The 55,171-nt window shown below is 61.9% G+C and carries 55 protein-coding genes, 1 tRNA gene and 1 pseudogene (1 of these 57 cut by a window edge); 19 read left to right on the forward strand and 38 right to left on the reverse strand.

The annotated features are described in order from the left end of the window. Window positions 1-520 (reverse strand): annotated as a pseudogene (locus ACFSM5_RS07005) (hypothetical protein); the annotation flags it as partial. Window positions 521-554: 34 nt separating this feature from the next. Between ACFSM5_RS07005 and ACFSM5_RS07010 the strand changes: the two are divergent. From ACFSM5_RS07010 to ACFSM5_RS07020, 3 genes are read left to right on the forward strand one after another with little or no spacing between them, the layout of a single operon-like run. Continuing rightward, entirely contained in the window at window positions 555-1,769 is a 1,215-nt protein-coding gene (locus ACFSM5_RS07010; protein ID WP_379875598.1) for a hypothetical protein, read from the forward strand. Then, a complete protein-coding gene (locus tag ACFSM5_RS07015) occupies window positions 1,769-2,371 on the forward strand; it encodes a hypothetical protein (protein ID WP_379875599.1) in 603 nt (200 codons plus the stop codon). Before ACFSM5_RS07010 ends, ACFSM5_RS07015 begins: the two co-directional genes overlap by 1 nt. Before the next feature lie 4 nt (window positions 2,372-2,375). Next, the gene (locus tag ACFSM5_RS07020; RefSeq protein ID WP_379875600.1) at window positions 2,376-3,083 is read left to right on the forward strand and encodes a hypothetical protein; all 708 of its coding nucleotides are present in this window, start codon (window positions 2,376-2,378) and stop codon (window positions 3,081-3,083) included. On the opposite strand, the gene ACFSM5_RS07025 is transcribed toward ACFSM5_RS07020, so the two are convergent. Further along, complete coding sequence (locus tag ACFSM5_RS07025; RefSeq protein ID WP_379875601.1) at window positions 3,080-3,505, reverse strand: flagellar FliJ family protein; 426 nt, start codon at window positions 3,503-3,505, stop codon at window positions 3,080-3,082. The two genes, ACFSM5_RS07020 and ACFSM5_RS07025, sit on opposite strands and share 4 nt — an antisense overlap. After that, entirely contained in the window at window positions 3,505-4,836 is a 1,332-nt protein-coding gene (gene fliI, locus ACFSM5_RS07030; RefSeq protein ID WP_379875602.1) for a flagellar protein export ATPase FliI, read from the reverse strand. Before fliI ends, ACFSM5_RS07025 begins: the two co-directional genes overlap by 1 nt. Before the next feature lie 193 nt (window positions 4,837-5,029). Between fliI and ctrA the strand changes: the two genes are divergently transcribed. Then, entirely contained in the window at window positions 5,030-5,746 is a 717-nt protein-coding gene (gene ctrA, locus ACFSM5_RS07035) for a response regulator transcription factor CtrA (protein WP_379875603.1), read from the forward strand. A gap of 57 nt (window positions 5,747-5,803) precedes the next feature. On the opposite strand, the gene ACFSM5_RS07040 is transcribed toward ctrA, so the two are convergent. From ACFSM5_RS07040 to ACFSM5_RS07065, 6 genes are all read right to left on the reverse strand, one after another. Beyond that, entirely contained in the window at window positions 5,804-6,637 is an 834-nt protein-coding gene (locus ACFSM5_RS07040; protein ID WP_379875604.1) for a CheR family methyltransferase, read from the reverse strand. Further along, window positions 6,634-7,827 (reverse strand): protein-glutamate methylesterase/protein-glutamine glutaminase, encoded by a 1,194-nt coding sequence (locus ACFSM5_RS07045; protein WP_379875605.1) that lies wholly within the window; start codon window positions 7,825-7,827, stop codon window positions 6,634-6,636. The genes ACFSM5_RS07040 and ACFSM5_RS07045 overlap by 4 nt, the downstream gene beginning before the upstream one ends. Beyond that, window positions 7,827-8,192: a response regulator gene (locus tag ACFSM5_RS07050; RefSeq protein ID WP_379875606.1), complete on the reverse strand. Its 366-nt coding sequence runs from the start codon at window positions 8,190-8,192 to the stop codon at window positions 7,827-7,829. Before ACFSM5_RS07050 ends, ACFSM5_RS07045 begins: the two co-directional genes overlap by 1 nt. Before the next feature lie 71 nt (window positions 8,193-8,263). Beyond that, window positions 8,264-8,758: a chemotaxis protein CheW gene (locus ACFSM5_RS07055; RefSeq protein ID WP_379875607.1), complete on the reverse strand. Its 495-nt coding sequence runs from the start codon at window positions 8,756-8,758 to the stop codon at window positions 8,264-8,266. Next, complete coding sequence (locus ACFSM5_RS07060) at window positions 8,755-11,469, reverse strand: hybrid sensor histidine kinase/response regulator (RefSeq protein ID WP_379875608.1); 2,715 nt, start codon at window positions 11,467-11,469, stop codon at window positions 8,755-8,757. Before ACFSM5_RS07060 ends, ACFSM5_RS07055 begins: the two co-directional genes overlap by 4 nt. A 121-nt stretch (window positions 11,470-11,590) precedes the next feature. Continuing rightward, window positions 11,591-12,247, reverse strand: coding sequence for a histidine phosphotransferase family protein (locus ACFSM5_RS07065; protein ID WP_379875609.1), 657 nt, complete (start codon window positions 12,245-12,247; stop codon window positions 11,591-11,593). Between the two features lie 96 nt (window positions 12,248-12,343). Here ACFSM5_RS07065 and ACFSM5_RS07070 point away from each other — a divergent pair, with 96 nt between their 5' ends. Continuing rightward, window positions 12,344-12,535, forward strand: a complete 192-nt coding sequence (locus tag ACFSM5_RS07070; protein ID WP_379875610.1) for a DUF3553 domain-containing protein — start codon at window positions 12,344-12,346, stop codon at window positions 12,533-12,535. A 140-nt stretch (window positions 12,536-12,675) separates the two neighbouring features. Here ACFSM5_RS07070 and dapB read toward each other — a convergent pair whose 3' ends face one another. Together dapB and ACFSM5_RS07080 are read right to left on the reverse strand one after the other, a co-directional pair. Continuing rightward, window positions 12,676-13,455, reverse strand: a complete 780-nt coding sequence (gene dapB / locus ACFSM5_RS07075) for a 4-hydroxy-tetrahydrodipicolinate reductase (RefSeq protein ID WP_379875611.1) — start codon at window positions 13,453-13,455, stop codon at window positions 12,676-12,678. Between the two features lie 4 nt (window positions 13,456-13,459). Then, window positions 13,460-14,071, reverse strand: a complete 612-nt coding sequence (locus tag ACFSM5_RS07080; RefSeq protein WP_417498516.1) for an NTP transferase domain-containing protein — start codon at window positions 14,069-14,071, stop codon at window positions 13,460-13,462. 46 nt (window positions 14,072-14,117) lie between these two features. Between ACFSM5_RS07080 and moaA the strand changes: the two genes are divergently transcribed. Beyond that, the gene (gene moaA, locus ACFSM5_RS07085) at window positions 14,118-15,113 is read left to right on the forward strand and encodes a GTP 3',8-cyclase MoaA (RefSeq protein ID WP_379875612.1); all 996 of its coding nucleotides are present in this window, start codon (window positions 14,118-14,120) and stop codon (window positions 15,111-15,113) included. A gap of 21 nt (window positions 15,114-15,134) precedes the next feature. Continuing rightward, window positions 15,135-15,893, forward strand: a complete 759-nt coding sequence (locus tag ACFSM5_RS07090) for an NAD kinase (protein WP_379875613.1) — start codon at window positions 15,135-15,137, stop codon at window positions 15,891-15,893. A 137-nt stretch (window positions 15,894-16,030) separates the two neighbouring features. Here the strand turns inward: ACFSM5_RS07090 and ACFSM5_RS07095 are convergent, their stop codons facing one another. After that, the gene (locus tag ACFSM5_RS07095) at window positions 16,031-18,184 is read right to left on the reverse strand and encodes a putative bifunctional diguanylate cyclase/phosphodiesterase (RefSeq protein WP_379875614.1); all 2,154 of its coding nucleotides are present in this window, start codon (window positions 18,182-18,184) and stop codon (window positions 16,031-16,033) included. Window positions 18,185-18,368: 184 nt separating this feature from the next. Here ACFSM5_RS07095 and ACFSM5_RS07100 point away from each other — a divergent pair, with 184 nt between their 5' ends. Genes ACFSM5_RS07100 through ACFSM5_RS07115 form a run of 4 tightly spaced genes read left to right on the forward strand, consistent with a single transcriptional unit; the run spans window position 18,369 to window position 22,557 of the window. Continuing rightward, complete coding sequence (locus ACFSM5_RS07100) at window positions 18,369-19,304, forward strand: M14 family metallopeptidase (protein WP_379875615.1); 936 nt, start codon at window positions 18,369-18,371, stop codon at window positions 19,302-19,304. Then, window positions 19,301-20,353: an AbrB family transcriptional regulator gene (locus ACFSM5_RS07105; protein ID WP_379875616.1), complete on the forward strand. Its 1,053-nt coding sequence runs from the start codon at window positions 19,301-19,303 to the stop codon at window positions 20,351-20,353. The genes ACFSM5_RS07100 and ACFSM5_RS07105 overlap by 4 nt, the downstream gene beginning before the upstream one ends. Then, the gene (locus ACFSM5_RS07110; protein WP_379875617.1) at window positions 20,353-21,039 is read left to right on the forward strand and encodes a DJ-1/PfpI family protein; all 687 of its coding nucleotides are present in this window, start codon (window positions 20,353-20,355) and stop codon (window positions 21,037-21,039) included. Before ACFSM5_RS07105 ends, ACFSM5_RS07110 begins: the two co-directional genes overlap by 1 nt. A 6-nt stretch (window positions 21,040-21,045) precedes the next feature. Next, on the forward strand, window positions 21,046-22,557 hold the full coding sequence (locus ACFSM5_RS07115; RefSeq protein ID WP_379875618.1) for an ArnT family glycosyltransferase: 1,512 nt from the start codon (window positions 21,046-21,048) through the stop codon (window positions 22,555-22,557). Between the two features lie 144 nt (window positions 22,558-22,701). Here the strand turns inward: ACFSM5_RS07115 and aguB are convergent, their stop codons facing one another. The 8 genes from aguB to ACFSM5_RS07155 form a co-directional block, all read right to left on the reverse strand. Beyond that, window positions 22,702-23,589, reverse strand: coding sequence for an N-carbamoylputrescine amidase (aguB, locus tag ACFSM5_RS07120; RefSeq protein WP_379875619.1), 888 nt, complete (start codon window positions 23,587-23,589; stop codon window positions 22,702-22,704). Next, window positions 23,586-24,614, reverse strand: coding sequence for an agmatine deiminase family protein (locus ACFSM5_RS07125; RefSeq protein WP_379875620.1), 1,029 nt, complete (start codon window positions 24,612-24,614; stop codon window positions 23,586-23,588). Before ACFSM5_RS07125 ends, aguB begins: the two co-directional genes overlap by 4 nt. Before the next feature lie 32 nt (window positions 24,615-24,646). Next, window positions 24,647-25,729 (reverse strand): alginate lyase family protein, encoded by a 1,083-nt coding sequence (locus tag ACFSM5_RS07130; RefSeq protein WP_379875621.1) that lies wholly within the window; start codon window positions 25,727-25,729, stop codon window positions 24,647-24,649. A 10-nt stretch (window positions 25,730-25,739) separates the two neighbouring features. Then, on the reverse strand, window positions 25,740-26,570 hold the full coding sequence (locus tag ACFSM5_RS07135; protein WP_379875622.1) for an ABC transporter permease subunit: 831 nt from the start codon (window positions 26,568-26,570) through the stop codon (window positions 25,740-25,742). Then, complete coding sequence (locus ACFSM5_RS07140; protein WP_379875623.1) at window positions 26,570-27,505, reverse strand: ABC transporter permease subunit; 936 nt, start codon at window positions 27,503-27,505, stop codon at window positions 26,570-26,572. The genes ACFSM5_RS07135 and ACFSM5_RS07140 overlap by 1 nt, the downstream gene beginning before the upstream one ends. Next, a complete protein-coding gene (locus ACFSM5_RS07145) occupies window positions 27,502-28,647 on the reverse strand; it encodes an ABC transporter ATP-binding protein (RefSeq protein ID WP_379875624.1) in 1,146 nt (381 codons plus the stop codon). The genes ACFSM5_RS07140 and ACFSM5_RS07145 overlap by 4 nt, the downstream gene beginning before the upstream one ends. Before the next feature lie 115 nt (window positions 28,648-28,762). Continuing rightward, window positions 28,763-29,881, reverse strand: coding sequence for a polyamine ABC transporter substrate-binding protein (locus ACFSM5_RS07150; RefSeq protein WP_379875625.1), 1,119 nt, complete (start codon window positions 29,879-29,881; stop codon window positions 28,763-28,765). A 140-nt stretch (window positions 29,882-30,021) separates the two neighbouring features. After that, window positions 30,022-30,984, reverse strand: coding sequence for an acyl-CoA desaturase (locus tag ACFSM5_RS07155; RefSeq protein ID WP_379875626.1), 963 nt, complete (start codon window positions 30,982-30,984; stop codon window positions 30,022-30,024). 89 nt (window positions 30,985-31,073) lie between these two features. Between ACFSM5_RS07155 and ACFSM5_RS07160 the strand changes: the two genes are divergently transcribed. After that, complete coding sequence (locus ACFSM5_RS07160) at window positions 31,074-31,397, forward strand: metalloregulator ArsR/SmtB family transcription factor (protein ID WP_379875627.1); 324 nt, start codon at window positions 31,074-31,076, stop codon at window positions 31,395-31,397. Here the strand turns inward: ACFSM5_RS07160 and ACFSM5_RS07165 are convergent, their stop codons facing one another. Beyond that, window positions 31,398-32,741, reverse strand: a complete 1,344-nt coding sequence (locus ACFSM5_RS07165; RefSeq protein ID WP_379875628.1) for a glutamine synthetase family protein — start codon at window positions 32,739-32,741, stop codon at window positions 31,398-31,400. Between the two features lie 22 nt (window positions 32,742-32,763). On the opposite strand from ACFSM5_RS07165, the gene ACFSM5_RS07170 reads away from it, so the two are divergent. Together ACFSM5_RS07170 and ACFSM5_RS07175 are read left to right on the forward strand one after the other, a co-directional pair. Next, window positions 32,764-34,116 (forward strand): NAD(P)/FAD-dependent oxidoreductase, encoded by a 1,353-nt coding sequence (locus tag ACFSM5_RS07170; RefSeq protein WP_379875629.1) that lies wholly within the window; start codon window positions 32,764-32,766, stop codon window positions 34,114-34,116. 100 nt (window positions 34,117-34,216) lie between these two features. After that, window positions 34,217-35,896, forward strand: coding sequence for an HD domain-containing phosphohydrolase (locus ACFSM5_RS07175; RefSeq protein WP_379875630.1), 1,680 nt, complete (start codon window positions 34,217-34,219; stop codon window positions 35,894-35,896). 85 nt (window positions 35,897-35,981) lie between these two features. Here the strand turns inward: ACFSM5_RS07175 and ACFSM5_RS07180 are convergent, their stop codons facing one another. From ACFSM5_RS07180 to ACFSM5_RS07225, 10 genes are all read right to left on the reverse strand, one after another. Next, window positions 35,982-36,704: a septal ring lytic transglycosylase RlpA family protein gene (locus ACFSM5_RS07180; protein ID WP_379875631.1), complete on the reverse strand. Its 723-nt coding sequence runs from the start codon at window positions 36,702-36,704 to the stop codon at window positions 35,982-35,984. A 52-nt stretch (window positions 36,705-36,756) separates the two neighbouring features. Continuing rightward, the gene (locus ACFSM5_RS07185; RefSeq protein ID WP_379875632.1) at window positions 36,757-36,882 is read right to left on the reverse strand and encodes a hypothetical protein; all 126 of its coding nucleotides are present in this window, start codon (window positions 36,880-36,882) and stop codon (window positions 36,757-36,759) included. A 205-nt stretch (window positions 36,883-37,087) separates the two neighbouring features. After that, window positions 37,088-38,368, reverse strand: a complete 1,281-nt coding sequence (locus ACFSM5_RS07190; RefSeq protein ID WP_379875633.1) for a GGDEF domain-containing protein — start codon at window positions 38,366-38,368, stop codon at window positions 37,088-37,090. Beyond that, entirely contained in the window at window positions 38,331-38,807 is a 477-nt protein-coding gene (locus tag ACFSM5_RS07195; RefSeq protein WP_379875634.1) for a nucleoside deaminase, read from the reverse strand. Before ACFSM5_RS07195 ends, ACFSM5_RS07190 begins: the two co-directional genes overlap by 38 nt. After that, window positions 38,804-39,625, reverse strand: a complete 822-nt coding sequence (gene trpA / locus ACFSM5_RS07200; RefSeq protein ID WP_379875635.1) for a tryptophan synthase subunit alpha — start codon at window positions 39,623-39,625, stop codon at window positions 38,804-38,806. The genes ACFSM5_RS07195 and trpA overlap by 4 nt, the downstream gene beginning before the upstream one ends. Further along, a complete protein-coding gene (gene trpB / locus ACFSM5_RS07205; RefSeq protein WP_379875636.1) occupies window positions 39,622-40,839 on the reverse strand; it encodes a tryptophan synthase subunit beta in 1,218 nt (405 codons plus the stop codon). Before trpB ends, trpA begins: the two co-directional genes overlap by 4 nt. Before the next feature lie 84 nt (window positions 40,840-40,923). Further along, entirely contained in the window at window positions 40,924-42,804 is a 1,881-nt protein-coding gene (locus ACFSM5_RS07210; RefSeq protein ID WP_379875637.1) for a potassium transporter Kup, read from the reverse strand. 157 nt (window positions 42,805-42,961) lie between these two features. Beyond that, complete coding sequence (locus tag ACFSM5_RS07215) at window positions 42,962-43,360, reverse strand: hypothetical protein (protein ID WP_379875638.1); 399 nt, start codon at window positions 43,358-43,360, stop codon at window positions 42,962-42,964. Further along, window positions 43,351-43,437: transfer RNA gene (locus ACFSM5_RS07220), tRNA-Leu, on the reverse strand. Before ACFSM5_RS07220 ends, ACFSM5_RS07215 begins: the two co-directional genes overlap by 10 nt. 56 nt (window positions 43,438-43,493) lie before the next feature. Beyond that, complete coding sequence (locus tag ACFSM5_RS07225) at window positions 43,494-43,964, reverse strand: Lrp/AsnC family transcriptional regulator (RefSeq protein ID WP_379875639.1); 471 nt, start codon at window positions 43,962-43,964, stop codon at window positions 43,494-43,496. A 128-nt stretch (window positions 43,965-44,092) separates the two neighbouring features. On the opposite strand from ACFSM5_RS07225, the gene ACFSM5_RS07230 reads away from it, so the two are divergent. Further along, window positions 44,093-44,476: a VOC family protein gene (locus tag ACFSM5_RS07230; RefSeq protein ID WP_379875640.1), complete on the forward strand. Its 384-nt coding sequence runs from the start codon at window positions 44,093-44,095 to the stop codon at window positions 44,474-44,476. Here ACFSM5_RS07230 and ACFSM5_RS07235 read toward each other — a convergent pair. Next, a complete protein-coding gene (locus ACFSM5_RS07235; protein ID WP_379875641.1) occupies window positions 44,473-45,228 on the reverse strand; it encodes a competence/damage-inducible protein A in 756 nt (251 codons plus the stop codon). The two genes, ACFSM5_RS07230 and ACFSM5_RS07235, sit on opposite strands and share 4 nt — an antisense overlap. Window positions 45,229-45,377: 149 nt before the next feature. Here ACFSM5_RS07235 and ACFSM5_RS07240 point away from each other — a divergent pair, with 149 nt between their 5' ends. Beyond that, window positions 45,378-45,992, forward strand: coding sequence for a hypothetical protein (locus tag ACFSM5_RS07240; protein WP_379875642.1), 615 nt, complete (start codon window positions 45,378-45,380; stop codon window positions 45,990-45,992). Here the strand turns inward: ACFSM5_RS07240 and ACFSM5_RS07245 are convergent. Both ACFSM5_RS07245 and ACFSM5_RS07250 read right to left on the reverse strand, forming a co-directional pair. Then, window positions 45,989-46,438: a GNAT family N-acetyltransferase gene (locus tag ACFSM5_RS07245; RefSeq protein ID WP_379875643.1), complete on the reverse strand. Its 450-nt coding sequence runs from the start codon at window positions 46,436-46,438 to the stop codon at window positions 45,989-45,991. The genes ACFSM5_RS07240 and ACFSM5_RS07245 overlap by 4 nt on opposite strands. Further along, on the reverse strand, window positions 46,435-47,127 hold the full coding sequence (locus ACFSM5_RS07250) for an alpha/beta fold hydrolase (protein WP_379875644.1): 693 nt from the start codon (window positions 47,125-47,127) through the stop codon (window positions 46,435-46,437). Before ACFSM5_RS07250 ends, ACFSM5_RS07245 begins: the two co-directional genes overlap by 4 nt. A 219-nt stretch (window positions 47,128-47,346) precedes the next feature. Here ACFSM5_RS07250 and ACFSM5_RS07255 point away from each other — a divergent pair, with 219 nt between their 5' ends. Next, a complete protein-coding gene (locus ACFSM5_RS07255; protein WP_379875645.1) occupies window positions 47,347-49,404 on the forward strand; it encodes a DEAD/DEAH box helicase in 2,058 nt (685 codons plus the stop codon). 39 nt (window positions 49,405-49,443) lie between these two features. Here ACFSM5_RS07255 and ACFSM5_RS07260 read toward each other — a convergent pair whose 3' ends face one another. From ACFSM5_RS07260 to alaS, 3 genes are all read right to left on the reverse strand, one after another. Beyond that, window positions 49,444-50,355: an iron-containing alcohol dehydrogenase gene (locus ACFSM5_RS07260; RefSeq protein ID WP_379875795.1), complete on the reverse strand. Its 912-nt coding sequence runs from the start codon at window positions 50,353-50,355 to the stop codon at window positions 49,444-49,446. After that, window positions 50,246-50,608 (reverse strand): iron-containing alcohol dehydrogenase, encoded by a 363-nt coding sequence (locus ACFSM5_RS07265; protein ID WP_379875646.1) that lies wholly within the window; start codon window positions 50,606-50,608, stop codon window positions 50,246-50,248. Before ACFSM5_RS07265 ends, ACFSM5_RS07260 begins: the two co-directional genes overlap by 110 nt. A 261-nt stretch (window positions 50,609-50,869) precedes the next feature. Then, entirely contained in the window at window positions 50,870-53,524 is a 2,655-nt protein-coding gene (alaS, locus tag ACFSM5_RS07270; protein ID WP_379875647.1) for an alanine--tRNA ligase, read from the reverse strand. A 121-nt stretch (window positions 53,525-53,645) separates the two neighbouring features. Here alaS and ACFSM5_RS07275 point away from each other — a divergent pair, with 121 nt between their 5' ends. Both ACFSM5_RS07275 and ACFSM5_RS07280 read left to right on the forward strand, forming a co-directional pair. Next, a complete protein-coding gene (locus ACFSM5_RS07275) occupies window positions 53,646-54,044 on the forward strand; it encodes an NUDIX hydrolase (RefSeq protein WP_379875648.1) in 399 nt (132 codons plus the stop codon). 92 nt (window positions 54,045-54,136) lie between these two features. Then, a complete protein-coding gene (locus ACFSM5_RS07280) occupies window positions 54,137-54,922 on the forward strand; it encodes a PhzF family phenazine biosynthesis protein (protein WP_379875649.1) in 786 nt (261 codons plus the stop codon). Window positions 54,923-55,010: 88 nt separating this feature from the next. Here ACFSM5_RS07280 and ACFSM5_RS07285 read toward each other — a convergent pair whose 3' ends face one another. Then, a protein-coding gene (locus ACFSM5_RS07285) for a bifunctional metallophosphatase/5'-nucleotidase (protein WP_379875650.1) crosses the window boundary here: on the reverse strand, window positions 55,011-55,171 show its final stretch. The gene runs 1,474 nt beyond the window's last position; the window shows 161 of its 1,635 coding nt (coding positions 1,475-1,635); the start codon falls outside the window, past its right edge; it ends in the stop codon at window positions 55,011-55,013.

Here is a 55,171-nt window from a genome sequence, read left to right on the forward strand (position 1 = left end):
CGCCGCAGCCTGCACCGAGCCCGAGCCAGCCTGCGCCTGCTCCACAGACACCGCCGCCCGTCACCTCACCGCCAGCGCCGCAGCCCGCTCCGGTGCCGAGCCAGCCTGCGCCCATTCCGCAAGCACCGCCGCCCGTCACCTCAGCCCCAGCGCCGCAGCCCGCTCCAGCACCGAGCCAGCCTGCGCCCGTTCCGCAGACACCGCCGCCCGTCACCTCGGCCCCAGCACCGCAGCCCGCTCCAGCACCGAGCCAGCCTGCCCCCGTTCCACAGACACCGCCGCCCGTCACCTCAGCCCCAGCGCCGCAACCCGCTCCAGCACCGAGCCAGCCTGCCCCCGTTCCGCAGACACCGCCGCCCGTCACCTCAGCGCCAGCGCCACAGCCTGCTCCAGCACCGAGCCAGCCTGCGCCTGCTCCACAGACACCGCCGCCCGTCACCTCAGCCCCTGCGCCGCAGCCTGCTCCCATGCCGAGCCAGCCAGCTTCCGCAGCTCCGGTTTCGACGCCGCAGACCATCACCGCAGCGGTTCAACCGGCAGCAGCCCAGGCGCCGATGTTACGACCTCTTCCGTCTGCGCCCCAGCCTGCCCCGGCACAGGCAGCTCCTAAAGCGGCGATGTTCCAGGAACTGAAGGCGGAACCGGCACCAGTGCGGACCGCACCCGCCACCTCGGCCACACCGGCTTCGTCGCAGGTGATTTCCCAGCCTGCCACCCCCGCTCCGCAGACGGCAGTTGTCTCACAGGCGCCTTTGGCTGCTGCACCGACCGTGGAGGCCGAGGCGCCCGCTCCTCCACCTCCGGCCGCTGCCCCGGCGCCAACGCCCGAGAAAGCGCCGATTCCCAGTGTCGTCGGCGGCAGAACCCAGGCGACGATCATCTCCGTCACGCCTCCTGGTCAGCAACCACCGGTTCCCCCGCAGGTAACGGCGCGCCAGGGGCAGGTCGTCCAGGCCACCGTGGTCGGGACTGCCAACGGGCGCCCGCTGGTTTCACTGGAAGGATCCTTGCTGAGCATCGAAGCCCGCCCGCTGCCGACAGGCACTCAAGTGACGATGCTGCTGCCGCCACTGCCGACCGTAACGGCGGCCCGGCCCGCGCCCGCTGTTTTCCCGACATATCCCTCGCTGCCCGCAGTGGCCGAGACGGCGTCTCAATTGGGAGGCCAGCCCGCAGCCGTGATGGCGGCGATCCTGCCCAAACTGGGACCACGACTGGCGGCGGAGCTGATGGTCGTTGCCTCGGCCTTCACGCGTGGCGATATCCGTCCGCTGGTTTCCGACGGCGTTCGTCAGCAGATCGACCGTGCCGGGCGGACCAAGGCGGCCAGCGCCCTTGCGGGCGAAGTTGCCGAGGGCAGCCGGGAAGCTTCAAAGAATACCGCCGCCGAATGGCGCATGATCACGCTGCCGATCCATACCGGCCAGAGCATCGAACCGATCCGCCTGTGGCTCCATGCAGCCCCCGAGGCGGATGAAGACGGCAAGGGCCAAAAGGGCGGTGAGGCGCAGGACACCCGCTTCATGATCGATCTGACCCTGTCCAAGCTCGGAGCAATCCAGATCGACGGGTTGGCGCGGCCGGGCAAACTCGACCTCGTGTTCCGCACCCCAGGACAGTTGCCCCAGCAGATCCGGCGCGAGTTGAACGCGGTCTATGTCGCCGCAGCCTCGGCCCACAATATCGCGGGCGGCGTTGCCTTCCAGGTCGCCCCGCCCCTCAAGCCCGAGATCAAGCCACAGGTCAGCCGCCCCGGATGGGTCGTCTGATGGGACGCGAGGCGCGGTGCAAAGTGACGGTTGCAGGGCGCAGCGTTGAAGGGCTCGCGCTGCTGGAGAGCGACGCCATCATCCTGCGGGGCGGCTATGCAGCGCGCCTGCCGCGCGGCGAGATCCTGTCGGCCAAGGTTCAGGGCGAGGCGCTTATCCTCACCACTTCCAAACAGGTGACCTCACTGACCATGGGCGTCGCCGAAGCCGCCCGCTGGGCCGCCACCCTGGCCAATCCTCGCACCCGGCTGGAAAAGCTGGGCATCAAGGCGGGGACCAAGGTCTTTCTCGTCGATGTCGAGGATGACGAGATCGCAGAAGAATTAGCGCGGATCGGCGCCCCGCAGACCCAGGCGGCAGAGGCAACCGTTCTGTTGATCGGCGTCGCCTGTGTCGATGATCTGGGCAGAACGGAAGCCTATGCGCGCACCATGCCGCCCGCAGCCCATCTCTGGGTCCTGCGCCCGAAGGGCAAAGGTATGCGGGTCAGCGAGGCCGAAGTCATGGCCGCAGGCCGGACCCTGGGTCTGAGCCTGAGCAAAACCTTGAGCTTTTCCGAAAAACTGACCGGCGAACGCTTCACCTGGCCGAGGGTCAGGTAGTTCAATGCGCGATCAATATGCCGGAGATATTAGCGACCTATTGAAGTTCGCTCTTCTGCGCAAATTGGCTGGTGCAGACCGCAAGCTCGGCATCGCTTGGTATTATGCCGCCGGAGACGACGGAGATTTAGATGGTCGACATCTGGAATGGCGAGACGATGTAGCTTGGCAGTTTCTGGATCAAGAGCTTCATGTCGGCCTATCCTCGCTCCCCGAACGTACGGTAGCAGCGCTCGAACAGGCACCCATTTGGCCTCAAGGGATAGCGTTTCATCGCGAGCCAATCCCCACCTCTGCTGGCCGGGCGAATTGGTCTGCTCAGAAACGCATCGCGCTGGCAGATGCCGATATCGTCTTTCTGGACCCCGACAATGGGTTAGGTCGAGAATCAAAGAAGCACGCGACGTTATCTGAAGTCAGGCATCTCCGGCGACCTGATCGCGCTCTTGTTTTCATCACCTTCCCTGGACGCGACCTACCGCATAAAGAACTGGTAGTGCGCCTTCACGAACGGCTAGCCCTCGAAACCGGCGCCCAGGACATCTTCACGTTACGCACAACCGTTTCGATCCAAACGGCAAAGGGCTCTTTTGTTCCCCGGACTCGTTGGTTCACGATCCTGGACACTGATCAACAGCTGTCCGAGCGAATACACGCGTTTGCTAATGAGGTTGCTAGAATCCCTCGCGTAAAAGCCTCGCTCGAGAGCTAACTCGCATCCCGGCGGCGATAGCCTTCGATGGCGATCTCATCCAGCATCAGTTGCTCGCGCCGGTCCGCCTCTTCTTTTTCGCGCTTTTCGCGTATGGCCTGGGCGATTTCGAGCTTCTTGAGCTCCTGATAGGCGATGGTCACCTGTTCCTTGGCGGCATCGATCTGCTGACCGATGTCCAGGCGGTTGGCGACCAGCGTCTGGCGACGTTCCTTGGCGGCTTGGAGATAAGCAGGGAAATAGCGCGCCAGGACGTAATCCTTGGTCGCGATCTGTTTTTCTTCCTCTACCTGGGAATCAACGTCGCGGATCGCCTGTTCAAGGCGTTCGGCAACCTGTTCCAGCTCGGCAAGGGCGCGGCGCTTTTCCTCCAGCTCGAAGCTGCGCAGGCGGATAAGCGTCGGCAGGCCCTTCCTGGCCATCAGCCAACGCCGCCGCTATTCAGGATAGCAGCCAGTTGCCCGTATCCTTCCTGCAGATCCGCGCGCTCCTTCTTACCCTGGCCCAGGAAACCTTCGAGCAGCGGGTAATAGCGGATGGCTTCGTCTGTGCGGGCATCGGACCCCGGACGATAGGCGCCCAGGCGGATCATTTCCGACATGTCTTCATAGGCCGACAGCAGCTGCCGGGCACGGCCGATGATTGCATTCTCCTCGTCCGTGTTGCAGCCGGGCAGCACGCGGGAGACAGAGCGCAGAATATTGATGGCGGGATAGCGCCCACGCTCGCCGATAGTGCGCTCCAACACGATGTGCCCGTCGAGAATACCGCGCACGGCGTCGGAAATCGGCTCGTTATGATCGTCGCCTTCGACAAGAACGGTGAAAAGGCCGGTGATCGATCCGGACCCCACCTGCCCCGGCCCGGCGCGCTCCAGCAGACGAGGCAGTTCGGCGAAGACCGAGGGGGTGTAACCCTTGCTGGCAGGCGGCTCGCCAACCGACAGGCCGATTTCGCGCTGGGCCATGGCAAAGCGCGTCACGCTATCCATCAGGCAGAGCACGTCTTTGCCCTGATCGCGGAAATATTCGGCGACCGCCAGCGTCGTCATGGCCGCCTGACGGCGCATGAGCGGCGGCTGATCGGAGGTCGCCACCACCAGAACCGACCGCGCCAGACCTTCCGGCCCCAGATCCTCGTGGATGAATTCCTGGACTTCGCGGCCACGTTCGCCGATCAGCCCGATCACGATCACATCGGCCGAGGTATATTTGGCGATCATGGAGAGCAGCGAGGATTTACCGACGCCCGACCCCGCGAAGATACCCATACGCTGGCCCCGGCAGAGGGTCAGGAACTGGTTCATCGCCCGCACGCCCATATCGATCTTGCCCGCGACACGCTGGCGCGTATGGGCGGGCGGCGGCGGACTGCGCAGGGAATAGGCCAGATCGCCGGTATAGATCGGCCCGCCGTTATCGATCGGATCGCCCATGCAATCGACGATGCGGCCCAGCCAGCTGTCATGGGGATAGATGACGGCTTCGGTCTGCGCGACCTCCGCCTTGCAACCCAGTCCCACCCCTTCCAGGGTCCCGAACGGCATGGCAAGCGCCCGCTCACCCTTGAAGCCGACGATCTCCGCCAGGATCCGTTTATTACCGCGCGCAATGATTGTTACCCGGTCGCCAACCGACAGCGCCCGCTGGACACCGCCGATTTCCGCCATCATGCCCAGGACGCCCGTAACACGCCCATGGAGGTAATGGTCCGGCAAACGTCCGAGGTCGGCGATCAGGTGATTTGTCAGCATAGGGGGATAACCACTTGGCGAATCGAAACTGTAAGCACCGACGATAACACGTCTACACGCCCTGCGACAGGGGCCGCGCGCGTCATAAAAAATGATGAATATTCATCCAATCGATTCGTTAACACTTGCACAAGCGGTCAGCATCGTAAATATTAACTGCTAAGGAAGATTAACAAAGTCCTAGGAGCCTACGATGCGCGTACTCCTCGTCGAGGACGATACAACCACAGCCCGCAGCATCACATTGATGCTGAATTCGGCCGGTTATGTCGTTGATGTAACGGCGCTTGGGGAAGATGGTCTCGAGATCGGCCGTCTTTACGATTATGACATCATCATTCTGGATCTGGTGCTGCCGGATGCGGATGGTTTTGAAATTCTACGGCGTTTCCGCGCCGCCCGGATCAAGACCCCGATCCTGATCCTCTCCGGCCTGTCGGAAATGGATCACAAGATCAAGGGCCTGGGTTTCGGCGCCGACGATTACCTGACCAAGCCTTTCGACAAGCGCGAACTGCTGGCCCGTATCCAGGCGATTGTCCGTCGCGCCAAAGGCCATTCGGACAGCGTCATCCAGACCGGCACCCTGGTGGTCAATCTCGATACCCGCATGGTGGATGTGGAGGGCAAGGCCCTGCATCTGACCGGCAAGGAATATGGCATTCTGGAACTGCTTTCCCTGCGCAAGGGCACGACCCTGACCAAGGAAATGTTCCTGAACCATCTTTACGGCGGTATCGACGAGCCGGAGTTGAAGATCATCGACGTCTTCGTCTGCAAACTGCGCAAGAAGATCGCGGTCGCAACCGGCGGCGACAATTACATCGAAACGGTCTGGGGACGCGGCTATGTGCTGCGCGATCCCACCGCCCCGATCCAACCGGTGCCGCGTCAGGCGGCAGAGGTTTAAGAAAAAGGCCGCTGGAAACAGCGGCCTTTTTGTTGGTCTGCGTTAAGCCCTTTAGACCTAAACAGCCTTCGCAGTCTGCTTGCTGACGACGCGATAGAGCCCCCGCTCGTTCGGGACCGGCTCGAACTTGTCGGTAACGCCCAGAACGGTCTCGGCACCGCCGAGATACAGCACGCCATCCTCGGGCATCACACCGCGGATACGGTCCAGCACCTGCGCCTTGGTCGGCTGATCGAAATAGATCAGCACGTTACGGCAGAAGACGACGTCGAATTGCCCCAACCCACGCGGATCGGTCAGCAGATTGAACTCGCGGTAGTCGATCATCGCCTTGATCTCAGGCGTTATCTGCCACTTATCCTCGACCTGCTTGAAATACTTCATCAGATATTGGATCGGCAGGCCGCGCTGCACTTCGAACTGGGAATAGAGCCCGGCCTTGGCGCGGTCGATGACTTCGGTATTGATGTCCGTCGCGACGATCTCGAACTTCCAGCCCGCCAGACGCACCCCCTCTTCCTTGAGGATCATCGCCAGCGAATAGGGCTCCTGCCCCGAGGAACAGGCCGCGCACCAGATGCGGATCGTCTTGCGCGACGCGCGGTCGTTCAACAGCGCGGGCATAACGACCTTCTTGAACTGGTCGAACGGCTTGGTATCGCGGAAGAACAGCGTCTCGTTGGTGGTCATGGCCTCAGTGACGGCCCGCAGGATCGCCTGATCCGGCTTGGCCTTCATCTGCTGCACCAGCTCGTCCACCGACTTCAGGCCCTGCTTACGGGCAACCGGCATCAGACGGCTTTCGACGAGGTACACCTTGTCTTCGGTCAGGACCAGACCCGAACGCTGGCGGACGGTACGGCTCAGGAATTCAAAATCGTCGCTTCTCATGCCGCCGTCCTCATCGCCTGCTTCAGGATGAAGGGGCCGATATCGCTCAAGGGGAGAATCTGGCTGCACAGACCGGCGGTCGCAACCGCCCCTGGCATCCCCCAGACGACCGAGCTCGCCTCATCCTGGCCGATGATCATACCACCGGACTGTACCACCACATCAGAACCACGCATGCCATCCTGGCCCATCCCCGTGAGGATGATGACCAGCAGGCGGCGACCATAGATCGCGGCCAGACTACGCAACATAGGATCCACCGCCGGGCGGCAGAAGTTTTCCGGCGGGGTCTTCAGAAGCCGCAGAACCTTGGAGGTCCCCTGGCTTTCGACAATCATATGAAAATCACCTGGCGCCACATAGATATGGCCCGGCTGCAGAACCTGACCATCCACCGCCTCGGAACAGGGACGGTCCGCGATGCGGGTCAGATGCTCGGCCAGGATCGTCGTGAAGGTGGCCGGCATATGCTGGGTAATCAGGATCGGCTGGCGCAGGTTCTTTGGCAGATTGCCCAGCACCTGGAACAGGGCCTGCGGGCCACCGGTGGAAGAACCGATGGCGATCACTTCGGGCACATCATGCACCATGGGCCGCAAGGTCAGCGGACCGCCCTTGGCGCGCGGGAACAGCGGATGGCGTTCCGAGCCAGCGGGCGCGACGGCAGCGGTAGCAGCCTGCCCAACCGGCGGTACAGACGCGGGGCGCGGCGGCATGCCCGGGCGATCGAGGCGCGGCGACCGGCGCGAGCCAACCAGGGCCTTGATCTTGGCGATCAGCTCCTGCTTGAAATGCTCGGCCGAGGTCAGTTCCGACGTGCTGGACGGCTTGGTGACATAGTCGGCGGCGCCGTCGCGCATGGCGCGCAACGATACTTCAGCATTCTTGCGGGTCAGGGTCGACGCCATGATGACGCGAACCTCCGGCAGCACTTCTTTGAGAAGCGGCAGCGCCGTCAGACCGTCCATGACCGGCATTTCGATATCGAGGATGATGATATCGACAGGGGTACGCTTCAGCGCGGCAACGGCCATTTTGCCGTCCCCCACCGAGGCCACCACCTGAAGTTCGGGATCGGCCTCCAAAGCCCGGGTGAACAGCCCGCGGATCACCGCGCTGTCATCCACCAGCATCACCCGGATCACGCCATCGCGCGCACCGGTCGCCGGAGCCGGGAGGTCCGAAGCCATCAAAGAATACCTACCTGGCTGAACTTACTTTCGATGATCTCGGCATCGAAAGGTTTCATAATATATTCGTCCGCGCCCGACCCCATCGCTTCCATGATGTGCTGAAGGTCGTTTTCGGTCGTGCAGAACACCACCTTGGGAGCGTCGCCGCCCGGACTTTTGCGCAAGGCGCGCAGAAAGTCGATCCCGTTCATGACCGGCATATTCCAGTCGAGCAGGATGACGTCGGGCATACGACCCAGACAGAAGTCCAGCGCCTTCTTTCCGTCCTCGGCTTCGAAAGTCTCGAAGGCGAGTTCCTGAAGGATCTTTTTGGCCACCATGCGGACGACCCGACTGTCGTCGACGATGAGGCAGGATTTCATGGGGTCGCTCCTGATACCGTTCGATCGGTCCGGCGGTTAAACCGAACCGATCCACGCTTTTACTTAACCCGTCAGGCCGCTTCCGTGCGCGAAAAATCGAGCAGGCGGTTGACGTCCAGAATGACCAGAAGCTGGTCGTTCAGCCGATAGATACCCTGGCTGACCTCGCGCCAACGCGGATCGAGGGTCGCCGGGTTACGTTCAAAATCACCCGTCGACAGCGTCAGCACTTCGCCGACGCCATCAACCATCAGGCTATAGAATTCGCCGGAATGTTCAACCACAACGCTCATGCCATCCTGGCCTGCCGGGCGCTTGTTGAGGCCCAGGCGCAGGCGAACGTCGATGGCAGTCACGATACGGCCGCGCAGGTTCAGCGAGCCCGCAACCTCGGCCGGAGCCAGGGGAATGCGGGTGATGCGCTGGGGACCCAGCACGTCATGGACGATCAGCACGGGAATGCCGAACATCTGACCGTCGATGGTGATCGAGACATACTGGCTCTGATCATCGAACTGACCGGCCCGGGCCAGGCCACGTTTGCCCGCAGGAACGAGTTCGCTCATGCCACACCTTCCGTCGAAAGAATCTGTTCGATGGTCGCCAACAGGGCTTCGCGGTCGAACTTCGGCACATAGTCCCGGAAGCCCACATCGCGGGCCTTATCCATATCCTGCGGCGCCGTGTGGGCCGACAGGGCGACCATCGGAATGCCCGTCCACTTCTGGCTGGCGGCGACGGCCTGGGCGAATTCGAAGCCGCTCATGCCCGGCATTTCGATATCGGACACGATGACATCGAAAGTCTCGCCCGTTTCCGCCAGGGCCAGCGCCTCATTGCCGCTATCCGCCGTGGTCACCTGATAGCCAGCAACCGACAGGATCGGGGTCAGGAGATTACGGAAGAAGGGGCTATCATCGACCAGCAGAACCTTGCGGACCCGGGTGCGGCCATCGAGCGAGCGATCGTTCTTGGCCATGAACCAGTCGCCGAACGCCTGCTGCAGATAGAAGCCCGCATCGATGATGTCGGTGGCGCGCCCGGCGATGATCGCGCTGCCGATGAAGCCCGCGCGGTCCGCGGTCAGTTCGACATGCAGACGATCCTCGACGATATCGACGATCTCGTCGACGACGAGGCCCATCGAATGTTCGCCATCGGCGAAAACCAGCACCGGCTGACGACCGGTTTCGGCAAGGCGGCTGCCCGACACCATCGGGACCAGCGGCATCAGCTTGTCGCGATACTGCACCATCGGGCGGTCGTTGGAATATTCGACCGAGGCCAGATCGATCTCTTCGAGACGCGCAACCAGCGACAGCGGCACGGCCTTGGGACCGCCCTCGCCTGCCCGGAAGACCAGCAGCGTGGTGCGTTCGTCCGCACGGCCCTTGGCCTCGGTCGCATCGGTGGTCGACGCCGTATCCGTGACCGCCATTTCGCCCGTGGAGGCGGCAATGCCGTTCGGATCCAGGATCATGATGACCGAACCATCCCCCAGGATGGTATTGCCGCTGAAGAGCGACAGGTGGCGCAGGATCGGCGCCACCGGCTTCACGACGATTTCTTCGGTATCGAACACGCGGTCAACCATGATGCCGAAGCTATAGGTGCCGACCTGGGTGACGATGATGAAGCTCTCGGTCGTCTGGTCGCCCTCGGGGCGGTCCAGCATCAGGAGGCTTTCGAGGCTGACCAGCGGCAGCAGGCGGTTGCGCAGGCGCAGAACCGGGGTGCCATTCAGGCGCTCGATACGATGTTCGCTTTCAGCCGAGGCGCGCACCAGTTCGACGACGCTGATCTGCGGAATGGCGAAACGCTCGCCACAGCTTTCCACGATCAGGGCCGACACAATGGCCAGGGTCAGCGGGATCTTGATCACGAAGGTGGAGCCGCGACCGAACTTAGACTTCAGCTCGACGGTGCCGCCGATCTTTTCGATGTTGGTGCGCACCACGTCCATGCCGACGCCGCGACCCGAAACCGCCGTCACCTGGGCAGCGGTCGAGAAACCGGCCTTGAAGATGAACTGGTGGATCTGCTGATCGGACATCTGCTCCAGCTCGGCTTCGGTCGCAAGACCGTTCTGCAGGGCCTTCTGCTTGATGCGGTGAACGTTGAGGCCGCGACCGTCATCGGAAATCTCGATGATGATATGACCGCCCTCATGATAGGCGTTCAGCGTGATGCGGCCGGTGTCCGACTTGCCGACCTGAAGACGTTCGGCCGGGGTTTCGACACCGTGATCGGCCGAATTACGCACCATATGCGTCAGCGGATCCTTGATGAGTTCCAGCACCTGACGGTCGAGTTCCGTTTCGGCACCGATCATCTGAAGGTCGATCTTCTTCGACAGTTCGAGCGAGAGATCGCGCACCATACGCGGCAGCTTGGCCCAGGCGTTGCCGATCGGCTGCATGCGCGTCTTCATGACGCCTTCCTGCAGTTCCGACGTCACATGGCTGAGGCGCTGCAGCGGAACGGCGAATTCGCTGTCCTTGTAGCGGCGGACGATCTGGAGCAGCTGATTACGGGTCAGCACCAGCTCCGACACCATCGTCATCAGATTTTCGAGCAGATCGACGGAAACGCGGATGGTCTGCGCGGAAACGGCGCTTTCCTTCAGCTCCATCGGAGCGCCGCCCTTGGCGGATTTGTCTTCTTCGATCTCCGGCACGGCAGGGGCTGCTGCGGCAGCCGGAACGACGGCGGTTTCCGGGGCCTTCGGCGGCTCAGGAGCCTTGGCAACCGGCGCGGGGGCCGGGGGCGGCGGAGCGGCAGCGGCAGCAGGCTCAGGAGCGGGCGGCGGAGCGACGGGCGCTGCCGGAGCAGCGGGGGCCGGAGCCGGGGCAGCAGCAGCCGGGGCGGCGCCTGCAATACCGGCCACTTCGTCGGCATTCGCGCCTTCAGCAACGGCGTTCAGCTTGTCGATCAGGATCTTGTCGTCGCCGGGGGGTTCGGCTTCGGTCTGTTCCAGAACGGCAAGAATGCCCTTGATGGTATCGAGGGCCTGAAGGATCAGCGAAATCGATCCGGCGGTGACGATCAGCTCGCCATCGCGCACACGGCCCAGGACATTCTCACCGGCGTGAGCGACCGATTCGAGACGCGGCAGCCCAAGGAAGCCGCAGGTGCCCTTGATCGTATGGACGAGGCGAAAGATGTTCGACAGCAGTTCCCGATCGTTCGGGTCTTGCTCCAGACGGACCAGCTCGACGTCAAGAACCGCAAGGTTCTCGTTGGTCTCGGTTAGGAATTCACTTAGCAGGTCGTCCATCAGGCTCCCCCGGGAGAAGAGGCCCCGGCCATTTGGCCGGGCACGCTGTTGAGTTTATTGCAACATCCCACCAACCCGGCAAGCGGATAAGCAAGATCTTGTGTCAAATACGAACGAATTATTAAGCAGCCGCCGGAGCCGCCAGAGGAAGTTGTGTTGTCAATACCACGCCATCCTCCAATTCGATCAGCGACAACGGCAAGCCAGCCGCCCCAGCCAAACGATAACAGAAGGCAGCATGGATCGATCGGTGATCCGCCGTTTCCGACTTGCCGTGCAGAATATCGGCAATGCGCGGATCGATTTTCACGACCGCACCTTGCGCCGAAACCGTTACGGCTTCTGCATCGCCAAGCGATTCGGCCGAGACCGTAATCGTACCGCCACGCGGCAGAAATTCCACTGCAAGCAGCACCAGGTTCAGCACCAGCTGAATGGAGCGCGGGCCATATTCCTCGGCCACCGCCCCGTCGGGCCACTGCAACTGCACCCGGCCCTCGCTGGACAGAAGCTCGGTCGCCACCGCCCGCGCCTCGCGGCCCGGCACCCCGGCGTTCGCCCCCGCCAGCCCATAGGCCAGACGATAGCACCGCAGCTTGGCCGCGCCGTTCCGACCGCTCTGCCCGATGAGGTTCACAACCTCTTCGCTGCCGCTGGCCGGACCCAGTTCTTCCAGCAGTTCGACGCCATTGTTGATCGCGCCGATTGGACTCACCAGCTCGTGGCACAAATGGCTCACAAGCAACTGAACTAAACCGATTTCTATCGTATTCGCCATATCCTCCGCTCCCGTAACTTGCGGGAATGGTGCTAGGATGCGGGCAGGACACTGAAGAAACGCTTAAAATTTCCAACCCCACAGGTAAATCTCGTCATGGCACTGCTTACCCCCGGAGTATATGTCAGACACCCAGGTCAACCCGACTGGGGAATCGGACAGGTACAATCGGTTGTCGGAAGTCGGGCGACGGTAAATTTTGAAGAACGTGGAAAAATTCTAATTAACACAGATGTAATTGATTTGGAGTTACTGCAAGACACCCCGCGCCGGCACCAGGAATTCTAGATCGGCCAACTAATGACACCCCTGAAGCGCACGCACTCAGGACTGAATTACGGGCAATAAAGGCGTACCTGTGATCTTGCGGCGGAAGTTGTAGGCCCCGTCACGTAAAGCCTTCTACGCTCAAGCACTTACAATCTGCTTCAACCGTTCAGAACGGCATCCAGGCCGCGATGCAGACCGATCAGCCCCCCGACCCGCCGGGCGGCCAGCAACGTTCCGCTCACATAGGGTTCGGCGCTTTCCCCAGCGTCATGGCGGATTGCCAGACGTTCGCCTGCTAGACTGAACAGCGCCTCGCACGACAGGATAAATCCTGGCGCGCGCACCGAATGCACCTGGACCGAGCCGATGGCAGCGCCCCGCGCCTCCTTCGGCCCCAGAATCTCGGCAACGGGCCGAGTGGTCGAGGGGTGTGAGCGCACGGCATCCAGCTTTTCGGCCAGTTCCCGCGCAGTGCCGCTTGGAACGTCGGCTTTTTTGGCGGAGGCATAGTCGATGACCTCAACATCCCCGATCCATTCGGCGGCCTGCTGGGCAAAGCGGGTGAGCAGCGTCGCGGTTAAAGAGAAGTTCCCCGCCGCCACGACCCCACGCCCGGCGCCCCGGGCGGCTACATCGATCTCGCGATAATCCTCCGCCGTAAGGCCCGAGGTGCCGACCACCACATGCACCCCGGCTGCCAGTGCCGCCAGGGCGTGATCCTTAACCGCCGTCGGATGGGTATAATCGATCAACACATCTGCCGGGACCGCCAGGGCTTCCTTCACCGAGGCCACCAGGGTTAGGCCATGGAGCTCCTGCCCGGCCGAACGCCGCGCCACGGCCCCCACCAGCGCCAGATCGTTTGCGTCAGCGACGGCCTTGGCAACAGCACCACCCGTCCATCCCGTCGCCCCGGCGACCACAATACGCAGGCTCATGGTGTCAACCCCTTTCGATTGTCCGCAGCCGGGCCTCGGCCGCCGCCAGATCATCCGGCGTATTGATATTATCAAATGCGCCGACCGGCCATTCGATCCTCGGTGCGGCCAGAAAGAAGGGGCGCAACGCCCTGGAGCCGCTTCCCGACAGCCTCTCTTTGACGATATCCAGCCACTCCACCGGCCACCGCGCGACCGACGGATGTTCATGCCCACCACTCGACGCCATCGCAGGACCATCGACCCCGGCGAACCGCGCGGCAAGATCCTGGGGCAGAAACGGCGTGTCGCAGGGAACCGTCAGAACGCTATCCCGCCCCTGCTCCAATGCATAAGCCAAGGCTGCCGCAACTCCAGCCAAAGGCCCAAGCCCCGGCGCAGGATCCGGGCAGACGGGCAAGCCATATCGCGCCAGATCAGCTGGATCGCCGCACAGGAAATCCGGCTGAACCCTGTCGATGACATGCCGGATCAAGGGGCGCCCAGCAAGCGCTTGATGGGGCTTGCCGCCGCCCATCCGACGCCCCTCGCCTCCCGCCAGCACGGCAATAAGGAAAGGACGCCCTTCACGCGAAGAAGCCCCGGCACCATCTAAAGAAGCATTGTAAACGGCCATAACCACGGCATATTACAGAAATGAGCTGCGAAGGCACCCCTGACGCATGATCGATCCGTTCGGCCGTTTCATCAGCTACCTGCGCGTGTCGGTCACCGACCGCTGCGATCTTCGCTGTGTCTATTGCATGGCCGAGGACATGAACTTCCTGCCCAAGTCGGAGGTTCTGTCGCTCGAAGAGCTTGAGCGCCTGTGCAATGCCTTCATCCGCCTGGGCGTCAAGAAGCTGCGGCTGACCGGCGGCGAGCCGCTGGTCAGACGGGGCATCATGAACCTCATCGGGTCGCTGGGCGAACAGGTAAAAGCCGGAACGCTGGAGGAGCTGACGCTCACCACCAACGGCACCCAGCTGTCGAAATATGCCGGAGACCTCGCCCGCGCCGGGGTGAAGCGCATCAATGTCTCCATGGATACGCTGGATCCCGACACCTTCACCCGCCTCACCCGCTGGGGCCGGATCGAGAAGGTGCTGGACGGGATCATGGCGGCCAAGGATGCGGGTCTTGCGGTCAAGATCAATGCCGTTGCCCTGAAGGGCATCAACAACCACCATTTCGACGATATGATCGCCTGGTGCGGCCAGCATGGCTTCGATCTGACCTTCATCGAGGTCATGCCGATGGGCGATCTGGGCGAACTTTCGCGCGCCGATCAGTATCTGCCGCTCAGCGAGGTGCGCCGCGACCTCTCGCAGCGCTGGACCCTGACCGAGACGGATTATCGCACCGGCGGTCCCGCGCGCTATGTGCGGATCGAGGAAACCGGCAGTCGCCTGGGCTTCATCACGCCGTTGACCCATAATTTCTGCGAGAGCTGCAACCGCGTGCGCCTGACCTGCACCGGGCAGCTCTATATGTGTCTTGGCCAGGATGACGACGCCGATCTGCGCTCTGTCCTGCGTGCCAACGAGGGCAATGACGACGCATTGGATGCGGCTATCCGCGCCGCCATCGCCCGCAAGCCCAAGGGCCACGACTTCATCATCGACCGCGCCCGCCCGGCCGCAGCCGTCGAACGTCATATGAGCGTCACTGGCGGCTGAGTCTTTTCAAGAATGTCCGACATGAAAATCGCCTTCGTCGCCAGCGACGCCGATCCCGCGCAAGAAGCGCTGGCTACTCTTTCCCACCGCTATGGACAGGCCGACCCCTGGGCAGCCGATGTGGTCGTAGCTTTAGGCGGCGACGGCGTAATGCTGGAAACCCTGCATAGCCACATCGAACGGCAGGTTCCGATCTATGGCATGAACCGGGGATCGGTGGGGTTCCTGTTGAATGAATATCGCGTGGATGGGCTGGTCGAGCGCCTGAAGGCCGCCACCAAAGTCACCTTGCATCCGCTGCGCATGAAGGCCACCCGCATGAACGGCGAAGTACGCGAGGCGCTGGCGATCAACGAGGTTTCACTGCTGCGTCAGACCCGTCAGGCCGCCAAACTGAAACTCTCCATTGATGGGGTGGAACGACTGCCGGAGCTGATCTGTGACGGCATTCTGGTCGCAACCCCGGCGGGGTCGACCGCCTATAACCTGTCCGCCCATGGTCCGATCATTCCGCTGGGATCGGACGTGCTGGCCCTGACCCCCATCAGCGCCTTCCGGCCCCGCCGCTGGCGTGGCGCCCTGCTGCCCCATAAGGCCATGGTGACGGTCGAGCTGCTGGAATGCGAGAAGCGCCCGGTCAGCGCGGTTGCCGACTATACCGAAGTGCGTGATGTGGTGAAGGTCGAGACCTTCGAGGATCGTTCCATCGGCCTGACCCTGCTGTTCGATCCGGATCACACGCTCGAAGAACGGATTTTGAAGGAACAGTTCCAGGCTTAAAGGCTTTTCTCAAAAATATCTGTCATCCCGGACTTGATCCGGGATCCGGCCGAAGTTTGTTTCCAAACCGCGCCGTCGGAGAATTGCCATCCTGGCGGCCGGATCCCGGCTCGGGGGCCGGGATGACAGGTTTCGCCTTAAGCCGAAACCGGCTTGCCCACTTTCTGCTCGATCAGGGTTTCCAAGGGCGCGGGTTCGCCATAGAGGAAGCCCATCACCGTCTCGACACCGCACGACGTCAGGAAATCGCGCTGCTGCGGGGTTTCAACCCCCTTCGCGATCATCTCCAGCCCCAGAGCACGGCCGACGCTGGTGATTGCGCGGATCAGACGGTCGGACTGGCTGTCCTTGCCGATTCCGGTGGTGAGCACCTGGGCGATCTTGATGCGACGGATCGGCAGGCGGGCCGCCAGCGTCACCGGCAGTTCGCCAAGCCCCACGTCATCCAGCGCCAGATCGACGCCCAGGGCCGCAAGCTGATCCATGGTGCGTTCGGCCAGGACGTGATTGTCCAGCACCAGCCGCTCCGGGATCTCCAGTTCGATCAGATGCGGATCGAGTTGCAGGGTCGAGAGCATCATCGACAGGCGGCGTGGCCAATCGGCATCCAGGAACTGGCCGCGCGTCAGATTGATCGTCACCGGCCAGCGGATGCCCCGATCGGACAGATGGCGCGCGCCTTCGCAGGCCTTGAGCACGATCCAGTCGGCCAGCTGCGGCAATAGGCCCGCATATTCCGCCGAGACGAACAATCCGTCGGGCCGCACCATCCCATGGATCGGATGGCGCCAGCGCACCAGGGCTTCCAGCGCCCGCACATCGCCCGAGGCGATATCGACGGTCGGCTGGTAATAGAGCACAAAGTCGCCGCGCTCTAACCCTTTGGTCACCGCATCATTGGCTTCCTGGCGGGTGGCATGCAGGGCGTCGGTTTCGTCGGAATAGAGGCGATAGCTGTTACGCCCCGCCGCCTTGACGCGATACATCGCCGTATCGGCGGCGCGGATGATTTCGTCAGCCTCGGTCGCATCTTCGGGGAAACGGGCGATACCGACTGACACCCCGACCTGCACCCGATAGCCTTCGATCACCATAGGCTCGGAGAGGGAGGAGATGATGCGCTTCACCAGCGCCTTCACATCCACATCCGAATTGACCGGGTTCTGAATGACCGCGAATTCATCGCCGCCCAGACGCGCCACCGTGTCGGTATCGCGCACCTTCTGCTTCAGGCGCTTGGCCACCGCTTTCAGCAGCAGATCGCCGACGTGATGGCCGAAGGTATCGTTCACTTCCTTGAACAGATCGAGGTCCAGGAAGAACAAGGCACCGCCGACGCCGGTGCGCCCCGCCTGGGCCAGCGCGTTCTTCAGCGCTTCGTTGAAACCGCCGCGATTGACGAGGCCGGTCAGCGGATCCTGCCGCGCCATCTGAAGCATCTGGGCTTCGGTATCTTTGGCCAGCGTGATGTCATGGGCATAGATATGCGCCGTCCCCTCGTCCGCGACAGGCGAGAGATACAGCGTCCAGACCTGGCCGCTGGCTTCCAGTTCGGTCGTCAGCACCTGATGCTGTTCGACGGCATCGCGCACCCGGTCACGCCAGGTCGACGGCAGGAAGCGGCCACGATCCGCCTTGAGCGACGCCAGCAGCGGAGTTGCAGCACTATTGGCATAGAGGATTTCGCCGTCGCGGCTGACCCGCAGCATCGGGCTGGGGCTATCGGAGGCAAAGCGGGCCAGAAGGACATTCTCCTTCTCCGCCCGTTCGCGTTCGCGCGATTCGGTCAGCAGGCGGTCATGGGCCTGCGCCAGTTCGGACAGCGTTTTGCGCAACTCGTCATTGGTCTCGCCGAGCTTGCGGGTCAGGCTCTGGCGTTCATAAAAAAGCCCAGTGGTAGAAGTCAGCCGGACACCGGCCTGGGCCAGCAGCTTCTCGAACAGGATGACGCCGAAAGCGGGCCGGTCATTGGCAAGCTCCAGCACCTTGTTCAGCGGTGCGAGCCAGATGCGGCTGGTTTCAGCCGTCTTGATATCCACATGGGGCGTCGTCGCGCGGACCAAAGCGTCCTCGCCGACGAAATCGCCGCTTTCAAGCCGTTGAACCTCGATCCCGCGATGCTCGACGATCAGCTGACCGCCGATCAGAGCAAAGAGGTGGCTACGCTCCTGCCCGGCACTGAGGATCGGTTCCCCGGCGGGCAGGTCGTGCTGTTTTCCAAGTTGTTCGAAGGCGATAGCATCGGCGGGCGATGCGGTGGGCATGAAGTCCAGAACCCAACGATGCGGCATGGCTGCAACTCTTATTGGTGTTGGCCGACAGATTTCGGTTGGCCCCCCAACCGGTTGTGCGCTTCCTCTCACACACCATAGCAGCATCATGTCAAAAATCGCCTAAAAAGCCACAGGCTTTCCTTGTTTCCGATACACTTGGCTGCCTACTCTGACGGCCTGCGTATGAAGAGGGGGGGGACGCATGACACACTCGATACCCATCGTCGAGTTAACGCTGCCCGACCTCCGCCCCTATGCGGAGGGGAATTGCGGGGTCCCCTATGTCTGGCGGTTTGAAAGCGGGCAGCCGGGACCCGATGCCATGCTGGTTGCCCTGACCCATGGCAATGAGCTTTGCGGCGCCATCGCCCTCGACAAACTCCTGCGGGCCGGGATGAGGCCGAAACGGGGCGCCCTGACCTTCGTTTTTGCCAATATCGCCGCTGCTCTGAACTTCGACCCGCTGATGCCCGAACAGTCGCGTTACGTGGACGAGGATTTCAACCGGGTCTGGGATATCGCGACGCTCGACGGGCCGCGCACCAGCACAGAACTGATCCGCGCCCGCGCCCTGCGCCCCATCGTGGATCGCGCGGATCTGCTGCTGGATCTCCATTCCATGCAGCATCCGACTGAGCCCCTGGCCCTGGCCGGGATGCAGCAGAAAGGACGCGAGATGGCAGAGCGCATCGGCCTACCCGCCACCATCGTCATGGACAAGGGCCATACGAGCGGGCGCCGCCTACGGGACTATGGTTTCTTCGACGATCCGGCGAGCAGCAAGGCAGCCCTGCTGGTCGAATGCGGACAGCATTGGGAGACTTCCAGCGCACAAGTTGCTGAAGCGACCGTAGCGCGTTTCCTCGCTGCCTATGATATCGCCGACCCCGGTCCTGTGCCGCCGCCGACCCCGCAGCGGACCATTGAAGTGACTGAGGCCATTACCGTCTCAACCGACCGTTTCCATTTTGTCGCGCCCTATCTGGGCATGGAAATTATCGAACAGGCAGGCAGCATTATCGCATACGATGGCGCCTCGCCGATCTATACCCCCTACGACAATTGCGTTCTGATCATGCCGACTCGAAATCTTCGCCCTGGCCTAACCGCTGTCCGCCTGGGACGCCTGTCGCAATGATCTTCTCTGTTTCGGCTTCCAAGCCCGCCCGCGTTCTCCTGACCCTGATCATCGGGGCTATCGGCGGGGTGCTCGCCGCCTGGGTGCAGATCCCGCTGCCCTTCATGATCGGCGCCATGCTCCTGGCGACCGTGGCCGCGCTTGTTGGCTTTCCAGCGCTTCTGCCCAATAGCCTGCGCAGCGTGTTTTCCCCCGTCATCGGCGTGATGTTGGGCAGTGGCTTTTCTCCCGCGATCTTTTCTGCCCTTGGCGGCTGGTCCATCAGCCTCCTGTTGCTTCTGCCTTTCATCGTCCTGACGACTCTGGTCGGCACGACGGCGATGAAGAAGATCAGCGGCACTGACTCCGCCACCTCCTTCTTCGCTTCGGTCCCCGGTGGGATGGTGGAGATGGTACTGATCGGGTCGAGCCTTGGCGGCGACGAGCGGCGCCTCGCCCTGCTGCATATGCTGCGGGTGCTGCTGGTGGTGCTGATCATTCCCTTCTGGTTCCGCTGGACCGCCGGATATGTCAGCGCGGGCCTCGCCATCGACTGGAGCCATTGGCCCCCGACCGGCGACCTCGTGATCCTGATCCTCTGCGCCGTCGGCGGGCTGCCGCTGGGGAAATACGCCCGTCTGCCCGCCCCTCATATCGTCGGACCGATGTTCCTGTCGGCGGGTGTGCATCTTTCCGGCCTGACCCAATCGGCCCCGCCCCCGGTGATCGTCGCCATAGCGCAGGTCGTGGTCGGGGCCTCAATCGGTGCCCGCTTCGCAGGCTCGCCGGTCAATATGGTTATCAAGGCTTTCCGCACCGCTCTCTGGTCGACGCCCCTGATGATGGTCATGGCCTTGGGAGCCGCCTGGGTTATCTCGAAGCTCATCGGCGTGCCAATGTCGACCGCCCTGCTCGCCTTTGCGCCAGGGGGCCTTGCGGAAATGAGCCTGATCGCGGTGTATCTCCATGCCGATACCGCCTATGTCGCCTCCCATCACATCATCCGGATCATCCTGGTAGTGCTGATGGCGCCGCTCGGATATCGCCTCTATTCCGCCTGGAGGAAATGATGAGCCTCACCATCGGTATGCTGCTGTTCCCCAAGCTGACCCAGCTGGATCTGACCGGGCCTTACGAGGTGCTGGCCCGGGCGCCGGACTCCAGGATCCATCTGGTCTGGAAAGACAGGAGCCCCATCGCCAGCGACCGCGGCATGGGGATGGTGCCGGACATGAGCTTTGCCGACTGCCCGCAGCTCGATCTGATCTGCGTGCCGGGCGGCCCCGGCCATGTCGCCCTGATGGAAGACGATGAGACGCTGGATTTCCTGCGCACCCAGGCCGCCAAAGCGCGCTGGGTCACCTCCGTCTGCACCGGGTCGCTGGTCCTGGGCGCGGCAGGCCTGCTGGACGGTTACCGGGCGACCTCTCACTGGGGATCACGCGAGCGCCTGTCGGCCTTCGGCGCCATTCCAACCGATAAAAGAGTGGTCATCGACCGCAACCGCATCACGGGCGGCGGCGTTACCTCGGGCATAGACTTCGCCTTGACCGTGATCGCCGAACTTTACGGTGAGGACACCGCCCGCCGCATCCAGTTGCAGATCGAATATGACCCCGCCCCGCCCTTCACTGGCGGCTCGCCCCAGTCGGCAGCGCCCGAACTTGTGGAGGCTGTCTTGGCCGGTTCCACTGCCTATTATGCCCTGCGCGATTCCGCCATCGAACGCGCCAGCGCCAAACTGAAGAAACACTGACCTGCCATGCCCCACGCCCTTTCCCGCGTTCCGATCTGGCTCTGGCTCGGCTGGCTCATCCTTGCCGTCGTCTTCCTCTATCGCGCCGGGCTTTATCCAGCCGCGATGACGGGTGACGAGATCTGGTTCTCGGAAAGCGCCTATCAGTTCCTGCTGGACGGGGTGCCGCGCCGGGCGATCCATGCGGACGCCAATGGCAGCGCGGTCGCCGACTTCCTGCCACCCGTAGTCATGCTGGCCCAGGCGGCGAGCTTCCTGCTCTTCGGCCTGTCGGCCTTTGCCATTGGCTTGCCCAGCGCCCTGGTGCCGTTGGGATGCAGCTTCCTGCTCTATGCCGCCGCCAAGCGCTGGGGTGCCCCCACAAAGGCAGCTGGGTTTGCCGCCCTGGCGCTGCTGGGGTCCCAGCTTTTCCTGCGGGCGGGGCTCTATATCCGCTACGAAGGCCTGGTGGTGCTCTGTTTCCTCGCCTATCTCGCCCCCAGTGGCGAGCGGCCGGGCAGTTGGCCCAAGGAACTCTGGCGCGGGGCCGCCCTGTGCCTCGCGGGCCTCAGCTATTATCCCACCGCGCCCTTCCTTGCCCTGGCGGCCGTGCTGGTGGAATGGGCGCGCTGGCGGCGCTATCCCGGATCACAGTCTGCAAGTCTGAAGTCGGTTCTGGGCTTTCTGATCCCGACCGTGCTGTTCGGCCTCTATGTGATTTCCTTCCCCAAGGAATTCCTGGCGCAGGTCCTGTTCAACGGGTCGTCGAACTATCTGACGTTCGAACTGCTACGCCATCTGGCCGATCCTGCCTTCTGGCGATCCTCGGCCGAAGCCGCCCCGGAGATCCTGGGGCTGCTGATCCTTGCGATGCTCGCCGCCCTGCGCTGGGGCAAGGAGGACACTAACGGCAAGATCCTGTGGCTGGTCGCCTTGGTCCTGGCCCTGCCCGCCCTGCTGTTCCCCTTCCAGCCGCGCCTGCTGGCTGGGACCATGGCGATTTCCCTGCTGCAACTCGCGCGCTGGACCCATGTCCTGGACTGGCGGCGCCGTCTGGCCTGGATCGGGTTGATACTCGGTGGGCTTGCCGCTGCCGCCATGGCCTCCATCATGGTGACGACCGTGCGGGTCCAGGGTTTTGGGCGCGATGCTGGGGCCTTCGCGCCCATCGTGTCGGATATGCTGATCCAACCAGGAGCCGTCGGTATCGATCAACGCGCGTGGCTCGCCCTGCGCCTGACCCAGCCACGCCGTGAGGTGCACCACGTGATGCCCTCCTGGGCGCCGCCGCAGGTCAGTGTCTTTGAATCGGAGATTCTGAAGGATCCGGCAGGTGGGGATCGTTTCGCCTATCTGATCCTGGACCGCATCACGGCCGAGGGATCGATTGCCCGCAGCCCGGCCTTGAAGGCCGCTGTCGAGGCCAAGAAACTGGTGCCCATCGCCCGCATTGATGGTGCCGTCACTGCCCTGCCCTGGTCGCGGAATCCGCCCTTCGATCTGATCATCTACGGCCCGCCAGGTCAGGCGGGGAATTAGGCGCCAGCCCCAAAAAAGACCTCGTCATCCCGGGACCTGATCCCGGGATCCCCTCCGAGGGCGTTTCCACGCGGTCTCAGAATTTTTTGGACGGGCTCCCGGAGGAGATCCCGTGGTCGAGCCACGGGATGACGGAGATTTTACTCACACATCCCCATCGTATGAGAGCACCGGCGCATAGAGGTCCGGGCGACGGTCGCGGAAGATGCCCCAGCCCTGGCGGCGGCGGCGAACTTTCTCCAGATCGAACTCGGCATAGAGGATGGTTTCCTCGGTCTTGTTCGCTTCGACGATCTTCTCGCCCGTCTCGTCGGCGATGAAGGAGGAGCCGTAGAAGGTGATCTCCGCCACCTCGCCCACTTCTCGGCCCACGCGATTGCCTGCAACCAGCGGGACGAGGTTCGCCCCGGCATGGCCCTGCATCACGCGCTGCCAATGGCCGCTGCTGTCATGGGGCGGGGCTGGCGGCGGTTCGGAGCCGATGGCGGTCGGGTAAAACAGGATCTCCGCCCCCTGCAGCGCCATGGTGCGGGCGGCTTCGGGGAACCACTGATCCCAGCAGATGCCGATGCCGATGCAGCCATAGGCCGTCTCCCACACCTGGAAGCCGGTATCGCCGGGCGAGAAGTAATATTTCTCCTGATAGCCGGGGCCATCGGGAATATGGGACTTGCGATAGAGGCCCAGCACCGCGCCATCGGCATCGATGACGGCGATGGAATTGAAATAGCTCTTGCCCGCTTCCTCGAAGAAGCTGATCGGCAGCACGACATTCAGTTCGGCGGCGAGGTTGGAGAAGCGCTCGATGGTGTCATTGCCAGCGAACGGATAGGCCCAGTCAAAATACTTCGGGTCCTGATCCTTGCAGAAATACGGACCTTCGAAGAGTTCTGGCAGCAGGATGATCTGTGCGCCCTCGGCCGCGGCCTTGCGGACCAAGGCTTCTCCCTTTTCCACATTCTCAGCCCGGCTGCCCTGGCAGGACATCTGGATAGCGGCGACCTTAACGGTCCGAGTCTCTGGACGGCTCATCGGGCGATCTCCCCTTTGGGCAGTTGCTGGGTAATGCAATGGATACCGCCGCCGCCGCGGGTGATAGCGAGGGCGGGAAGCTGGACGATCTCGCGATCCGGGAAGCAGCGGGCGATGATGTCCTTGGCCTTTGCATCGGCGGGATCGTCGAAGGCCGACATGACCACACCGCCGTTGGCGATATAGAAATTGGTGTAGGAAAGCGTCAGACGCACGCCGTCATGCGTCCGCAGCGTCGGTTGCGGCAAGCGGATGATTTCGATCTGGCGGCCCTTGGCATCCTTGGCCAGTTCCAGACGGCGGATATTGTCCTGGAAGCGGGCATAATTGATATCGGCCGGGTCCTGGCAGTCATTGATCAGCACCTTGCCCGGCGCCGCGAAGCAGGCAATTTCGTCGATATGGCCGTCGGTATCGTCGTCCTCATACCCCTGACCGAGCCAAAGCACCGTATCGCCGCCCAGCCATTCCTTCAGGTGCGCCTCGATCTCGGCCTTGGAAAGGCCCGGATTGCGGTTCGGATGCAGCAGGCATTCCTCGGACGTCAGGATCGTGCCCTCGCCATCCACATGGATCGCCCCGCCCTCCAGCACAAAGGGGGCCGCGAAACGGCGGGCGCCCAGCCGGTCCAGTAGGCGTTCGGCGACCTTGGCATCCTCGGCATAGTCAGGGAACTTCTTGCCCCAGCAGTTGAACTGCCAGTCGGCCCCCGCGACCTTACCCGCCCCATCCACCAGAAAGGTGGGCAAGAAATCGCGCGCCCAACTATCGTCCTGGGACATCTCTTCGACCTTGACCGACGCAGGCAGCCGTTCACGGGCATTCGCCATCAGGTCGGGGCACACCAGCATGGTCAGCGGCTCGAAACGGGAAATCGCGCTGGCAACGGCGGCATAGGCGTCACGGGCAGCCTCGATACCGTCGCCCCACAGAGCTTCGCGGACAGGCCACGCCATATAGCAGCCCGCATGGGGCGTCCATTCGGCGGGCATGTGGAAACCGGCTGCGCGGGGCGTAGTCGTCACGTTCGAATCCTTTAAAAGCTGATCAGTCCAGATTACTGGGTCGCGACCGGACCGAAGTACAAGGAGGCGTCGCCACCGCACCAGGTCCATTTGATGGGTCGCCCATCGGGCGCCATCAAGGTGGCGAGTTTAGGGTCAGGGCGGCGCGACTGCCAGATTTCAGCCCAGCAGTTGAGCCAGGCGCCGTCTTTCCCCGGCCAGACCTGCTTGACCTTGGTCATCTTCTCGATGGGGTTGCCGTCGCGATAGCTGACAACCAGCAGATCCTTCAGGCGTTCCAGCGACGCCAGTTCGGTCGAGGATAGCGAACGCCCGTTCCGGTTCATCACCGTTTCGACCAACAGCATGGCAGTCATGGTGCCTAAATGGGCGTAGCGTGCCCGCGCCTTGCGGGTCATTTCCTCTGCCAAGGTGCCATCGGGACGAATTCGGGCAGCTTCCTTCTCCAGCGCGCCAATCGACCATTCGAACAGCGCACGATCATCCGCCACCGCTGCCGTCAGCGCTGCTGCCGCCACCGGCCAAGCTCCGCCCTTTTCGCCGGGTTCGCCCGCATCGGCATCGATATAATCGTCACGGACTTCCATCCCAAGCGCCCGGAACCAGCCATCGACGGCCCGGCGGCGCGAACTCTGAATGCCCCGATCTTCCCGCAGGACGGACCAGGGCAGTGCCAAAGCCGCCGTTAAGGTGGCACGCAGATGCTGGGCCGCCTGCGAATCCGGCTGACCCAACAGGGCGTCAGCCTCTGCCCAGCCCGCCAGCCAGTCGGTCGCGCATTGAGCGATATCGCTCATGACCGGCGCGCTTTTGACGTAGCTTTCCGCCATCGCCTGCAGGCTGCGGGCCGCATCTTCCATCGGCTTGACGAGGGCACGGTGCCGCTCCAGCGCATCCTTGTCGATGATCGAGCGCGCGGGATCGGTGAAATAATCGACCGACCGGACTTCGCCGATAGGTGGCGGGGCGTTTGGGCAGACGTAAAGACCGGCAGGCCGACCGGCAGCAACCCGGCGGGCAGCCACATCCACCGGCCCCCGCAAAGGTTCCGCCAGGGATGCGCCCGTTGTCAGCGCCAGCGCCACAAGCGCCGTTAAAGCCCGTCCAAGTCTCATGTTCCGTCGATCAACCCGCCGCCTTCTGTGCGTCGCGCAGCCGTTCCCGTTCAGCACGATACATCAAAACGCCCGCGATCAGGATACCAGTCGTGACGATGGAGACGATGATCGTTGCCAGCACGTTGATCTTGGGCGAAACGCCCAATCGGATGCTGGAGAAAACGATCTGCGGCAAGGTCGTCGAGCCAGGTCCGGACACGAAGGAAGTGATCACCAGATCGTCGAGGCTTAAGGTGAAAGCCAGCAGCCAGCCCGACGCCAGGGTAGTCGCGATCATCGGCAAGGTGATCAGCGCAAAGACCTTCCAGGGCCGCGCGCCAAGATCCATCGCCGCCTCTTCGATGGAGCGGTCGAGTTCCGAGAGGCGCGCCTGCACCATCACCGCAACGAAGGCCGTGGTGAAGGTGATATGGGCGATGGTGATCGTATCGACGCCGCGCTCCGGCCAGCCGATCAGTTGCTCCAGCCCGACGAACAGCAGCAGCATAGATAGGCCGGTGATGATTTCCGGCATCACGAGCGGCGCCGACACCATGCCGGTGAAGAGCGTGCGCCCCCAGAACTTCGGCACCCGGGACATGACGAAGCCCGCCAGCGTCCCGATGATCACCGCTCCGGTCGCGCTCATGGCCGCGATCCGCAAAGACAGCAAAGCCGCCGTGATCATGCGCTCGTCTTCGAACAGCTCCCCATACCATTTGGTCGAGAAACCGGCCCAGACGGTCACAAGGCGCGATTCATTGAAGGAATAGACCACGACCGAGATGATCGGGATGTAGAGGAACGCATAGCCGAAGGCGAGCGCGGTAAAGATAAGGCCTGCACGCTTGCTCATCATCAGACCCCATGCCCGCCCGACGCGCCGCGCGACCGCTGGAACCACATGATGGGCGCCACCAGGAAGAACAGCATCACGACGGCTACGGCCGATGCGAGCGGCCAGTCGCGGTTATTGAAGAACTCGTTCCACAGCAGATTGCCGATCATATAGGTCTCGGCCCCGCCCAGCAGTTCGGGGATAACGAACTCGCCCACCGCCGGAATGAAGACCAGCATCGAGCCGGAGATGATGCCCGGCTTGGAGAGCGGAACGGTGATGGTGAAGAAGGCCCGCACCGGACGGCAGCCCAGATCGGCTGCGGCCTCCAGCAGCGACAGATCCATCTTCTCCAGGGTGGCGTAAAGCGGCAGGATCATGAAAGGCAGATAGGTATAGACGATGCCGATATAGACCGCGAACGGCGTGTTCATGATCACCAGCGGCTCGTCGATCACGCCCCAGCCCATCAGCAGATTATTGATGATGCCGTTGGTCGAAAGCAGCCCGATCCAGGCATAGATGCGGATCAGGAACGAGGTCCAGAACGGCAGAATCACCAGCATCAGCAGCGCCGGACGGATCGATTGCGGCGAGCGCGCCATGGCATAGGCCATCGGATAACCCACCGCCAGGCACAGCACCGTGGAGATGGCCGCCGTCTTCAGCGAGAAGAGATAGGTCTCGATATAAAGGCCATCGGTACCCAGGAACTGATAGTTCCCGAAGTTCAGCCGCAGCGTGAAGCTGCCCTCCACCCACTCCACCAGCGAGGAGAATGGCGGGGTCAACATCGGATCGGCCATGGAGAAGCTGATCTTCAGAACGATCAGGAACGGCACCACGAAGAACAGGGCCAGCCACAGGAACGGAATTCCAATGACGATGGTCTGGCCGCGCGGCAGGCGCAGCTTCAGCCCCTTCTTACCCTCTTGCGGTTTCTGGGCTTCGCTCATTGGGCGAGTACCACCGCAGCGTCGGCGGCCCAGCCCAGATGCACCCGGTCGCCCCAGGTGAAATCGCCCTCAACCCAGCGATCAAGGTTGAGCGTGGTAACCCGCACTTCCTTGCCGGTATCGAGCGACACGATGAAGTCATTGATATCGCCGGTATAGATCATCTCCTTGATCGTGCCTTCCAGACGATTAGGGAGATTGGTCAGCGGCGTACGCGCCATGCGGATCTTTTCCGGACGCACGGCCAGCGTGAAATTCATGCCCAGGGTGCCCGTGACGCCATGGCCAATATGGAGATCGGTCCCCGCTTCGGGCGAGGAGATTTCCGCGCGGTCAGGTTCGTCCACCGTCATGGTGCCCTCGAACAGATTGACCGAGCCGATGAAGCCCGCGACGAACTTGTTCTTCGGAAACTCATAGATTTCGCCGGGGGTGCCGAGCTGCATGATGCGGCCCTTGTCCATAACCGCGATTCGACCCGACAGGCTCATCGCCTCTTCCTGATCGTGGGTCACGACGACGAAGGTGATACCGACCTTGTCCTGGATATTGATCAGTTCCAGCTGGGTCTGTTCGCGCAGCTTTTTGTCGAGCGCGCCGAGCGGTTCGTCGAGCAGCAGCACCTTGGGGCGCTTGACGAGGCTGCGGGCCAGGGCCACGCGCTGGCGCTGACCGCCCGAAAGCTGATGCGGCTTGCGCTTGGCGAACTGGCGCATCTGGACGAGGTCCAGCCCCTCTTCCACCCGCGCCGTGATCTCGCCCTTGGGAACCTTGTCCATCTTCAGGCCGAAAGCGATGTTCTGCTCGACCGTCATATGCGGGAACAGCGCATAGGACTGGAACATCATATTGACCGGCCGCTCATAGGGCGGAACATCGGCCATATCGTCGCCGCCGATCAGGATGCGCCCGTCGGTCGGCATCTCGAACCCGGCCAGCATGCGCAGCAGCGTTGTCTTGCCGCAGCCCGACCCCCCCAGCAGCGAGAAGAATTCGCCGGGATAAATATCGAGATTGACGCCATCGACGGCGACAAACTCGCCGAACTGCTTGCGCACATTCTCGATCCGGATCAGCGGAACCGCATTGGGGTCCTGCCAGATCTGCGGCTTCTTCTGCGGGCGGAGGGCTTCGACACTCATCTGCGGCACGATCCGATTGGTAAAGGAACCAAGTCTTTAAACAGCATTGAGGCACGGGGGAGCAACCCCGTGCCTCAATGTCTTATGTCAGGCTTTTATGTCAGCCCTGCGATGACTAGCGACCGGTTTTGATCCGGGTCCAGGCACGGGTGCGGGCACGCTCGAAGTCACGATCCGCCGGAGTGACGGTGTAGAACTTCGCACGCACTTCAGCCGGCGGATAGACGGCCGGGTTGCCGCGCAGCGCTTCGTCCAGCAGCGGGGTCGCCGCCTTGTTGCCGCTGGCGTAACCGACGTAGTTCGCCGATGCCGCCGCGACTTCCGGGCGCAGCATGTAGTCGAGGAAGGCGTAAGCCGCATCGGTGTTCTTCGAGTCGGCCGGGATCGCCCAGCTATCGACCCAGACCTGCGTCCCTTCGGTCGGGATCGAGTAGGTCACCTGGAACTTACGCTTGGCTTCTTCGGCACGGGCCGAAGCCTGGATCACGTCACCCGAATAGCCGTAGGCGATGCAGATGTCACCGTTGGCCAGACCGTTGATATATTCCGACGAATGGAACTTCTTGATCGACGGACGGATCTTCATGAACAGATCGGTCGCGGCTTCAAGATCAGCGATGGTCTTCGAGTCCGGGTTCTTGCCCAGATAGAAGAGGCCCGCTGCAATCATATCGACCGGCTCGTCCAGCAGCGTCACACCGCAAGCCTTGAACTTGGAGACGATTTCCGGATCGAACAGCAGCTTCAGGCTGTAGACCGGGGCGTCCGGCATAATGCTCTTCACCTTTTCGACATTGTAGCCAATGCCGTTGGTGCCCCACATCCAGGGAATGGCGTATTCGTTGCCCGGATCGGCATCGCTGATCGCCTTCAGGATTTCGGGATCCGCATTGCCAAGGTTCTTCAGCTTCGACTTGTCGAGCTTCTGATAAACACCGGCTTTGATCTGGCGCGCCATGTAGGGCTGCGCGGTGGGGACGACGACGTCGTAACCGGACTTGCCGGTCGTCAGCTTCGATTCCAGCAGCGGCTGGCTGTCGAAGACGTCGTAGTTGATCTTAATGCCGGTTTCCTTGGTGAATTCCGCCAGCTTTTCTTCGGCGACATAGTCGGACCAGTTGTAGACGTTGACCGTCTTCTGCTGGGCGACTGCCGTACCCGCGCCCAAGACGCCGGTGGTGACAAGAGCCAAGGCGATCCCGGTGGTCCGGGTCAGCGCGCCGAATTTGCTCATCCCTGTTAGTTCCCCTATTTTTGGAGAGGTTGCACTGCGGAAAACCTTAAGTCTCACACGTGTCCTGTCAACTGAATTACTGACTTGATTTTCACCCCTTTTGGCCCCTGCTCAAAAACACGGCATCAACGGGGAAAACATCAAGGCATCTGCCCAGTAACAGGCCACCGCGCCACCACCTTCTCGCTGCCGCCATCGCGACCGACAGGCGTGAGAACATCCGCCCGGGAAAGCTGCTCCGGCAAGACAATATTCCAAGCCCATCCCAGCGCCGCCAACATCTGGATAAAAACATATCCCCAGTCGCTCTGAGATGGGTAAAGGCCAATGCGGGCGGAACCCGGGAATGCATGGTGGTTATTGTGCCAAGCCTCCCCCATTGTCGGGATAGCAGCCCATGGCACATCGTGGGCCTGCACGCCTGCTTCGTTGACAAGCCAAGTCTGCGGGCCCGTCCGATGGGCAAGATGGCCGATGAACCAATGGCCTGTCACAGAAACACTGATCCGAACGCAGATCCCCCAGACGACCCAGGACCAACCACCGCAGACGAAAAGAACCCCCGTGATCGGCAACTGCTGCAGCATCCAACTTCTCTCAAGAAACCGATAAAACCGATCCTGCCCCACCTGTCCAAGATCGAAGGCAGGCGGCCTGTCGAGTTCCAAACGGCAATGCATCTGCCACCAGGCATCCTTGAACATGGGGCGCCGGTGGGCGAGATAGTCATGGCACAGCGGCTGGCGTTGAGCCCAGTCCCGCAGATCATGCGTGCGGATCATCCAGAAAGGCCCGCCCATCCCAACGCAGGTCCCAACCCAAACGAGGGTATATTCGAGCCATTTTGGACACTCGAAGCTGCGATGAATCAGACGTCGATGAAAGCCGACGCTATGGCCCAACAACAGAGATGCGCCGGTGAGCAGTAGAAACACCATCAGCGCCGACCAGGAAAAACTCAACGGCGCGAAGATAACGGTAACGACCATCATCCCGCCGTTCCACAGCGAATGAACCGGATCCCAGCGCACCCTCCCCGCGACCGGGTCGGCTTCCACCCCTTCAACCAGCGTATTGACGCTGCAACGATCAGGAGACGTCATGGCGCACCTCAAAGATAACTTATTTAATTAAGTTCTTAATTAATAAAATACCCTTGTCAAGCGCTTAGCTGATTCCTTAAATATCTGGCATGCAGAAGATTTTCGAAGCCCTCGCCTCCACGCCGCGCCGAAAGATATTGGCTTATCTTGCGCATGCGGAACTCAGCGCAGGCGATATCGCCTCGCGGTTCGAAATCTCGAAACCGGCGGTTTCTCAACACCTGGCGGTGCTGGAGAATGCGGGGCTGATCACCAGCGAGAAGCGCGGGCAATTCGTCTATTACCGGCTTCAACCGGACAGCCTCGTCAATACGCTGAACGACTACGTCCAGGAAGTCTGCCCGGTTTCCCGCCCCCTGAAGGCTGAAAGTGCCGAACTTGCCCGGCGCAGCCCCAGGGAAGTCGAGGAATAATCAGACGTTCAGCAGCAGATACTCCCGCTCCCACGACGAGATAACGCGCTGATAGGCGTCATATTCGTGGATCTTCACCGCATGCAGCGCAGTAACGAAACGATCGCCCAGAACCTGACGGATGGCACGCGAGCGGATCATCTTCTGCAAAGCATCGAACAGATGGCGCGGCAGGGTGTGCGCCATGTCATAGGCGCTGCCCTGAACCGGATCCGACGGCTCCAACTCCTCGATCATGCCGAGATACCCAGCCGCCAGGGACGCTGCCATCGCGAGATAGGGGTTGCTGTCGGCCCCCGCTACGCGATTTTCCACCCGGCGCGCCTGGGCGCTGGATACCGGGACACGCAGGCCCGTCGTGCGGTTATCGAGGCCCCACTGAACATTGATGGGCGCATCGGAAAAGCGCTGCAGGCGACGATAGGAATTCACGTTCGGCGCCAGCAATGGCATCAGAGCAGGCAGATATTTCTGCAGACCGGCAATATGCGACAGGAACAGCGGCGAATGTTCGCCGTCCGGGGTTGCGAATAGGCTTTCGCCCGTCGTGGCATCCACCATCGACTGATGGATATGCATCGACGAGCCAGGCTCGTTCTGCATCGGCTTGGCCATGAAGGTGGCATAAACGTTATGGCGGAAGGCGGTCTGGCGCACGGTGCGCTTAAACAGGAACACCTGATCCGCAAGGCTCAAGGCGTCGCCATGGATGAAGTTGATCTCCATCTGCGCCGCCCCTGCCTCATGGGTCAGGGTGTCGATGTCGATGCCCTGCTTTTCGCAGAAGTCATAGACCTCCTCGAACAGCGGATCGAACTCGTTGACCGCATCGATGCCATAGGCCTGACGCGCGGTTTCCGGACGCCCGGAGCGGCCAATCGGCGGCTCCAACGGGTAATCGGGATCGGTGTTCGGCTTGACCAGATAGAATTCCAGTTCCGGCGCCAAGATCGGCTTCCAGCCCTTGGCCTCATACAGCGATAGGACCCGACGCAGCACCTGACGCGGCGAGATGTCGACCGGACGACCATCGGCATAGACGCAGTCGGCGATCACCTGGGCCGTTGGCTCCTCGTACCAGGGCACGAAGCAGATCGACTCCGGATCCGGGCGCAGATAGACGTCCGAATTGGCCGGGCTCGTCACCGTCTCATCGGGCGGATATTCGCCGCTGATAGTCTGGACGAAGATGGCTTCAGGAATGCGCAGGCCACGGTCGCCCACGCTCTCGATGAATTTTTTGGCCGGGAGGATCTTCCCTCGCGGGATACCGGAGACATCGGGCACGAGGCACTCGACTTCGGTAATCGCGTGTTGGTTGATCCATTCGGCGAAGCGGTCCATGATTCCCCCACAATGCCCCGACATGAGGTCGAAGCTGTCATTTCGCCTCTCGGATATAAGCCGCTCTCCTACGATCCTGCAAGCCGAAGCCCATATCAGCACCGTGTCAGATAGCGCCAACTTCTATATTTCGAGCCTCCCCACCCCCGCTCCGCGGTCGTCTCTGGACGGGAATCTGGAGGTCGATGTCGCCATTCTAGGCGGCGGTTTCGCTGGGGTTTCGACCGCCTTGCATCTCGCCGAACGCGGACTGTCCGTCGCGCTGCTGGAAGCCAAGACCGTCGGGTTCGGGGCATCGGGCCGAAATGGCGGTCAGGTTCTGCCCGGCCTGTCCGCAGGGCTAGACGGCATCGCCAAGCGCAACGGCATGAAGGTCGCCCGCGCCCTGTGGGACGAATCGGTCGAGGCTGTCGATCTGGTACGCCGCCTCACGCAGCGCCATGGCATTTCCTGCGATCTGACCGAGGGGGCCGTGACACTCGCCGTCAAGCCCAAGCACTTCAAAGGCTTTACCGAAGAAAAAGCCTGGCTGGAAGGCGAGTTCGGTTATGGCGGACTGGAGGTCTGGAGCCCGGAAGAAGCCAGGGTCGTAGTCCGATCTCAACGCTATTGCGGGGGCCTCTATGACCCCCGGGCGCCCCATCTGCATCCGCTTGCCTTTGTGCGCGGACTGGCATTCGCCGCCGAGACGGCTGGGGCTCGCATCTTCGAGAATAGTCCCGTCACCGCCATCGAGATGGACAGGCCAGTCAAGCGGCTGCTCACGGGCAAAGGCGCGATGTCGGCGCGTACCCTGGTGCTCGCCGGGAATGCCTATATCGGCAAGCTCGTTCCCTGGGCCGCTGCGCGTATGATGCCCGTCGCCAGTTGCATCGTCGCAACCGAGCCGCTGGGCAGCCGGATCGGCGATTTATTAACCAAGTCAATCTCTGCCTGTGACGCCAATATAGTGCTGGATTACTTTCGACCGACGCCTGACGGCCGCCTCTTGTTCGGAGGTCTTGCGAATTATTCCGGACGCGAGCCGAGCGACATCGCAGGCGTGCTTGGGCGCCGGATGCGTCACGTCTTCCCGCAGTTGGCGCAAACGCGCATCACCCACGCCTGGGGCGGCCTGATCGACATCAGCCTTTATCGCGAACCCTTAATCGGCGCGATGAAGGATCAAGTCTTTGTGATGCAAGGATTTTCTGGACATGGCGTCGCCCTGGCGACCCTGTCCGGTCAGCGTGTAGCAGCGACGATCCTGGGGGATGAAGCGGCGCTTTCTCCCTATGACGCCCTACCTCGTCCAAGCTTCCCCGGCGGCCCGCTTCGCACCCTAGGACTGGTCTTAGGTATGGCTATGTTAAAAATGAAGGATCGTTGGGCGTAACGCCGGGTTGCTACAATTCTGGTAATAGACCAGAATAGTCATCGGCTGGTTATGCGAGAACAGCGATCCGGCCGCGCGGTGTGTGAAAGGATTAACCTTGGTGTCCAGCGTTGACGTCATTGATCGGCAAGCCAAGCAGGGAGCCGCTTCGGCCCTAAAATGGCTGATCGATCTTGGTATCGCTCTATCAGCAGAACGCAATTCCGCGCGCCTGTTGGAGCGGATCGTCCTGGGCGCGAAAGAATTAACCAATGCAGACGGCGGGACGCTGTATCTGCGCACCGCAAACGATACTTTGCGTTTCGTGATCTTGCGCAATGATACGTTGAATGTTGCCATGGGCGGCACGACCGGCAAGGTGATCACCTTCCCTGAACTGCCGATGTTCAAGGATGGCCAGCCCAATCACAACAATGTCGCGACCCACGTCGCCCTGACATCCACCACCATCAATATTCCCGACGCCTACACCGCGGAGAATTTCGACTTTTCGGGCACCAAGAAGTTCGATGAGACGACAGGCTATCGCTCCAAGAGCTTCCTGACCGTACCGCTGCGAAACCATCAGGCCGAAGTTGTCGGCGTCCTGCAGCTGATCAACGCGCAGATCCCTGGCTCAAAAGAAGTCCTGGGCTTCACCGAGGATCAGCAAGAACTGGTCGAGGCTCTGGCCAGCCAGGCGGCGGTCGCGCTCACCAACCAGCAGCTGATCGCCGAACAACGCAATCTGTTCGATGCCTTCATCAACATCATGGCGGCCGCAGTCGACGCCAAGTCGGCCTATACCGGCGGCCACTGCCAGCGCGTGCCAGTCCTGACGGAGATGTTAGCGGAAACCGCCTGTAACCAGTCTGACGGCCCCTTCGCCGACTTCGCCCTCAACGAAGATCAATGGTACGAGCTTAAAGTCGCGGGCGGTCTGCACGACGTTGGCAAGGTCACGACTCCTGTCCATGTCATGGATAAGTCGACCAAGCTCGAGACCATTTTCGACCGCATCACTGAAGTGCGCACCCGCTATGAGGTGCTGCGCCGGGATGCCGAGATCGAGTATCTCCGGGGCGTCGTCGATGGCGGGAACGAGGAAGAGCTGCGCGTGAAGCGTGATGCCCGTCTGATCCGGTTGGATGATGAAATCGCCTTCCTGAAGCAGGTCAATGTCGGCGGCGAATTCCTGCCCGATCCCAAGATCGATCGCATCAAGGCCATCGCAACCCAGGAATGGGAGCTGGAAAGCGAGAAGCGTCCGCTGCTGGACGAGAACGAGGTTATGAACCTCTCCATTCGTCGCGGCACGCTGAACGATGACGAGCGCAAGATCATCAACGATCACATCGTGATCACCATCCAGATGCTCGAAGCCCTGCCCTTCCCCAAGACGATGAAAAACGTGCCCGAGATCGCCGGTGGTCATCACGAGAAGATGGACGGCACGGGCTATCCGCGCGGCCTGACCCGCGATCAGCTGTCTCTGCCCGCCCGCATGATGGGTATCGCCGATATCTTCGAGGCGCTGACGGCAGCAGACCGCCCCTACAAGAAGCCCAAGACCCTGTCGGAATCCATGCAGATCATGTTCTTCATGGTGAAGGACAAACATATCGATATCGATCTGTTCGAGCTGTTCCTGCGCGAGCGGGTGTTCGAGAAATATGCCGAACGGTTCCTGCTACCCGAACAGATCGACACCGTCGATGTGGACAAGTATCTCGGCCAGCTTGAAGCAATCCGCAATCCCCCGCCTCCGCCTGCCGAAGGCGCCCAGGAAAAACGGGCTTAAGCGGTCCGACATGAAAAGAAAAAGCCGGGACTGGGTCCCGGCTTTTTTGTTGGCCCGATTATCAAAACTGGGAAGCGGGTAGCCCCTACTTCACGACCTCGATTTCAACCGGCATGAAGCCACGGGTATGCAGACCGATCTGCTTGGCGGCGGCCTCGCTGAGATCGATGATATATTTCTTATCGCCGAACGGGCCACGGTCGTTGATGCGGACAGTGACCGACTTCTTTGTCTTCACGTCGGTGATCTTGACCATCGTGCCGAACGGCAGAGTCCGATGGGCCGCCGTGAACCCCTTGTTATCCAGCTTTTCACCGCTTGCGGTCCGGATCAGGGTCTTCGAGGTGCTGCGATACCAGGTGGCATTGCCGATGCGTTCGAAATCCTGCGTCGCGCTTGTGGCGGGTGCCAACGGCGCTGAAGCCGTTTCCTTCGGAGCTTCGGCTGACTTGGGTGCTTCGGCCGGAACCTCAACCTTCGCGGGTTCCGCCGGCTTTGCAGGCTCAGCAGGCGCCTTGGCAACCTCGGCCGTCGGCGCGGGAACTGGTTCAGGGGCCTTAGCAGGCTCGGGCGCTTTTACGGGCTCGGATGCCTTTGCCGGTTCAGCGACCTTAACTTCAGGAGTCGGCGCTTTTACAGCAGCAGGAGCCGGACGCGAGACGGCAGAATTCTCCACCTGACGGGAATGCGGCTCAGCCGCTGCCTCGGCAGGCATTTGCGAGATATCGTCATAAAGCCGGGCGCGATCCCCGATGGGAATAGTGCGGGCATGATCGGATGAACAAGCGGACAGAGCCAAGCCCGTCAACAGAACGGGCGCCAAACGCCTCCAGATAATCAATTGTCGACGCGCCTTTCAATCAGCCTTGGCGGCGGCGACGAACGCGCACCGGAACATATTTGGCCTGCGGCTGCGATCCCGCGATCCAAGCAAGACCCAAAACAACCATGGCGCCGATAGCGAAGGTCGTTGCGATGATGTCCATGATCGTTCCCTCCCTTTGCAGTCTGTCAATTCGAACCCCGGATCCACCCTAACGAACCCAACGCGCGAACTGCGTTATCAGACATGTAAGGAAAGCATGTCAGCTTTGCCAGGGGGGTGCAATCGTCGAATCGCGATTCTGTGCTGTTTGCTCTGACAGGATGGGAAGCTTTTCCGACTTTTGCTCAGTCGGGCGACAAACAGCGTTAAGTCGCCAGAGTAACCTTGTTACGTCCGGCCTGCTTGGAGGCATAAAGCGCCTCGTCCGCCGCCTTCATGATTGCTTCCCAATCCGATCGGTCGCTCCGCCGTTCGGCAGCACCGATGGACATGGTGATGCGAACTTCCTGACGATTATCCGCCGTCTGGGGATTCTCCGGCTTTTCCTCCGGCCGATCAGGTCCCCGCACCACGAAGGGAGTCGCCGCCAGAGCCTCGCGCACCTTTTCCAGATGGGGCAGAGCCTGCGCCGGGGTGCGGTTCGGGAAGACGATGGTGAATTCTTCGCCGCCATAGCGGAAGGCCTGCCCGCCTCCGGTCACGCCTTCGATCACCCGCGCCACCCGGCACAGCACCTGATCGCCGACATCATGGCCATAGGTATCGTTGAATTTCTTGAAGTGATCGACGTCCAGCATGGCGATCACATAGCGATTGCCCATGGTCGCCAGCAGGCTCTTCAGCGCCCGGCGCCCAGGGATGCCGGTCAACTCGTCATGGAAGGCGACCCGATAGCCATTCTGCACCACGGCAACGACAACGACCGCCGCCGAAACCGTCAGAAACCACAGCGGCTCCGGTCCGCGATTGAGCCAGATCGACCAGATCGACAGCACCAAGGCAGCCAGGACAGCGACTTCCATCGCCCCGCGACGGCGCCAAGCGAGATAGGCCAGCACCCCAGCACCCAGCACGCCCAGGACAGCCGGACCACCCCAGACCCCAGGCGAGATCTGTACCATCATCCAACGCGGCGTCGGCGCGCCGCTGACGGCATGGGCGGCAATCGACAGCGGCGGCAATACCACCAGCAACAGCCGCAGAAAACCGGACTTCCCCAGCAGCCCGCGCTCCGGCAGCGCCACCAGCAGCGGCAGAATCACCGGCAGCAGCCATAGAAGACCAAGCCCTAACGTCCCAACAGTCACGGTCGGACGCGCAAGCGGTCCGCTGAGCAGATGCGCCGCCAGCAGGACCAGGAAGATCAGGACAGTATTGCTGAGCCGAAAACGCCAAGCCATTGCGGCCCCAGCCAGCGTTAATGCCCAGATGGAGATCGCCAGACCCGTCTGCCAGTCCGCGCCTACGAATCGGCGGCCAACCAGGACCACCAGAATCGCCGCCAGCGGCAAGCCGACCAGCCGGAACAACGGACGCACCGACGCCAGACGAGCCCCCAGCGCCACGGCGAAGGAGGGTCGTTCCGGCGGCTGGGGGACCGGCTCCGGTTTAGTAGCGGATTTTGTCGGCTTTGGCCGCCCACTCATCGAAGGCTACCTTCGCCTCTTGCGCCATGAAACGCTCGGTCGGAATCGAGCGGTCAGCGATGGATTTCGGAATTTCGCGATAGAGGAACTCGTCATCGAAACCGATGCCGGCCGCCTGATCACGGTCATTTGCATAGACGATCCGGTCCAGCCGCGCCCAATAGATCGCCGCCAGACACATCGGGCAAGGCTCGCACGAGGTATAGATCTCGTAGCCCTTCAGATCGAAGCGCCCCAGCTTGGCGCAGGCCGCACGGATAGCGGTCACTTCGGCATGGGCCGTGGGATCGTTGGAGCTGGTGACCTGATTGAAGCCTTCGGCGATGATCTCGCCGTCCTTCACGATCACCGCGCCGAACGGCCCGCCTTTGCCCGACCGCATGCGCTCCACCGACAGTTCGATAGCGCGTCCCATGAAATCCTTGGGCGTCAGGCTCATTTCCGCGCGCCCCGGACACCGGCTGCCAGATCGCGCACCAGCGACAGGGCATTTTCCACCGTGCCCGCCGTTGCCTTGCCATCTTTCAGCGAGGTTTCGATGCGTTGGATAATGGCCGAGCCGACAACCGCCGCGTCAGCGACCTTGGCCACAGCCGCTGCCTGTTCGGGTGTGCGGATACCGAAGCCAACTGCGACCGGCAGGTCGGTGGCCTTTTTGATCCGGCCCACAGCATTGGTCACGGCATCTTCGGTTGCCGAACCGGCACCGGTAATGCCGTTGACCGACACGTAATAGACAAAGCCGCCGGTGTTCGTCATGACGGTTTCGAGGCGCTTGGCATCGGTCGTCGGGGTGATCAGACGGATGAAATCCAGCCCCGCTGCCCGTGCGGGCAAACAAAGCTCGTCGTCTTCCTCGGCCGGGGTATCGACCACGATCAGCCCGTCGGCGCCCGCGTCCTTGGCATCCTTGACGAACTTGTCGACACCGCGCGAATAGATCGGGTTGAAGTACCCCATCAGCACGATCGGGGTCGTATCGTCGGATCTGCGGAAATCGCGCACGAGATCGAGCGTCTTTTGCAAGGTGGCACCACCGGCAAGCGCGCGGATGTTCGCGGCCTGAATCGCCGGACCATCGGCCATCGGATCGGTGAAGGGCATGCCGATTTCGATCACATCGGCCCCTGCCCCCGGCAGACCTTTGACCAGTTCGGTCGCGGTCGCCATGTCGGGATCACCAGCGGTGACGAAGGTCACGAGGCCGCTGCGGCCCTGCGCCTTCAGATCGGCGAATTTGGCCTGAAGGCGGCTCATAGCTTCACTCCCAAGGCGTTCGCAACAGTGAAAATATCCTTGTCGCCGCGACCGCTGAGATTGATCACCATCAAATGTTCCTTCGGCAGCTTCGGCGCACGCTTCATCGCCTCGGCGATGGCATGCGAGCTTTCCAGCGCCGGGATGATGCCTTCGAGCTTGGAGAGCAGTTGGAACGCCTCCAGCGCCTCGTTATCGGTGATCGAGACATACTCGACCCGGCCCGTCTCATGCAGCCAGGAATGTTCCGGCCCGATACCGGGATAATCGAGACCCGCCGAGATCGAATGGGCATCAATGATCTGCCCGTCTTCATCCTGCAGCAGATAGGTCCGGTTGCCGTGCAGCACGCCCGGACGCCCGCCGTTGAGCGAGGCGGCATGTTTGCCGGTATCGACACCATGTCCGGCTGCTTCGACGCCGATCATCGCGACAGACGGCTCGTCCAGGAACGGATGGAACATACCGATGGCATTGGAGCCGCCGCCGATGGCAGCGACCAAGCTATCGGGCAGGCGGCCTTCCTTGGTCATGATCTGCGAGCGGGTTTCCTCGCCGATGATGGACTGGAAATCGCGCACCATCGCCGGATAGGGATGCGGGCCCGCAGCCGTGCCGATGACGTAGAAGGTGTCTTCGACGTTGGTAACCCAGTCGCGCAGGCCTTCGTTCATCGCGTCCTTCAGGGTCTTGGAACCCGAAGTAACGCTGACGACTTCTGCGCCCAGCAGGCGCATGCGGAAGACGTTCGGCTGCTGGCGGGCGATATCCACCTCGCCCATATAGATCGTGCAGGGCAGACCAAAGAGCGCCGCCACCGAGGCTGTCGCGACGCCATGCTGACCGGCGCCCGTCTCGGCGATAATACGAGTCTTGCCCATGCGGCGGGCCAGCAGGATCTGGCCGATGCAGTTGTTCACCTTATGCGCGCCGGTATGGTTCAGCTCTTCGCGCTTCAGGTAGATCTTCGCCCCACCCAGATGCTGGGTCAGCCGCTCGGCGTAATAGAGCGGGTTCGGGCGGCCGACATAATCGGCCAGATAGTAGCGCATGCTCTCGGCAAAGCCCGGATCCGCCTTGGCGGCCTCATAGGCGGCTTCCAGTTCCAGGATCAGCGGCATCAGGGTCTCGGCAACAAAACGTCCGCCGAACTGGCCGAAGTGACCACGCTCATCGGGGCCGCTCCGGTAAGAATTCAATTTCGCTACAGCCATCGGCTGGCCAACTCCATCAAGCAAAGACCCCCAGCCTAACCTGGGGGACAATAGTGTTAGGGAAGCCTCCGGCCCTCGCCAAGGCTAAAGTTCGACTTGCGTTCCTAATTCGACCACACGGTTGGCGGGAATGCGGAAGAAGTCGGTGGCGTTGATCGCATTCTTGGCCATCGAGACAAAAAGCTTCTCGCGCCACAGCGCCATCCCAGGCCGGATGGTGGCGATCAGCGTTTCGCGCGACAGGAAGAAGCTCGTCTCCATCATGCTGAAGCTGAGGCCCAGTTCCTTCATGCGCTGCAGGCTGGCCGGGATATTGGGATCCTCGGCAAAGCCATAGCGCAGGATCACGCGGAAGAAGTTGTTGTCGAGCGGCTGGATGGTGATCCGGTCACGTTCGGCGACGTAAGGCACATTCTCCGTCAGCACGGTCATCAGCACTACACGGTCGTGCAGAACCTTATTGTGCTTGAGGTTATGCAGCAGCGCGTAAGGCACCACGCTGGCGTTCGCCGTCATGAAAATCGCCGTGCCGGGTACCCGCACCGTCTTGGAGGAGGCAAGGCGCGAGAAGAAGGATTGCAGCGGGATCGTGCCTTCCTGCAGCCGCTCGGCAACGATTTCGCGCCCGCGCTTCCAGGTGGTCATCAGCAGCAGGAGCAGCGCGCCCATCACCAGCGGGAACCAGCCGCCGTCGATGATCTTGGTGGTGGTGGAGGAGAAGAAGGCCACGTCCGCGATCAGGAACGGGATCACCACGACAAGGGCCTTGGGTTTCGACCAGCCCCAGCGCGTGGTCGCAACGACGTAAGCCAGCAGCGACGTCATGATCATCGTGCCCGTCACTGCAATGCCATAGGCCGCAGCGAGGTTCGAGGAGGACTGGAACGCCAGCACCAGCCCGACGACGGCGACCATCAGGCCCCAGTTCACCTGCGGCACATAGATCTGGCCGATGGCGCGCTCGGACGTATGTTCGATCTCCATGCGCGGCGTGAAGCCAAGCTGCATGGCCTGACGGGTCAGGGAGAAAGCACCGGAGATCACGGCCTGGCTGGCAATGACCGAGGCACAGGTCGCCAGAGCCACCAGCGGATAGCGCGCCCACTCCGGCACCATCAGATAGAAGGGGTTCTCGATGGCCGCCGGGTTCTGCAGCAGCAGCGCGCCCTGGCCGAAGTAGTTCAGCATCAGCGCGGGCAGCACGATGAAGATCCAGCCATAGGCAATCGGCTTGCGCCCGAAATGGCCCATATCGGCATAGAGCGCCTCGCCCCCGGTCAGGGCCAGGACGACGGCGGCTAGGGTGAAGAAGGCCATGCCGGAATGATTGATCGCGAAGGCAAAGGCATAGGTCGGGCTGATCGCCTTGAGCACCTGCGGTTCCGCCGCGATCATGAAGATGCCGGAGGTCGCCAGGGCCGCGAACCACAGGCAGCAGACGGGACCGAAGAACTTGCCCACCGTCTCGGTGCCATGCTTCTGGATCATGAAGACGCCGACGATGATCGCCAGGGTGATGGGCACCACGAAGTCATCGAAGACCGGCGTCACGATCTTCAGACCTTCCACCGCCGACAGCACCGAAATCGCCGGGGTGATCATGCTGTCCCCATAGAAAAGCGCGGCCCCGGTCAGGCCCAGCAGCACCAGGATCTTATGCTTCTTGCGGCTGGGCGACAGGTTGCCGAGCGTCAGCGCCAGCATCGCCAGAATCCCGCCCTCCCCCTGGTTGTCGGCCCGCATGATGAAGGCGACATACTTCAGGGTGATGACCAGCGTCACCGACCAGAAGATCAGCGACAGCACGCCAAAGATATTCTCCGGCGTGATGGGCAGCGGATGATGCCCCGCAAAACATTCGCGGATGGCATAAAGCGGACTGGTGCCGATATCGCCGAAAACGACACCGATAGCCCCGACCATCAAAGCGGGCAAACTGCCCTTATGGCCCTCATGCTGCGCCATGCGCGCGTTCCTCTATGCGGTCATGATATCTGGCCGAGCCTGAACGGCTTGGAATGAAGGTTTTAGTCATTGAGAACGGAATCCACAACGTCCCGCTTGTTCCGTCGTTTCCACCCGCCTCGCAGTTTCGCAGCCACTAGACGTCAGAAAGACGTGCTCACTTCATTGCGTACCACCAGCTTCCGTCAAAATCACGATCAACCGTTTCCTGGGATTCAAAAACTATCCCCGGCGTCCTTAGACACCCCAGTTCTGGATTATTTATTTTTAGGTTCCAGATTTCTTCTATCAACTGCAAATAACCAGTTTCTTGAAAAACGGCATTCAGCTTGGCATTAAAAACCTCATCTGCAACAAGGGCGTCCCTGTCTGCATCCGTTTTTACAGCAATCCAAAATGCTGAATCATATTGATAGCCAAACGCGGTGATATGCAGGACCGCAGCGCCCCTCTCCTTGACCATCGTCTTAAGGATCTTTTGGATCTCTTTAGACTTTTTAGTCTCCGGCGATCTGAAGAACATTGCGTCAGTACCGATCTGGAAGTTGGTGCCCACTGCCGGACTCGAACCGGCACAACCTTACGGTCGAGAGATTTTAAGTCTCTTGCGTCTACCGATTTCGCCAAGTGGGCCCGGCACCACGTGGCGCACCCTATGGCAAAGCCAGACCGTTTTGCAACTGCGTCGCTTAGTCCAAGCCTAGCGGTAGCGCGGTGGTGAACTTCATGCGGCGCATCGAGATCATCGTTTCGAACCGCTTCACGTGCTGACTGCCCAGGAAATAGGCGCGCGTGAAAGCCTCGTAAGCCGCCATATCAGCCACGCTCAGCACCATCACGATGTCGCAGGAACCGGTCACGTACCAGCATTGCTGAACCTCGGGCGCTTGGCGGATCTGCTTGGCGAAACGATCAAGAATGTCGGCGCGGTCGCGAAGCAGCCACAGTTGCACGACCACCGTGATCGGATTGCCCGCCGCCTGAGGCGCCAGCAGCGCCACTTCCCGCTCGATCACCCCGCGCTTCTTCAAGGATTGCAGGCGACGGCGGCAGGCAGCAGCCGAAAGCCCCACCTGCTCCCCCAGTTGCTCGCTGGTCAGGCTGGCATCCTCCTGCACCAGGGCGAGCAGGCGGCGGTCGAAGATATCAAGATCGCTCATGCGATCATTTCGCGCGTAAAGACTGGGGTTAGCAATCAAATTGATCGCAAAGCCGCGCGAAGACGCGCAGCACGCATTCCCCAAACGTTCTATTCTGAAGGCCTACTCAGTTCCTGTCAGGAAGCACCATGCTCGACCATCTGTCCTTAGGCGTTGCCGACCTCGCCCGCTCCAAGAATTTCTATGAACAGCTCTTTGCACCGCTGGGCTATCGCTGCCTGCGGGCGAACGAGAAGGAACTGGCCTTCGGCACCGACGATACCTGGGCTTTCTGGCTCTATCCAACCGAACCGACAGACTCTCTTGTCGGCGCGCGTACCCATATCGCGATCAAGGCGCCCAGCCGCGCCGCCGTTGCCGCTGCCCACGAGGCAGGCGCCGCTCTGGGTGGGGTCACCACCCGCGAACCGGGGCTGCGCCCCGACATCTCGCCAGCCTACTATGGTGCGATCCTGCGCGATCTCGACGGCCATACCATCGAGATCACCCATTGGGACGCCTCGCTGGCCTAGATGTTCTCGGCCTGCCCGCCGAGATCCAGAATCATGGCGTGGATCTCGGCCGCTGCTGCCTGCACGCGGGCAAGGTCGGTGCCGCGTGTCACCAGGGCTGTTCCGCTGCCCCCGCCGCTGCCGGTGAAATAGGGGTAGGAGCCGATGGAGGTATCGGGGAAGCGATCCTGGATCGCCGAGAGGCGGGCAGCAATCGCCCCCTCCCCCAGCGAGCAGGAGACCGTGCGGGCGTGGATCTCCGGCCCACCTTGCAGGGTTGGTCTAATAGCGTCGAACATAGCCTCGGCGATCTTTGGCACCCCGGCCAGCACATGCACATTGCCGATCTTGAAGCCGGGCGCCTTGGAAATGGGGTTCTGGATCAGGGTCGCGCCCACCGGAACCTCGGTCATCTTGAGGCGCGCTTCGGTCAGTTCACCCGGCGCGTAGTGGCCTTCCAGCAATTTGACCGCATCGGGATGGCGGTGGATTTCGAGCCCGAATGCCTTGGCGACGCTTGCCGATGTGATGTCGTCATGGGTCGGGCCGATGCCGCCCGTCGTGAAGACATAGGTGAATTTCTGACGCAGGGTGTTTACGGCGGCCACGATCTCGTCCGCCACATCGGGAACCACGCGGACTTCCCGCAGCGGAATGCCGAGTTTCGTCAGTTCCTTAGCCAGGAAATGGATGTTCACATCCTGGGTCCGGCCCGAGAGAATCTCGTCCCCAATCACGATAATGGCAGCGGTAATCTCTGCGGTCGCACTCATAGGCGAACTCTCCCTTGTCGATAGCACCCTGCCCCTTAAAGGCGAGGATCCCGATTTCCACTTTCTAACGCAACTTTACCTGCCGGTAGGGCGTACCTTATGTATCCGGCTTTATATTGATGATGGAAGCGCTGCTGAGGAGATCGACAATGAACAAGCTTGCTTCCCTGGCTCTGGCCCTGCTGCTGGCGGCCTGTGGTTCGAGCCGGGTTTATAATACCGACTATTCGACGACCAGCACGATCAGCGAGCTTGCCATTGCTGCAGGCTCCGCCCCGGTGCCCGTCGTCGTTGCCGGCAATCCTTTTGCTCAGGCTTCCATAGAGCGGCTGAATACCGGCGTGACCGCCGCAATGCCGACCTATTTCGCTTCGAACCTGCAATGGCAGTCGGCACCGCCGCTCGATCCCAATGCCACCAACCGTGTGGTCTTCCTGTTCCGGCAGGAAGGGGTTGCTCGGCGGGATGAGGTCTGCGGCCAGCAACCGTCGGCAAGTCCCGCCCCTATGGGAGCGGACCTGCAGGTGACGGCCGCCTTCTGCCGCGGGCCATCTGCACTTTCATCGGCCAGTGGCAGCGTGCCGATGCCGATGACACCCGAGGATCCGGCGTTCAAGGAATTGGTCGCCAACGTTACAACGGCGCTCTTCCCGCCACGCACACCTCTGGATGACAATCGTCGATTCCCGCTGTTCTTCCGCGCCGGAGCAGGTTTCGGCAGCGGGGGCAGCTTCCTTGGCACCGGCTTCGGATTCGGCTTCTAGCGATCCATCGGCAAGGCGAAATGGCAGACGGTACCGCCACGAAACGGCTGTTCCTGCGTCAGCTTGAACCCCAGCCCGCGATAGAAGCGGATATTCGCTTCAAATAGTTTATTGGTATAGAGCCGCAGTTCCGCTAGGCCTTGATCATGGGCCAATTGCTGTGCATGCGCCATCAAGGCCCGACCGACCCCCTGTCCCTGGGCAGCGGGGTCGACTGCCAAATTTTCGATCAGCAGATGAGCCGTTCCCGGCACCAATTCAATAAGACCCAGGACATCGCCGTCTCTCTCTGCAAAATCGATGCGATGGTCGAGTATCGCCTGCCGATAGTCGACCAACATCGGTAGAGGCTCGCGCCCGAGGAGCGGCACCCATTTGGCGTAAGCGTCGAGGGTGATGCGGCGGACGATCTCCCACTCTTCCGGCAGTGCCGGACGGATCTTCAAGCGAAATGCTCGTCGAACAGTGTGTTGACCCGCTCCGGATGCTCGATGCTGGCCAGATGACCGCAGCGGTCGATCAGCTCGAGGCGAGCCAGCGGAATGGCCGCTGCCATTTCCTGGGAACGATCGGGCGGTGTCAGGGCATCCTGCTGTCCGCAGATGATAAGGGTCGGTATCGCCAGGCCCGGCAGCATCGGACGGCTGTCGCTGCGGGTCAGGATCGCATTCTGCTGACGCAGGAAGGCATCGCGGCCGATCCGCTCCGCCATGCCGATCACCACCTCGGTCAGGGCGGTATCCTGGAGCCTATCCTCATGCACCAGCATCGGGAGAAGGCGCGGCGTAACGCCCTTAAACCGACCGATTTCCGCAAGGCGCATCAAAGCTTTGCGCTTTTCTTTCTGTTCCTCCGAATCGGGCCGGGCCTGGGTATCCAGCAGGGCCAGTTTGCTGACCCGGTCCGACGCCCGGCGCAGGATTTCGAAGACGATGTATCCCCCCATGGACAAGCCCGCCAACTGGAAGCGCGGCGGAGCTTTAGAGAGAATGCGGGCGGCCATTCCAGCCGCCGTATCGTCCTTGGTCGTATCGCCGACGATGCAGTCTACCCGGCCCGCGAAATGATCGATTTGCGGACGCCAGAGCGCCTCGTCGCACAGAAGGCCAGGGATCAACAGCAAAGGGTCAGGCATGAAACAGGTCCTTGGAAGGCAAAAAGCCGCGCGACACTAGCGAAACAGAGCCTTTGAGCCAAGCTGCCTTGCAATGGTTTCGTTTGACAGTCAACGGTTGGAGAGTGTTAATGCCGTCAACAGCGCGGATAGACAGAAATCCGCGTTTGTTTTTTTCTGTCTTTAGCCCGGCATCCATTTGGACTGCATTGGGCCGAACCAAAGAGCGCGCGAAACCGCATGTCATTTGCCGATCTTGGCCTGAGCCCTGAAATCGTCCAGGCCGTAACCGATACTGGCTATACCCAGCCGACCCCCATTCAGGCCCAGGCGATCCCGGTGGTCCTGATGGGCCGTGACGTCTTGGGTTGCGCCCAGACCGGTACGGGCAAGACGGCGTCTTTCACGCTGCCGATGATCGATATTCTGGCCGGCGGTCAGACGAAGGCGCGCGCCCCACGCTCGCTGATCCTGGAGCCGACCCGCGAGCTTGCAGCCCAGGTCGCCGAGAATTTCACCAAGTACGGCAAGTACAACAAGCTCTCCATGGCCCTGCTGATCGGCGGCGTGTCGTTCGGCGACCAGGAAGATGCGCTGGATCGTGGCGTCGACGTGCTGATCGCCACCCCCGGCCGTCTGATCGACCATTTCGAGCGCGGCAAGGTTCTGATGAACTTCGTCAAGACGCTGGTGATCGACGAAGCCGACCGCATGCTCGACATGGGCTTCATGCCCGACGTCGAAAAGATCGTCAGCCTGCTGTCCCCCATGCGTCAGACGCTGTTCTTCAGCGCGACCATGCCGAAGGAAATCCGTCAGCTGGCGGATAAGTTCCTGCAGAACCCCAAGGAAATCACCGTTTCGGCGCCCGCGACCACGGCGACGAACGTTGCCCAGCATCTCGTCATCGTCGAAGAAGAAGACAAGCGCGAAGCGCTCCGTCGTCTGCTGCGCAGCGAAGACGTCAAAAACGCGATCATCTTCTGCAATCGCAAGAAGGACGTGGATATCGTCGCCAAGTCGCTGGTGAAGCACGGCTTCAACGCCCGTGCCATGCATGGCGATCTGCCGCAGTCCTATCGCACCGAGACGCTGGAGAAGTTCAAGTCGGGTGAAGTCAATCTGCTGGTCGCCTCCGACGTCGCCGCGCGCGGCATCGACGTTGCCGACCTAAGCCATGTCTTCAATTTCGATATCCCCTTCGCCTCCGACGATTATGTGCATCGCATCGGCCGTACCGGTCGTGCAGGTCGCAGCGGTCGCGCTTTCACCCTGGCCGCCCCGACCGATACCAAGCTGGTCGAAGCCGTCGAAAGCCTGACCAAAAAAGAGATCCCCCGCTTCCAGATCGAAGGTCTGGACGAACTGGCGCTGGTGCCAGCCGACGAGATCACCAACCATCGTCGTGGTGGCCGTGGCGGTCGCGCTGGTGCAGGCGGCCGTGGTGGTCGTGGCGAGCGCCCCGAACGCGGTGGCCGTGATCGTCGCCCGCGTCGCGACGCACCTGCCGTTGAAGCGGTTGAGCAAACAGCCGGTGTTGCCGAAGAACCTGTCCAGGAAGACCGTCCGCAGCGTGAGGACCGTCCCCAGCGCGAAGAGCGCGCAGAACGGCCGAACCGCGAAGACCGACAAGCCCGTGAAGACCGCCAGCCCCGCGAAGATCGCGGCGACCGTCGCCCGCGCAATGATCGCCCGGAACGCACCGAGCGGGCCGCTGACGACCGCCCCCGCCGTGACCGTGAAGATCGCTCCGACCGGGGTGATCGTGATCGCAACCGTCATCGCGACCGCGACAATGACCTCGGCCCGCGCGTCTATGGCTTTGGTAACGACGTCCCCGCTTTCATGCTGATCCGCGCCCCGGCGCCCGGTCTGCCGATGGAAGACGAGATCGAGCAGAAGCCTGTCAAGGAAGCCGCACCGGCCCCGGCCAAGCGCTCGCGTACCCGTAAGCCTGTCAAGGCCAAGGACGTGGCGGTCACCGAAGCCGCGATTGAAGATGGTGTCGTCGGTGAAGTCGTTGACGCTCCGGTCGTCGAAGCCGCGCCCGTCGTTGCCGATGCACCGGCAGAAGAAGCCGCCGTTGCAGCCAAGCCCAAGCGCAAGCCTGCGACCCGCAAGAAAGCCCCGGCAAAGGAAGCTGCACCGGCTGAAGCCGCGACGGCAGATGCTGCGGACACTGCCGAAGCTGCCGTCCCTGCCAAGCCGAAGCGCCGCGCTCCGGTGCGCCGGAAGAATACTGAGGCAGCAGAGGCGCCCGCCGAAGCGGCCGCCCCCTCTTCCGAGGATGCAGCCTAATCAAATGCCCGGGGAAACCCGGGCATTTTCTTTTGCGCGTCAGTCGTAAGCGGCCCGATAGAGCGCCATGATCTCCTCCCGCGTCGGCACCCGCGGATTATTGCCGGGCGAGCCCGACGCCAGGGCCTGATCCGCCATCGTCTCCAAGAGTGCGAAATAGCGTTCACGCGGGATGCCGTACCGCGCGGGGCTTGGCACCTCCAGGTCGATATTAACCTGTGTCAGCGCCTCAATCAGACGCGCCACGGCAAGCTGATCACCCTCCTCGGGCGATGCTAGGCCCATCTGCCGGGCGCAAATGGCGTAGCGCTCGCGCCCCGCATCTGCCGAAAACGCCGTTACCACCGGCAGCAGCATGGCGTTCGACAGGCCGTGCGGCACATGGAAAAACGCCCCAATGGGGCGGCTCATGCCGTGAACCAGGGCCACCGAGGCGTTGGAGAAAGCCAGCCCCGCCTGGGTCGCACCCCACATCATCGCCTCCCGCGCTGCGTGGTTCCCCGGTTCGGCACAGACAATGCGCAGATTGGCCCAGAGGATCTTCATGGCCGACAGCGCGTAGAGGTCGCTCATGCTGTTCGCGCGTTTACTGACGAAGGCTTCGATGGCATGGGTCAGGGCATCGATGCCGGTATCGGCGGTCAGGCGCATCGGCATGCTGAGCGTCAGCTCATAGTCGATGATCGCTGCCGATGGCAAAGCGCCCAGGCCCGCGATCAGCATCTTCTCATCGGTGGCAGGATCGGTGATGACGCAGAAGCGTGTCACTTCCGACCCCGTTCCTGCTGTGGTTGGAACACAGACGACGGGGACTGCGCGGCGGTCGGCACTGGCCGGAACCTTATAGCTCCGCATCTCCTCCCCGCCCGCCGCCAGGATACTCATCGCCTTGGCGGTATCTATGGGGCTGCCACCACCGATGGCCAGCAGCCCATCGTGGCGTCCAGCCAGGAGAGCCGCCCCCCCCCGCCTCCACCACCGGAACCGTGGGATCCGGTATGGTATCGGCGAAAATCCCCGCCTGGATCCCCGCAACTCGCAGGAGGTCGACGATGCGCGGCACCACACCAGTTTTCACCATGAAACCATCGGTGACGATCAGGGGTCGCTCGATCTCCAGGCGCTTCAGGACGCTGGGTACTTCCGACAGGGCTCCGCCGCCAACCAGCATCAAATGGGGCGCCTGAAAGCTTACGATAGCCATACTGCCTCCCGTCTCTGCCGCCTATGGTTGCGGCGCTTGAGAAAAAGCATGGCAGAGGATGCAGAAACGAAAAAGCCCCGCCGGTGAGGGCGGGGCTTTTGTTGTTTGCGTTGGCCTACCGGGCTTCGCCCTACTTGAGGCCGGTTTACGCTGGCCTACCGGGCTTCGCCCTACTTGAGGCCGGTTTACGCTGGCCTACCGGGCTTCGCCCTACTTGAGGCCGGTTTGCGCTGGCCTACCGGGCTTCGCCCTACTTGAGGCCTAGTTCGCCAGACGGCTTTCGGTCAGCTTGGCCATGGCAGCCAAGGCGGCTTCGATCTGCTCGGGATCGGCACCACCGGCCTGGGCCATATCGGGACGGCCACCGCCGCCCTTACCGCCGACGATCTCGGCACCTGTACGAACCAGATCAACCGCGCTGATCTTGGCCATCAGATCCTCGGTCACGCCGACAACCAGCGAGACCTTGCCCTCGTCCACCGCCGCCACCGCGACGATGCCCGAGCCGAGGTCCTTCTTCATCTGGTCGACCATGCCCTTGAGCTCGCGGGCCGGAACGCCGTCGAGACGGCGGGCCAGGAACTTGGTCCCGGCGATTTCCTGCACGGCCGAGGCACCAGCGCCGCCACCACCGCTCGCCAGCTGCTTGCGGGCTTCGAGCAGTTCACGCTCCAGACGCTTGCGATCCTCGATCAAGGTCGCAAGGCGGGTCGGCAGATCGTTGGTCGCGACCTTGAGCGTCGATGCAGCCTGACCCAGCAGGGCTTCTTCGCCATCCACATAATCAAGAACCGCTTCGCCGGTGATCGCTTCGATACGGCGGACACCAGCAGCAACGGCGCTTTCCGACAGGATCTTGAAGGCGCCGATGTCACCCGTGCGGCGCACATGGGTGCCACCGCAAAGCTCGACCGAATAACGGCCCTTCACGCTTTCATCCTCAAAGCCCATGGCGACGACGCGGACTTCTTCGCCGTATTTCTCGCCAAACAGCGCCATCGCGCCTTCCTCGATGGCCTTTTCCGGGGTCATCAGGCGGGTGGTGACTTCGGAGTTCAGACGGATACGGGCATTGACCGAGCGTTCGACCGTACGGATTTCCTCCGCCGTGATCGGGCGCGGCTGTGCGATGTCGAAGCGCAGACGTTCCGGCGCGACCAGCGAGCCCTTCTGGGTCACATGCTCGCCCAGCACGCGGCGCAGCGCCTCATGCAGCAGATGGGTCGCCGAATGGTTGGCACGGATCTTGGAACGGCGGACGTTATCGACGGTCAGGGCAACCGCCTCGCCGACCTTGACGCTGCCGGTCAGCACGCCGGTATGGATGAAGAGATCGCCCAGCTTCTTGGTGGTATCGGCAACGGCAACGCTGCCCGATGCACCCTGAATGGTGCCGGTATCGCCCTGCTGACCGCCGCTTTCGCCATAGAACGGCGTCTGATTGACGATGATGGTGACATTGCCGCCCTTGGCTTCGACAACCGGCTGGCCATCGACCACGATGGCGACGATCTGGCCTTCGGCGGCTTCGGTGTCATAGCCGAGGAACTCGGTCGCGCCGACCTTCTCGCGCAGTTCGAACCAGATCTTGTCGGTCGCGGCATCGCCCGAACCGGCCCAGGCCGCACGGGCCTTGGCACGCTGGGCTTCCATCGAGGTATTGAAACCGTCGAGGTCGACCGACTTGCCCTGCTCGCGCAGCACGTCCTGGGTGAGATCCAGCGGGAAGCCGTAGGTATCATAGAGGGTGAAGGCGACATTCCCGGGCAGCACGCCCTTGTCGCCCAGCTTGCCGGACTCATCGCCCAGCAGCTTCAGACCGCGGTCCAGCAGTTGCTTGAAGCGGGTTTCTTCCAGCTTCAGGGTTTCGGTGATCAGCGCACCGGCGCGGCCCAGTTCCGGATAGGCCTTACCCATCTGAGCGTCGAGCGCCGGGAACAGCTTCCAGAGCAGCGGCTCGCGCGCACCGATGATGTGGGCATGGCGCATCGCGCGGCGCATGATACGGCGCAGGACGTAGCCGCGACCTTCATTGGAGGGCAGCACGCCGTCGGCAATCAGGAAAGCCGAGGAGCGCAGGTGATCGGCGATCACGCGGTGCGAGACCTTGTGCGGACCATCGGGATCGGAGTTCGACGCATGGGCCGAAGCTTCGATCAGCGAGCGCATCAGGTCGACATCGTAATTGTCGTGTTTACCCTGCAGGACCGCCGACAGACGCTCCAGACCCATGCCGGTGTCGATGGAGGGACGCGGCAGCGACACGCGCTCGCCGCCCGCCATCTGCTCAAACTGCATGAAGACGAGGTTCCAGATCTCGATGAAACGGTCGCCATCCTGGTCGGCGCTGCCCGGCGGGCCGCCCCAGATCTTGTCGCCGTGATCGTAGAAGATTTCCGAGCAGGGACCGCAGGGGCCGGTATCGCCCATCGACCAGAAATTGTCCGAGGTTGCGATGCGGATGATGCGATCTTCGGGCAGGCCCGCGATCTTCTTCCAATAGCCAGCCGCCTCATGGTCATCGTGATAGACGGTGACCAGCAGCTTGTCCTTGGCGAGGCCATATTCCTTGGTGATCAGGGTCCAGGCATGCTCGATCGCCTGTTCCTTGAAATAGTCACCGAACGAGAAATTGCCAAGCATCTCGAAAAAGGTGTGATGGCGCGCGGTATAGCCGACGTTATCCAGATCGTTATGTTTACCGCCCGCGCGGACGCACTTCTGCGAGGTGGCAGCGCGGGCATAGTCGCGCTTCTCCTGGCCCGTGAAGACGTTCTTGAACTGCACCATACCGGCGTTGGTGAACATCAGCGTCGGGTCGTTGCGCGGCACCAGCGGGCTGGAGGCGACGACCTCATGTCCATTCTCACCGAAATATGAGAGGAATTTGGCGCGGATGTCGTTAGCGGTCTGCATGCTCGTCCCTATGAGATAACGTCGTCTGCTACGTTTCTGGGCGCCCTATACTCTTGCCAGGGCGGACATGCCTTGTAACGTGGGGATGACCCACCTGTCCACAAGCCTTAACGAGCCCCCGATGAGTGACCAGCACGCCCTTCGATATCCCGTTTCGGTCAAGGCCGTGCTGTTCGTCGAAGGGCGCTGCGTGCTGCTGAAGAACGAGCGCGACGAATGGGAACTTCCCGGCGGCAAACTGGAAGCGGGCCACAGCCCCGAACAGACCGCCATCCGCGAGGTATGGGAGGAGTTGGGCATTGTCGCCAAGATCGACCGGATTCTCGACAGCTGGATCTACCGGGTGAACGGTATCGACGTGCTGATCGTGACCTACCTCTGTTATGCCGAGGGGGCGCTGCTCAAAGATCTGAAGATCAGCGACGAGCATAAGGAACTGCGGCACTTCGCGCCGAAGGAGATCGCGGGGCTGAACATGCCGATGGGCTACAAGCGCTCGATTGCAGCGGCGCGGGAGTAGCGCCCGGCCGCTGAATTGTCCCCGAAGCAATACTCCGATTGCTCTCCAGCTGTTCCATCCGGCACCACTGATGAAACCCCAGGGGAGACATCATGCAGGTCCGGCTGTTTCAACTCGACTCCTTCACCCGAGAGCGGTTCCGGGGTAATCCCGCCGCCGTCATGCTGCTGCAGGATTTCCCAGCCGACAGCGTGATGCAGTCCATCGCCGACGAGAACAATCTCGCCGAGACCGCGTTCCTGGTGCCGGATGGAGAAGACTATCGCCTGCGATGGTTCACGCCGAAGGTAGAGGTACCGCTATGCGGACATGCGACTCTCGCCGGCGCCGCCGTGGTGATGGAACGTCTGGAGACGGGCCGTCGGCAGGTAACTTTCCACACCGCCAGCGGCCCCCTGCCGGTCGAACGTACAGACAGCGGCTACCGCATGGACTTTCCCACCCGCGCGGCCAAGCCGGTCCCGCCTCCACCAGGACTTACAACCGCCCTGGGAGCCACGCCGGTCGAGGTTTATGGCAACGCCTTCAATCTCATGGTGCTGCTGCAGGATGAGGCGGCGGTCCGCAGCCTTGTCCCGGATATGGAGGCGATAGCGGCTCTGCCCTATCCAGGTGTCATCGTCACGGCTCAGGGCTCCGAACCCTATGATTTCGTCAGCCGCTATTTCGCCCCGGCCAAGGGTATTCCAGAGGATCCTGTCACCGGCGGCGCCCATACCATGCTGGCGCCATTTTGGGCCGGGCGGCTGGAAAAGTCGGAGTTCCTGGCTTATCAGGCGTCACGCCGCGGCGGCGAAATCCGCTGCACCCTGGTCGGTGATCGCGTGATGCTGGAGGGGGCCTGCATCTTCTATTTCGACGGAACGGCAGAGATCTGAAAACAAAAGGGCCCGGATTTCTCCGGACCCTTCTATCTCGTAGCCTAGCGGCCTCAAGCAGCGAAGCGGTAGACCAACGCCAAGACTCTTACTGCGCTTCCTTGATACGGCCGTCGATCTTCGGCTCGTAGGGCGAGTTGGCGCCGATGTAGGCGGCAACCGCTTCTTCGAGGTTCGGACCGAAGTCATAAGCGTCGATGGCCTTTTCCTTGAACGGGGTATAGCCGTCACCGCCACGACGCATGAAGT

The organism is Lacibacterium aquatile (assembly GCF_042683105.1).
Classification (GTDB): Bacteria; Pseudomonadota; Alphaproteobacteria; order Elsterales; family Elsteraceae; genus Lacibacterium; species Lacibacterium aquatile.

What these genes read in the sequence shown, in the direction of transcription:
- ACFSM5_RS07150 (WP_379875625.1), bottom strand. Translation starts at nt 29,881, where the DNA reads ATGAGCAAATTCGGCGCGCTGACCCGGACCACCGGGATCGCCTTGGCT.
- ACFSM5_RS07280 (WP_379875649.1), top strand. Translation starts at nt 54,137, where the DNA reads ATGCAGGTCCGGCTGTTTCAACTCGACTCCTTCACCCGAGAGCGGTTC.
- dapB (WP_379875611.1), bottom strand. Translation starts at nt 13,455, where the DNA reads ATGAGCCTGCGTATTGTGGTCGCCGGGGCGACGGGATGGACGGGTGGT.
- ACFSM5_RS07045 (WP_379875605.1), bottom strand. Translation starts at nt 7,827, where the DNA reads ATGGCTTCGGACCTCCCGGCTCCGGCGACCGGTGCGCGCGATGGCGTG.
- fliI (WP_379875602.1), bottom strand. Translation starts at nt 4,836, where the DNA reads ATGCTGACAAATCACCTGATCGCCGACCTCGGACGTTTGCCGGACCAT.
- ACFSM5_RS07190 (WP_379875633.1), bottom strand. Translation starts at nt 38,368, where the DNA reads ATGAGTGGGCGGCCAAAGCCGACAAAATCCGCTACTAAACCGGAGCCG.
- aguB (WP_379875619.1), bottom strand. Translation starts at nt 23,589, where the DNA reads ATGAGCCGTCCAGAGACTCGGACCGTTAAGGTCGCCGCTATCCAGATG.
- ACFSM5_RS07170 (WP_379875629.1), top strand. Translation starts at nt 32,764, where the DNA reads ATGAGGTCGAAGCTGTCATTTCGCCTCTCGGATATAAGCCGCTCTCCT.
- ACFSM5_RS07195 (WP_379875634.1), bottom strand. Translation starts at nt 38,807, where the DNA reads ATGAGCCTGACGCCCAAGGATTTCATGGGACGCGCTATCGAACTGTCG.
- ACFSM5_RS07020 (WP_379875600.1), top strand. Translation starts at nt 2,376, where the DNA reads ATGCGCGATCAATATGCCGGAGATATTAGCGACCTATTGAAGTTCGCT.
- ACFSM5_RS07025 (WP_379875601.1), bottom strand. Translation starts at nt 3,505, where the DNA reads ATGGCCAGGAAGGGCCTGCCGACGCTTATCCGCCTGCGCAGCTTCGAG.
- ACFSM5_RS07135 (WP_379875622.1), bottom strand. Translation starts at nt 26,570, where the DNA reads ATGATGAGCAAGCGTGCAGGCCTTATCTTTACCGCGCTCGCCTTCGGC.
- ACFSM5_RS07145 (WP_379875624.1), bottom strand. Translation starts at nt 28,647, where the DNA reads ATGAGTGTCGAAGCCCTCCGCCCGCAGAAGAAGCCGCAGATCTGGCAG.
- ACFSM5_RS07040 (WP_379875604.1), bottom strand. Translation starts at nt 6,637, where the DNA reads ATGAGAAGCGACGATTTTGAATTCCTGAGCCGTACCGTCCGCCAGCGT.
- ACFSM5_RS07230 (WP_379875640.1), top strand. Translation starts at nt 44,093, where the DNA reads ATGCTCGACCATCTGTCCTTAGGCGTTGCCGACCTCGCCCGCTCCAAG.
- ctrA (WP_379875603.1), top strand. Translation starts at nt 5,030, where the DNA reads ATGCGCGTACTCCTCGTCGAGGACGATACAACCACAGCCCGCAGCATC.
- ACFSM5_RS07100 (WP_379875615.1), top strand. Translation starts at nt 18,369, where the DNA reads ATGACACACTCGATACCCATCGTCGAGTTAACGCTGCCCGACCTCCGC.
- trpA (WP_379875635.1), bottom strand. Translation starts at nt 39,625, where the DNA reads ATGAGCCGCCTTCAGGCCAAATTCGCCGATCTGAAGGCGCAGGGCCGC.
- trpB (WP_379875636.1), bottom strand. Translation starts at nt 40,839, where the DNA reads ATGGCTGTAGCGAAATTGAATTCTTACCGGAGCGGCCCCGATGAGCGT.
- ACFSM5_RS07185 (WP_379875632.1), bottom strand. Translation starts at nt 36,882, where the DNA reads ATGGACATCATCGCAACGACCTTCGCTATCGGCGCCATGGTTGTTTTG.
- ACFSM5_RS07250 (WP_379875644.1), bottom strand. Translation starts at nt 47,127, where the DNA reads ATGCCTGACCCTTTGCTGTTGATCCCTGGCCTTCTGTGCGACGAGGCG.
- ACFSM5_RS07255 (WP_379875645.1), top strand. Translation starts at nt 47,347, where the DNA reads ATGTCATTTGCCGATCTTGGCCTGAGCCCTGAAATCGTCCAGGCCGTA.
- moaA (WP_379875612.1), top strand. Translation starts at nt 14,118, where the DNA reads ATGATCGATCCGTTCGGCCGTTTCATCAGCTACCTGCGCGTGTCGGTC.
- ACFSM5_RS07015 (WP_379875599.1), top strand. Translation starts at nt 1,769, where the DNA reads ATGGGACGCGAGGCGCGGTGCAAAGTGACGGTTGCAGGGCGCAGCGTT.
- ACFSM5_RS07010 (WP_379875598.1), top strand. Translation starts at nt 555, where the DNA reads ATGTTACGACCTCTTCCGTCTGCGCCCCAGCCTGCCCCGGCACAGGCA.
- ACFSM5_RS07165 (WP_379875628.1), bottom strand. Translation starts at nt 32,741, where the DNA reads ATGGACCGCTTCGCCGAATGGATCAACCAACACGCGATTACCGAAGTC.
- ACFSM5_RS07140 (WP_379875623.1), bottom strand. Translation starts at nt 27,505, where the DNA reads ATGAGCGAAGCCCAGAAACCGCAAGAGGGTAAGAAGGGGCTGAAGCTG.
- ACFSM5_RS07060 (WP_379875608.1), bottom strand. Translation starts at nt 11,469, where the DNA reads ATGGACGACCTGCTAAGTGAATTCCTAACCGAGACCAACGAGAACCTT.
- ACFSM5_RS07210 (WP_379875637.1), bottom strand. Translation starts at nt 42,804, where the DNA reads ATGGCGCAGCATGAGGGCCATAAGGGCAGTTTGCCCGCTTTGATGGTC.
- ACFSM5_RS07160 (WP_379875627.1), top strand. Translation starts at nt 31,074, where the DNA reads ATGCAGAAGATTTTCGAAGCCCTCGCCTCCACGCCGCGCCGAAAGATA.
- ACFSM5_RS07240 (WP_379875642.1), top strand. Translation starts at nt 45,378, where the DNA reads ATGAACAAGCTTGCTTCCCTGGCTCTGGCCCTGCTGCTGGCGGCCTGT.
- ACFSM5_RS07110 (WP_379875617.1), top strand. Translation starts at nt 20,353, where the DNA reads ATGAGCCTCACCATCGGTATGCTGCTGTTCCCCAAGCTGACCCAGCTG.
- ACFSM5_RS07235 (WP_379875641.1), bottom strand. Translation starts at nt 45,228, where the DNA reads ATGAGTGCGACCGCAGAGATTACCGCTGCCATTATCGTGATTGGGGAC.
- ACFSM5_RS07095 (WP_379875614.1), bottom strand. Translation starts at nt 18,184, where the DNA reads ATGCCGCATCGTTGGGTTCTGGACTTCATGCCCACCGCATCGCCCGCC.
- ACFSM5_RS07115 (WP_379875618.1), top strand. Translation starts at nt 21,046, where the DNA reads ATGCCCCACGCCCTTTCCCGCGTTCCGATCTGGCTCTGGCTCGGCTGG.
- ACFSM5_RS07130 (WP_379875621.1), bottom strand. Translation starts at nt 25,729, where the DNA reads ATGAGACTTGGACGGGCTTTAACGGCGCTTGTGGCGCTGGCGCTGACA.
- ACFSM5_RS07225 (WP_379875639.1), bottom strand. Translation starts at nt 43,964, where the DNA reads ATGAGCGATCTTGATATCTTCGACCGCCGCCTGCTCGCCCTGGTGCAG.
- ACFSM5_RS07275 (WP_379875648.1), top strand. Translation starts at nt 53,646, where the DNA reads ATGAGTGACCAGCACGCCCTTCGATATCCCGTTTCGGTCAAGGCCGTG.
- ACFSM5_RS07155 (WP_379875626.1), bottom strand. Translation starts at nt 30,984, where the DNA reads ATGACGTCTCCTGATCGTTGCAGCGTCAATACGCTGGTTGAAGGGGTG.
- ACFSM5_RS07070 (WP_379875610.1), top strand. Translation starts at nt 12,344, where the DNA reads ATGGCACTGCTTACCCCCGGAGTATATGTCAGACACCCAGGTCAACCC.
- ACFSM5_RS07055 (WP_379875607.1), bottom strand. Translation starts at nt 8,758, where the DNA reads ATGAGCGAACTCGTTCCTGCGGGCAAACGTGGCCTGGCCCGGGCCGGT.
- ACFSM5_RS07090 (WP_379875613.1), top strand. Translation starts at nt 15,135, where the DNA reads ATGAAAATCGCCTTCGTCGCCAGCGACGCCGATCCCGCGCAAGAAGCG.
- ACFSM5_RS07065 (WP_379875609.1), bottom strand. Translation starts at nt 12,247, where the DNA reads ATGGCGAATACGATAGAAATCGGTTTAGTTCAGTTGCTTGTGAGCCAT.
- alaS (WP_379875647.1), bottom strand. Translation starts at nt 53,524, where the DNA reads ATGCAGACCGCTAACGACATCCGCGCCAAATTCCTCTCATATTTCGGT.
- ACFSM5_RS07050 (WP_379875606.1), bottom strand. Translation starts at nt 8,192, where the DNA reads ATGAAATCCTGCCTCATCGTCGACGACAGTCGGGTCGTCCGCATGGTG.
- ACFSM5_RS07105 (WP_379875616.1), top strand. Translation starts at nt 19,301, where the DNA reads ATGATCTTCTCTGTTTCGGCTTCCAAGCCCGCCCGCGTTCTCCTGACC.
- ACFSM5_RS07080 (WP_417498516.1), bottom strand. Translation starts at nt 14,071, where the DNA reads ATGGCCGTTTACAATGCTTCTTTAGATGGTGCCGGGGCTTCTTCGCGT.
- ACFSM5_RS07265 (WP_379875646.1), bottom strand. Translation starts at nt 50,608, where the DNA reads ATGGCTATCGTAAGCTTTCAGGCGCCCCATTTGATGCTGGTTGGCGGC.